The sequence below is a fragment of the Myroides sp. LJL119 genome (genome assembly GCF_054871605.1).
The window spans coordinates 1-57,671 of record NZ_JBTXLO010000007.1 but is presented as its reverse complement, the minus strand read 5'-3'; the positions used below and the strand labels follow the sequence as shown (position 1 = coordinate 57,671).

45 protein-coding genes and 3 tRNA genes are annotated in these 57,671 nt (G+C 33.3%); 18 read left to right on the top strand and 30 right to left on the bottom strand.

Annotated features, from left to right (window positions below):
- Positions 1–604 precede the first annotated feature (604 nt).
- Positions 605–2,122, top strand: a complete 1,518-nt coding sequence (locus ACYSNV_RS08705) for a catalase (RefSeq protein ID WP_461762181.1) — start codon at positions 605–607, stop codon at positions 2,120–2,122.
- Between the two features lie 97 nt (positions 2,123–2,219).
- The gene (locus ACYSNV_RS08700) at positions 2,220–2,732 is read left to right on the top strand and encodes an ankyrin repeat domain-containing protein (RefSeq protein ID WP_461762180.1); all 513 of its coding nucleotides are present in this window, start codon (positions 2,220–2,222) and stop codon (positions 2,730–2,732) included.
- Positions 2,733–2,765: 33 nt separating this feature from the next.
- On the opposite strand, the gene ACYSNV_RS08695 is transcribed toward ACYSNV_RS08700, so the two are convergent.
- The gene (locus ACYSNV_RS08695; protein WP_461762179.1) at positions 2,766–4,256 is read right to left on the bottom strand and encodes a hypothetical protein; all 1,491 of its coding nucleotides are present in this window, start codon (positions 4,254–4,256) and stop codon (positions 2,766–2,768) included.
- Between the two features lie 146 nt (positions 4,257–4,402).
- Here ACYSNV_RS08695 and ACYSNV_RS08690 point away from each other — a divergent pair, with 146 nt between their 5' ends.
- The 4 genes from ACYSNV_RS08690 to leuB are packed head-to-tail and all read left to right on the top strand — an operon-like array spanning position 4,403 to position 8,704.
- Positions 4,403–5,581: a 2-isopropylmalate synthase gene (locus ACYSNV_RS08690; protein ID WP_461762178.1), complete on the top strand. Its 1,179-nt coding sequence runs from the start codon at positions 4,403–4,405 to the stop codon at positions 5,579–5,581.
- Between the two features lie 4 nt (positions 5,582–5,585).
- Positions 5,586–6,971, top strand: a complete 1,386-nt coding sequence (leuC, locus tag ACYSNV_RS08685; RefSeq protein ID WP_461762177.1) for a 3-isopropylmalate dehydratase large subunit — start codon at positions 5,586–5,588, stop codon at positions 6,969–6,971.
- A gap of 10 nt (positions 6,972–6,981) precedes the next feature.
- Complete coding sequence (leuD, locus tag ACYSNV_RS08680; protein WP_461762176.1) at positions 6,982–7,560, top strand: 3-isopropylmalate dehydratase small subunit; 579 nt, start codon at positions 6,982–6,984, stop codon at positions 7,558–7,560.
- A 25-nt stretch (positions 7,561–7,585) separates the two neighbouring features.
- Positions 7,586–8,704, top strand: a complete 1,119-nt coding sequence (gene leuB / locus ACYSNV_RS08675) for a 3-isopropylmalate dehydrogenase (protein ID WP_461762175.1) — start codon at positions 7,586–7,588, stop codon at positions 8,702–8,704.
- 94 nt (positions 8,705–8,798) lie between these two features.
- On the opposite strand, the gene ACYSNV_RS08670 is transcribed toward leuB, so the two are convergent.
- The 8 genes from ACYSNV_RS08670 to ACYSNV_RS08635 all read right to left on the bottom strand — a co-directional run bounded on the left by ACYSNV_RS08670 (position 8,799) and on the right by ACYSNV_RS08635 (position 18,577).
- A complete protein-coding gene (locus ACYSNV_RS08670; RefSeq protein WP_461762174.1) occupies positions 8,799–9,275 on the bottom strand; it encodes an OsmC family protein in 477 nt (158 codons plus the stop codon).
- 49 nt (positions 9,276–9,324) lie between these two features.
- On the bottom strand, positions 9,325–10,452 hold the full coding sequence (gene bshA, locus ACYSNV_RS08665) for an N-acetyl-alpha-D-glucosaminyl L-malate synthase BshA (protein ID WP_461762173.1): 1,128 nt from the start codon (positions 10,450–10,452) through the stop codon (positions 9,325–9,327).
- Positions 10,453–10,682: 230 nt separating this feature from the next.
- On the bottom strand, positions 10,683–13,580 hold the full coding sequence (locus ACYSNV_RS08660) for a glycoside hydrolase family 3 N-terminal domain-containing protein (RefSeq protein WP_461762172.1): 2,898 nt from the start codon (positions 13,578–13,580) through the stop codon (positions 10,683–10,685).
- 80 nt (positions 13,581–13,660) lie between these two features.
- On the bottom strand, positions 13,661–14,146 hold the full coding sequence (locus ACYSNV_RS08655) for an ABC transporter ATPase (protein ID WP_461762171.1): 486 nt from the start codon (positions 14,144–14,146) through the stop codon (positions 13,661–13,663).
- Between the two features lie 4 nt (positions 14,147–14,150).
- A complete protein-coding gene (locus tag ACYSNV_RS08650; RefSeq protein ID WP_461762170.1) occupies positions 14,151–14,942 on the bottom strand; it encodes a (Fe-S)-binding protein in 792 nt (263 codons plus the stop codon).
- Positions 14,943–14,998: 56 nt separating this feature from the next.
- Positions 14,999–16,324, bottom strand: coding sequence for a 4Fe-4S dicluster domain-containing protein (locus ACYSNV_RS08645; protein WP_461762169.1), 1,326 nt, complete (start codon positions 16,322–16,324; stop codon positions 14,999–15,001).
- Between the two features lie 129 nt (positions 16,325–16,453).
- The gene (locus ACYSNV_RS08640; RefSeq protein ID WP_461762168.1) at positions 16,454–17,407 is read right to left on the bottom strand and encodes an MlaD family protein; all 954 of its coding nucleotides are present in this window, start codon (positions 17,405–17,407) and stop codon (positions 16,454–16,456) included.
- Positions 17,408–17,461: 54 nt separating this feature from the next.
- On the bottom strand, positions 17,462–18,577 hold the full coding sequence (locus tag ACYSNV_RS08635; RefSeq protein WP_461762167.1) for an N-acetylmuramoyl-L-alanine amidase family protein: 1,116 nt from the start codon (positions 18,575–18,577) through the stop codon (positions 17,462–17,464).
- A 123-nt stretch (positions 18,578–18,700) separates the two neighbouring features.
- Between ACYSNV_RS08635 and ACYSNV_RS08630 the strand changes: the two genes are divergently transcribed.
- On the top strand, positions 18,701–21,403 hold the full coding sequence (locus ACYSNV_RS08630) for a putative LPS assembly protein LptD (protein WP_461762166.1): 2,703 nt from the start codon (positions 18,701–18,703) through the stop codon (positions 21,401–21,403).
- A 29-nt stretch (positions 21,404–21,432) separates the two neighbouring features.
- Positions 21,433–21,813 (top strand): RidA family protein, encoded by a 381-nt coding sequence (locus ACYSNV_RS08625; protein WP_461762165.1) that lies wholly within the window; start codon positions 21,433–21,435, stop codon positions 21,811–21,813.
- Positions 21,814–21,881: 68 nt separating this feature from the next.
- Here the strand turns inward: ACYSNV_RS08625 and ACYSNV_RS08620 are convergent, their stop codons facing one another.
- The 5 genes from ACYSNV_RS08620 to ACYSNV_RS08600 all read right to left on the bottom strand — a co-directional run bounded on the left by ACYSNV_RS08620 (position 21,882) and on the right by ACYSNV_RS08600 (position 29,652).
- Entirely contained in the window at positions 21,882–22,247 is a 366-nt protein-coding gene (locus ACYSNV_RS08620) for a methylglyoxal synthase (protein ID WP_461762164.1), read from the bottom strand.
- Positions 22,248–22,253: 6 nt separating this feature from the next.
- On the bottom strand, positions 22,254–23,105 hold the full coding sequence (locus tag ACYSNV_RS08615) for an N-acetylglucosamine kinase (protein WP_461762163.1): 852 nt from the start codon (positions 23,103–23,105) through the stop codon (positions 22,254–22,256).
- 15 nt (positions 23,106–23,120) lie between these two features.
- Positions 23,121–24,122 carry a type I glyceraldehyde-3-phosphate dehydrogenase gene (gene gap, locus ACYSNV_RS08610; protein WP_461762162.1) on the bottom strand — a complete coding sequence of 334 codons (1,002 nt, stop codon included), beginning with the start codon at positions 24,120–24,122 and terminating at the stop codon, positions 23,121–23,123.
- Between the two features lie 23 nt (positions 24,123–24,145).
- Positions 24,146–25,132, bottom strand: a complete 987-nt coding sequence (gene pfkA, locus ACYSNV_RS08605) for a 6-phosphofructokinase (protein ID WP_461762161.1) — start codon at positions 25,130–25,132, stop codon at positions 24,146–24,148.
- A gap of 116 nt (positions 25,133–25,248) precedes the next feature.
- On the bottom strand, positions 25,249–29,652 hold the full coding sequence (locus ACYSNV_RS08600; protein WP_461762160.1) for a translocation/assembly module TamB domain-containing protein: 4,404 nt from the start codon (positions 29,650–29,652) through the stop codon (positions 25,249–25,251).
- 225 nt (positions 29,653–29,877) lie between these two features.
- On the opposite strand from ACYSNV_RS08600, the gene tsaD reads away from it, so the two are divergent.
- The 5 genes from tsaD to punC all read left to right on the top strand — a co-directional run bounded on the left by tsaD (position 29,878) and on the right by punC (position 35,155).
- Entirely contained in the window at positions 29,878–30,900 is a 1,023-nt protein-coding gene (gene tsaD / locus ACYSNV_RS08595; RefSeq protein WP_461762159.1) for a tRNA (adenosine(37)-N6)-threonylcarbamoyltransferase complex transferase subunit TsaD, read from the top strand.
- A gap of 10 nt (positions 30,901–30,910) precedes the next feature.
- Positions 30,911–31,618 carry a 16S rRNA (uracil(1498)-N(3))-methyltransferase gene (locus ACYSNV_RS08590; protein ID WP_461762158.1) on the top strand — a complete coding sequence of 236 codons (708 nt, stop codon included), beginning with the start codon at positions 30,911–30,913 and terminating at the stop codon, positions 31,616–31,618.
- Positions 31,619–31,630: 12 nt separating this feature from the next.
- Positions 31,631–32,722, top strand: coding sequence for an AI-2E family transporter (locus tag ACYSNV_RS08585; protein ID WP_461762157.1), 1,092 nt, complete (start codon positions 31,631–31,633; stop codon positions 32,720–32,722).
- On the top strand, positions 32,723–33,901 hold the full coding sequence (locus ACYSNV_RS08580) for a THUMP-like domain-containing protein (protein ID WP_461762156.1): 1,179 nt from the start codon (positions 32,723–32,725) through the stop codon (positions 33,899–33,901).
- A 93-nt stretch (positions 33,902–33,994) separates the two neighbouring features.
- Entirely contained in the window at positions 33,995–35,155 is a 1,161-nt protein-coding gene (punC, locus tag ACYSNV_RS08575) for a purine nucleoside transporter PunC (RefSeq protein ID WP_461762155.1), read from the top strand.
- Between the two features lie 443 nt (positions 35,156–35,598).
- Here punC and ACYSNV_RS08570 read toward each other — a convergent pair whose 3' ends face one another.
- The 4 genes from ACYSNV_RS08570 to ACYSNV_RS08555 form a co-directional block, all read right to left on the bottom strand.
- Entirely contained in the window at positions 35,599–36,864 is a 1,266-nt protein-coding gene (locus tag ACYSNV_RS08570; protein ID WP_461762154.1) for an aminotransferase class I/II-fold pyridoxal phosphate-dependent enzyme, read from the bottom strand.
- Between the two features lie 239 nt (positions 36,865–37,103).
- A complete protein-coding gene (locus ACYSNV_RS08565) occupies positions 37,104–39,512 on the bottom strand; it encodes an alpha-ketoacid dehydrogenase subunit alpha/beta (protein WP_461762153.1) in 2,409 nt (802 codons plus the stop codon).
- Between the two features lie 263 nt (positions 39,513–39,775).
- Positions 39,776–40,411 carry a nitroreductase family protein gene (locus tag ACYSNV_RS08560; RefSeq protein ID WP_461762152.1) on the bottom strand — a complete coding sequence of 212 codons (636 nt, stop codon included), beginning with the start codon at positions 40,409–40,411 and terminating at the stop codon, positions 39,776–39,778.
- A gap of 17 nt (positions 40,412–40,428) precedes the next feature.
- Complete coding sequence (locus ACYSNV_RS08555; protein ID WP_461762151.1) at positions 40,429–41,394, bottom strand: phosphoribosylaminoimidazolesuccinocarboxamide synthase; 966 nt, start codon at positions 41,392–41,394, stop codon at positions 40,429–40,431.
- 627 nt (positions 41,395–42,021) lie between these two features.
- Between ACYSNV_RS08555 and ACYSNV_RS08550 the strand changes: the two genes are divergently transcribed.
- Positions 42,022–42,444, top strand: a complete 423-nt coding sequence (locus tag ACYSNV_RS08550) for an acyl-CoA thioesterase (RefSeq protein WP_461762150.1) — start codon at positions 42,022–42,024, stop codon at positions 42,442–42,444.
- Between the two features lie 768 nt (positions 42,445–43,212).
- On the opposite strand, the gene ACYSNV_RS08545 is transcribed toward ACYSNV_RS08550, so the two are convergent.
- The 6 genes from ACYSNV_RS08545 to ACYSNV_RS08520 all read right to left on the bottom strand — a co-directional run bounded on the left by ACYSNV_RS08545 (position 43,213) and on the right by ACYSNV_RS08520 (position 51,097).
- Complete coding sequence (locus ACYSNV_RS08545; RefSeq protein WP_461762149.1) at positions 43,213–44,154, bottom strand: siderophore ABC transporter substrate-binding protein; 942 nt, start codon at positions 44,152–44,154, stop codon at positions 43,213–43,215.
- A 32-nt stretch (positions 44,155–44,186) separates the two neighbouring features.
- Complete coding sequence (locus tag ACYSNV_RS08540) at positions 44,187–44,945, bottom strand: iron ABC transporter ATP-binding protein (protein WP_461762148.1); 759 nt, start codon at positions 44,943–44,945, stop codon at positions 44,187–44,189.
- Positions 44,942–45,889 (bottom strand): iron chelate uptake ABC transporter family permease subunit, encoded by a 948-nt coding sequence (locus ACYSNV_RS08535; protein ID WP_461762147.1) that lies wholly within the window; start codon positions 45,887–45,889, stop codon positions 44,942–44,944. Before ACYSNV_RS08535 ends, ACYSNV_RS08540 begins: the two co-directional genes overlap by 4 nt.
- Positions 45,882–46,832: an ABC transporter permease gene (locus ACYSNV_RS08530; protein ID WP_461762146.1), complete on the bottom strand. Its 951-nt coding sequence runs from the start codon at positions 46,830–46,832 to the stop codon at positions 45,882–45,884. The genes ACYSNV_RS08535 and ACYSNV_RS08530 overlap by 8 nt, the downstream gene beginning before the upstream one ends.
- A 571-nt stretch (positions 46,833–47,403) precedes the next feature.
- Positions 47,404–47,841, bottom strand: a complete 438-nt coding sequence (locus ACYSNV_RS08525; RefSeq protein WP_461762145.1) for a hypothetical protein — start codon at positions 47,839–47,841, stop codon at positions 47,404–47,406.
- Positions 47,842–49,243: 1,402 nt separating this feature from the next.
- Positions 49,244–51,097 carry a M1 family metallopeptidase gene (locus ACYSNV_RS08520; RefSeq protein ID WP_461762144.1) on the bottom strand — a complete coding sequence of 618 codons (1,854 nt, stop codon included), beginning with the start codon at positions 51,095–51,097 and terminating at the stop codon, positions 49,244–49,246.
- Positions 51,098–51,586: 489 nt separating this feature from the next.
- Between ACYSNV_RS08520 and ACYSNV_RS08515 the strand changes: the two genes are divergently transcribed.
- Positions 51,587–52,156, top strand: coding sequence for a Crp/Fnr family transcriptional regulator (locus ACYSNV_RS08515; protein ID WP_461762143.1), 570 nt, complete (start codon positions 51,587–51,589; stop codon positions 52,154–52,156).
- Positions 52,157–52,295: 139 nt separating this feature from the next.
- Here ACYSNV_RS08515 and ACYSNV_RS08510 read toward each other — a convergent pair whose 3' ends face one another.
- From ACYSNV_RS08510 to ACYSNV_RS08490, 5 genes are all read right to left on the bottom strand, one after another.
- Positions 52,296–52,526 carry a hypothetical protein gene (locus tag ACYSNV_RS08510; RefSeq protein ID WP_461762142.1) on the bottom strand — a complete coding sequence of 77 codons (231 nt, stop codon included), beginning with the start codon at positions 52,524–52,526 and terminating at the stop codon, positions 52,296–52,298.
- Between the two features lie 610 nt (positions 52,527–53,136).
- The gene (locus ACYSNV_RS08505; RefSeq protein ID WP_461762141.1) at positions 53,137–53,682 is read right to left on the bottom strand and encodes a hypothetical protein; all 546 of its coding nucleotides are present in this window, start codon (positions 53,680–53,682) and stop codon (positions 53,137–53,139) included.
- A 360-nt stretch (positions 53,683–54,042) separates the two neighbouring features.
- Positions 54,043–55,167, bottom strand: a complete 1,125-nt coding sequence (locus ACYSNV_RS08500; protein WP_461762140.1) for a GNAT family N-acetyltransferase — start codon at positions 55,165–55,167, stop codon at positions 54,043–54,045.
- A 60-nt stretch (positions 55,168–55,227) separates the two neighbouring features.
- A complete protein-coding gene (locus ACYSNV_RS08495; protein WP_461762139.1) occupies positions 55,228–55,764 on the bottom strand; it encodes a GNAT family N-acetyltransferase in 537 nt (178 codons plus the stop codon).
- A 3-nt stretch (positions 55,765–55,767) separates the two neighbouring features.
- A complete protein-coding gene (locus tag ACYSNV_RS08490; RefSeq protein WP_461762138.1) occupies positions 55,768–56,388 on the bottom strand; it encodes a class I SAM-dependent methyltransferase in 621 nt (206 codons plus the stop codon).
- A gap of 346 nt (positions 56,389–56,734) precedes the next feature.
- Here ACYSNV_RS08490 and ACYSNV_RS08485 point away from each other — a divergent pair.
- The 3 genes from ACYSNV_RS08485 (at position 56,735) to ACYSNV_RS08475 (ending at position 57,008) form a co-directional block, all read left to right on the top strand.
- Positions 56,735–56,818: transfer RNA gene (locus ACYSNV_RS08485), tRNA-Ser, on the top strand.
- A 7-nt stretch (positions 56,819–56,825) separates the two neighbouring features.
- Positions 56,826–56,900: transfer RNA gene (locus ACYSNV_RS08480), tRNA-Pro, on the top strand.
- A gap of 33 nt (positions 56,901–56,933) precedes the next feature.
- Positions 56,934–57,008: transfer RNA gene (locus ACYSNV_RS08475), tRNA-Pro, on the top strand.
- A gap of 120 nt (positions 57,009–57,128) precedes the next feature.
- Here ACYSNV_RS08475 and ACYSNV_RS08470 read toward each other — a convergent pair.
- The gene (locus ACYSNV_RS08470; RefSeq protein WP_461762137.1) at positions 57,129–57,365 is read right to left on the bottom strand and encodes a transposase; all 237 of its coding nucleotides are present in this window, start codon (positions 57,363–57,365) and stop codon (positions 57,129–57,131) included.
- Positions 57,366–57,671: the final 306 nt, after the last annotated feature.

The window sequence follows — 57,671 nt, the reverse complement described above, 5'->3', positions numbered from 1 at the left end:
AAACATTAAGATTATAATGGCTGTTTTATAGCTAAAAATGCAAAAATCCGCATTTATTTTTTTTTGAAAATTATTCCATTCTCGCAAATCCACTCCAATTAAAAACGCTTTTTTTACTTTATTAGAAAGCTATTTTTATCAAAATCTACATCAGTCTATAGGTGATAATATTTTAATTTTCAAAAGATATTTATTTTAATATCTCAAAAGATACGCATTTTATCTAATAAAACAATACGTAATTAAATAAAATACAAAACAATTCTACAAAACAACATTGCATTACTTAACATATCACAAACAAAGCCGCTTTACTATTGCGTTTGTATTTGGAACAAAAAAAACACAACAAACTACTTTAAAACATTACAATATCTAAACTGATATACAAAGTACACCCTATTTAAAGGCTATAACATTTAATCTAATGTTAAAAATTCAGGAGCTTAACTCTTATAAAAATAAGCTATAGTTGTTTTTAAATCCTATCAATTTACCTTATAATACAATAAAATCAAGCTCTTGCTAATGGTTGTAATAAGAGGCTGACCCAAGTAGTTTTGCGGTAATAAAATTACTACTAACAAATAAATATTTAAACCAGATGCTTAAAAAAAGTATTACCTTAAGTTTAGTTCTTACCTGTAGTTTAGCTATAGGTCAAAGGCTAACCACAAACACTGGCTCTGCAGTTGGAGACAACCAGAACTCTAAAACAATTGGTAGAAACGGTCAAGTTTTATTAGAAGATGTTCACTTAATTGAAAAACTTGCCGCTTTTGATCGAGAAAGAATTCCCGAGCGAGTTGTACATGCTAGAGGAGCCGGAGCATTTGGAGAATTTGTAAGTGCAGCTGATTTCTCAGATGTTACCATGGCAGACTTTTTATCTCAAGCCGGAAAAAAAACACCTTTAATGGTTCGCTTCTCAACGGTTACACATCAACAAGGATCCCCAGAAACCTATAGAGACCCTAGGGGCTTTGCCGTGAAGTTTTACACCCAGCAAGGAAACTACGACCTTGTTGGTAATAACCTTCCGGTTTTCTTTATTCGAGACGCCATGAAATTTCCTGACATGGTGCATGCCTTTAAACCATCTCCTTTAACCAATGGCGCTTCAGATCCAAATCGCGTTTTTGATTTTTTTGCCAACCTACCTGAGGCTACTCATCAATTAACCTGGTTATTCTCCGATTATGGTATACCGGCGAACTATCGCCAAATGGAAGGCAACGGAGTTCATGCCTATAAATGGGTAAACCAACACGGGCAGGTTACCTATGTAAAATACAAATGGGTGCCTCACCAAAAAATAGCAAATCTAACCCAAGAGCAAGCAAACCAAATCCAGGGGACATCGATAGAACATGCTACCTTAGATCTATATAATGCCATTAAAGCTGAAGACTTTCCAAAGTGGGATCTATATGTGCAAATGCTAAAAAAAGAGGATTTTGAATCCTTAGACTTCAATCCCGTTGATCCTACAAAAATTTGGCCAGAGAAAATTGCTAAACTAATATATGTTGGAACAATGACTTTGAATCAAAACCCAAGTAATTACTTTCAGCAAGTTGAACAAGCAGCTTTCTCCCCCGCTACATTGGTTGCTGGTATTGAGCCCTCCGAGGACAAGTTACTACAAGGACGCTTGTTTTCCTATGGAGATACCCAACGTCACCGACTAACAGGAAACTTTCAACAAATTCCCGTTAATGCACCAAAGAACAATACCTATACCTACAATCAAGATGGTTTTATGAATATTGGTGGTCAAGTAGGTGAGATAAACTACCAACCATCGGTTAATAAACCTTTGGTTAAAGAAGACAGTAAATTTAAGTATTCCAAGAGCGTTTTTACACCTAATATATCTACCCAACAAATGGTTATTGATAAACAAAACAACTTTGCTCAAGCCGGAGAACTATACAGAAGTTTTTCAAAGCAGGATCAAGAAAATTTAATTAAAAATTTAAGCAATGCTTTAAATACAGTTACCAACAAAGAAATTGTAAAAACAATGATTTCCTATTTCTATAAGGCAGATAAACAATATGGCAATCAACTTTTAAAAGCAACTGACCTAACTCTAGAGGATATTCAAACATATTTGTAATCAGCTCTATAATAAAGCCAGTGAAATAGATTCTATTTAAAAACCATATCTAAAGGAGTTTTAAAAAACTCCTTTAGATACATAAAAAACAAAAATCATGAGAAAAATCTTACTACTAGTATTACTAAGCCTTAGTTTGGCAAAACTTCAAGCCCAAGATTTAATTAATTTTGCAAGAGATAATGACTTAGAGTCTATTGCCCAGGCCATTAAAAGTAATGCTGATTTAGAAATAACCGATCACCGTGGTAACACACCACTAATCATTGCAGCTTATAATAATAATCCTGAGGCTTTAAAGTTATTAATTCATGGAAAAGCAAATTTGCATGCTAGTGATTTTTCGGGAAACACAGCACTAATGGGAGCAGTTTTTAAGGGAAACCAACAAATAGTAGAAATTCTTTTAAGTCAAGATTTAGATGTTAATCAAACCAATGCAAGTGGAGCTACTGCCTTATTTTTTGCAGCTACCTTTGATCGATTGGAAATTGTCAAGTTATTATTAAACAAAAAAATAGATACCAAAATTAAAGACAACAGTGGTAAAACAGCATTATATTATGCTTGTATACAGGAGAATCAGCCTATCATAGATCTACTATATTAATCCGGTTTGATAAAAAAATGCATGTTTATTTTCTTAGAGTTTCTTTTGCGCCCAGTTTAAAACATCGATATATAAAATACTTCGACGGTAGTATCGATTTTGAAATAGCTTTTTAGCCTTATCTACATAAAGCTGTAAAACTTGTTTTTGTGCTGTTGGATATGTATTAATTAAGCCTTCAAACAAATCATTTAATGCATCGTGAATTGGCGTTTTGTTTTTCATTTTGGTTACCAATTGTCGATTTTCTTTTAAATACAATTCGTATTTTTCATCTAAACCAGATTCAAATTGTGCCATTAGAGATAAAATTCGGGTATGAAACAAGAGATCTTGCTGAACAGCATAAGTGGTGTTTTCTAATATTTTAGAAGAGTAAATTAATGATTGTTCATAATTCTTATAACCAAAGAAAACTGCAGCTACCTTAAAATAAATAACCAAAAAATGATGCTCATCAATCATATTTCGATATTCATTTATTCCCCGTTGTAGATGCTTGATAAAAAATAAATTACCATTATAGGTCCCTTTGATAATCTCGGCATTTAATTTATTATTAAACTGTATTAAAAATACCATGGAATCAATATTGCTACTAGTTGGAAAATCCCCACTATTTAATGCTTTTTCTAATTTACCATTCCAATGTATAAATCTAGATTCACTTTTAAATAATAGTAAAAGTTTAAATAAATAAGAATTCCCTTTTAAAAACCAAATAGGATTGCTTATTATCATTGTGGGATGCTCGTAGAATAACTCAACCCAAGCCTTTACAAACTTGTAGGCACTATAATAATCTTGAAGTAAAAAACACCTCCATACATGTGTTTTAAAATACCATAATTTCTCTCTAAAATTAAGTTGATCAGGATTTACTTGTAAAATTTTACTATTAAATAAATCTAATATTTTTTGCTTTTCCTTATCGTTTTTAGCATAACCAGAGGTAAGAATCTCACTATAGAGTTTTAGGGACAAATTAGATAATTGAATCGAATAAAAATTTTGCAAACTTATTTGTTCACTCTGCGCAATTAACTCATCTGCCCTACCTGAAATACTACGAGTAATATATTGAGATTCAATAACTTTCTCCAACTCAATAATTTCTAAAGCTAAAGCCTTTTCCTCTTTTTCTAATGCGGTAGATTTAGCTTTATCTAGAATTTTCAAACTTTGTTTGTGTAACCCCTTTTGATATAATATGGTGGCAAAATCTAATTGTTCGCGAATGATTATACGAATGTTTTTCTTACTGGGATTCATTCGAAGACTAACTAAAATATTTCGATACAAATTAGCCTTTAAGTTAGAGAGTTGTACCCTACTTGTTATATTTTGTTCAATAATAGCTTTCTCATCATAGCAATCCATTTTCTCTATTGCATTAAATAAAGATAAAAATTTCGCATCGCTATTGGTTTGAATACGATTCACATAAAGCTTAAATTGTCTTTTTTCAGAACGTGACAAAGACTTTATCAGAATAAATAATGGATCTTTACTATAATTTGACATTGTATATTTTTTAACTTCAATTAGTTGATTTATACTATATTAACTTAATTTTAACCAGATTTGGCATTGTAATATATAACAAAATCTTAATGTGAAGAATTCAAGGTTTAATCATTTTTGCTCAAAGTTATTTAAAAAACGAGATTATGGAAACCAAAAAGATTGAGATTTTTGACACCACATTACGAGATGGAGAACAAGTACCTGGGTGTAAGTTAGATAAACAACAAAAATTACAAATCGCACAAAAACTCGACGAACTCGGTGTGGATGTAATTGAGGCAGGATTTCCTATATCAAGTCCTGGAGATTTCGATGCCGTTGTAGGAATTTCAAAGGTAGTGAAAAATGCTAGCGTTTGTGCTTTAACAAGAGCAAATAAAAAAGATATCGAATCTGCGGCCCGTGCTTTAGAATTTGCAAAAAAGCCAAGAATTCATACTGGAATCGGTACCTCCGAGCTTCACATTAAATATAAATTCAACTCCACCGAGGATCAAATCATAGAAAGAGCGGTTCAAGCTGTGGCCTATGCCAAGAACTTTGCCGATGATGTAGAGTTTTACGCAGAAGATGCAGGAAGAACTGATAATGCTTTTTTAGCAAAAATATGCCAAGAGGTAATAAATGCAGGAGCTACTGTTTTAAACATACCCGATACAACGGGTTATTGTTTACCTGAGCAATATGGGGCTAAAATCAAATATCTAACGCAACATGTAGTAGGAATAGAGAATGTGATAATTTCTTGTCATTGTCACAATGATTTAGGCATGGCAACAGCCAACTCGATTGCCGGGGTGATCAATGGAGCACGTCAAATTGAATGTACCATTAATGGCATTGGTGAAAGAGCAGGTAATACTGCCTTGGAAGAAGTGGTAATGATTTTTAAACAACATAAGGATTTAGGTTTTGACACCAATATTAACCCTAAGATGCTTAATGAATTAAGTCGCCTTACCTCCAATACCATGGGGATGATGGTACAACCTAACAAGGCAATTGTGGGAAGTAATGCATTTGCTCATAGCTCAGGAATCCATCAAGATGGAGTCATTAAAAGACGAGATACCTACGAAATTATTGATCCCCGCGATGTGGGAGTAGACGAATCTTCTATTATTTTAACAGCTCGAAGCGGTAGAAGCGCTTTGGCTTATCGCTTCAAAAATATAGGTTATGATGTAACTAAAAATGAATTGGATGTTCTCTACCAGCACTTCTTACAAGTCGCAGACACCAAAAAAGAAGTCAATGAACATGATTTAAGATCTATTTTAAGTCTATATAATAACCAAACTATAATTAACCACCATCCATAATAACATGACACAAAATACACCTAAAACTTTATTTGATAAAGTATGGGATGCCCATGTGGTTGAGAAAATCGCCAATGGACCAGATATTTTATATATAGATAAGCATTTAATACACGAGGTAACAAGTCCGCAGGCATTTGCGGAACTAAAAAACAGAAACATTCCTGTTTACAGACCAAAGCAAATTCTAGCTACGGTGGATCACAATGTACCTACAATAAATCAGGATAAACCAATTCAGGACCCTTTATCGGCTTTACAAGTAGAACAATTGGCAGTAAATTGTAAAGAAAACGACATTACATTCTATGGACTTGGTCATCCTTATCAAGGAATTGTACATATTATAGCCCCGGAATTAGGTATAACACAACCGGGAATGAGTATGGTGTGTGGAGATAGTCACACCTCCACTCATGGAGCCTTTGGCGCCATTGCTTTTGGTATTGGAACAAGTCAAGTTGCTCAAGTATTTGCTAGTCAATGTGTTTTAATGAACAAACCTAAATCCATGCGAATTACCGTTAATGGAAAATTAAAACCTAACGTACAACCTAAAGATGTAATTTTATATATTATTGCTAAGCTAGGAACCGATGTTGGTACTGGTTATTTCTGTGAATATGCCGGAGATGTGTTCAAAGACATGTCTATGGAGGGGAGAATGACGGTTTGTAATATGAGTATTGAAATGGGAGCTCGTGGGGGAATGATTGCACCGGATAATACCACCTATGATTATATCAAATCAAAACCTTTTGCTCCTGAAAAAGAACAGTGGGATCAAAAAGTTGCTTATTGGAATACTCTAGCCTCTGATAAAGACGCAAAGTTTGATTGCCAATATCATTTTGACGCCCAGGATATAACCCCAATGATTACCTATGGTACTAATCCTAGTATGGGTATTGGTGTGCAGCAAAACATTCCTGCTCCAATAAATGAATCTGGAAGTAAAGCACTACAATATATGGGCTTACAAACAGGTCAAACCTTGGATTCAATACCTGTTAAACATGTTTTTATTGGTAGTTGTACCAATGCTAGAATAGAGGATTTTCGCACAGCTGCTTCTTATATCCAAGGCAAACAAATATCTCCGAATATTCAAGCTTTGATTGTTCCGGGATCCCAACAAGTGGTTAGTCAAATTAAAAGCGAAGGTTTGGATAAAATATTTGAAAATGCAGGTTTTCAAATACGTCAACCTGGCTGTTCAGCTTGCTTGGCCATGAACGAGGATAAGATTCCTGCCAATGAATATTGTGTTAGCACATCAAACCGAAACTTTGAAGGACGTCAAGGTCAAGGCTCCAGAACCTTATTGGCAAGTCCATTAACCGCTGCAATAGTTGCGGTAGAGGGCAAAATTACTTATCAAAACTTATAACAAGAACATCATGCAAGCATTAGTTAAATTAACATCAACAGCTATTCCATTAAATATAGAAAATATTGATACGGATCAAATAATCCCTGCTCGCTTTTTAAAAGCTATTAGTAAAGAAGGTTTTGGTGAAAACCTCTTTAGAGATTGGAGATTTGACCAAGATAACAAACCCAAAGAAGATTTTGTTTTAAATCAAAATGCTTACCAAGGATCTATTTTAGTGGCAGGAAACAACTTTGGTTGTGGAAGTAGTAGAGAACATGCAGCCTGGGCATTAACCGATTATGGTTTCAAAGTAGTTATTAGTAGTTACTTTGCGGATATTTTCAAAGGAAATGCCTTAAACAATGGTCTATTACCAATTACTGTATCTGCACAATTCTTGGCCTATATCATGCAAGAAGTATCGCAAAACCCAAGTATTGAGATTCAAATAGACGTTGAAAAACAAACCATCACCATGGATCAAAGGACAGAAACTTTTGAAATAGATCCCTATAAGAAAATATGTCTTTTAAATGGATATGATGATATTGATTATTTACTTAGTAAAAAAGATAAAATAACCGCCTTTGAGCAATCACGTTAACAACACCTTCCAAAATTCTAGAGAAATGAAAAAATATAATATTGCTGTGTTACCTGGAGATGGAATTGGACCCGAGGTAATAAAAGAAACAACTAAAGTGTTAGATATTGTAGCCACACATTACAATTTCGAATTACATTATCACTACGGAGCAATTGGTGCAATTGCCATAGATCAAACCGGTGAGGCTCTTCCCCAGAAAACCCTTAAGGCTTGCAAGGGTGCAGATGCAGTTCTGTTTGGGGCCATCGGAGATCCTAAATACGATAATAACCCCCAGGCAAAAATCCGTCCAGAACAAGGTCTTTTAGCCCTTAGAAAGGAGTTGGGGCTTTTTAGTAATATCAGACCCGTTAAAGCTTACGATGCCTTACTAGATAAAAGCCCTTTAAAACGTGATATTATAAAAGACACCAATATGGTTATTTATCGCGAATTAATTAGCGGTATATATTTTGGGGATAAATACACCTCACAAGATGGTCTATCGGCCACAGATGTTTGTAGTTATAATCATAGCGAAATTGAACCAATAACCCACCTAGCTTTTCAAGCCGCAATAAAGCGTAACAATAAAGTAACGGTAATTGATAAGGCAAATGTTTTAGAAACCTCTAGACTTTGGAGAAAAACAGTAAAACAAATTTCCCTACAATATCCACAGGTAGAGTTAGACTTTATGTTTGTAGACAATGCTGCTATGCAATTAATATTAAATCCAAAACATTTCGATGTAATTTTAACTGAAAATATGTTTGGTGATATTATATCGGATGAGGCCAGTGTAATTGGAGGTTCAATAGGGCTTCTACCCTCTGCTTCTATTGGACAAGACAGCGCTTTGTTTGAGCCTATTCATGGTTCATATCCCCAGGCGAAGGATAAAGGAATTGCCAATCCAATTGCCTCTATTTTATCCGGAGCAATGATGTTAGAACATCTAGGAGAGATAGCCGCAGCCAGTGAAATTCAAAAAGCGGTGGATAAGTGTATACAAGCAAAAATACTCACTCCTGATTTAATGCCAGAGCACAAATACACAACACAAGATGTGGGACATTTTATCACACATCACATTCAGTGTAAAAATAACAATGAAAAATACATGCAGAATATTACCCTAGGAGCATCAACGATTATTTAATCCGTAATCAGCCCCTTGTTTTTTTGATCCCCTCAAAATAAGCAGACTATTTCTTTTTAAAAAAGCCGATGTAATAAATTTACAAAGGCTTTTTTTACTTTTTACTAACAACTGTTGGATGGCAATAAATAGGAAAATTACAAGAATTGCCAATAAAGCATAGTTTACTAGCTGTTTTATGTAGTTCTTGAGCCAAATCTATCTCATTGGATCTTTGCACAACCACCCGGGGATAAAGATCAACTTGAATAATTTTACCACTTCCATCTAAATGTAGTTCTAAAGTTGCTTTGCCTGAGTCTTGATAAGAGTCAATAACTAAGTTATTTTGTTTACAAGCATATAAATAACTCATCATATGACAAGACATTAAACTACTAAGTAGTAAATCCTCTGGGTTATGTAAAAAAGGATCGCCTTTGAATTCTTTGGCAGCCGATATTTGTAAATCCGACTTTCCACTAATTTCAATAAGATGGTTTTTTATTTGTTTACCCTTCTCACTACCTGTATCATGGCTAATTGGCCAAGACAAGTTAGCATAAAATTCATATTTATTATTCTTTGTCATATTAAACTAAAAAAAGTCCTTTAGGTTAGTAAAGGACTTAGTTATATTATTATTTCATTGCTATCGCTTTTTGATAAAGATTCTCATATAAAGGTACTACACTCTCAATTTGAAATTTTAAAGCCACTTGTTTTGCTCCTTTTTTAAATTCTTGTAAAACACAAGGATCGGAAAGTATTTTTAACGAATTGGCAATCATATCTTGGGTATCACCAACTTTACTTAAGTATCCCGAAACCCCTGCAATGTTCACCTCTGGCAAACCTCCGGTGTCACTAGATATTACAGGTACCCCCATTGCCATTGCTTCTAATGCAGCCAAACCAAAACTCTCTGTTTCCGATGGCAATAAAAATAAATCAGAATGAGCTAAAATTCGATCAATTTCATTACTCTTTCCAAAAAATATTATTTTATCATAAATCCCAAGTTCTAAAGCTAATCGCTCGGCTCTTTCTTTATCCGGTCCATCGCCAACAAGCATTAATTTAGCTGGAAGTTGTTTTTGTATCCCATAAAAAACCTTTATAACATCTTCCACTCGTTTTACTTTTCTAAAGTTACTAATATGGGTTATAATTAATTCTTCGGGCAAAGCCATCGCGCTACGTTTACATTCATGGTTTACTATTGGATCTTGTTTAACTTCGATAAAGTTTGGTATAACGTGAATTTTTTTCTTTGTATCGAAAAGTTCATAAGTACTTTTCTTTAAGCTCTGTGAAACTGAAGTTACAAAATCAGAGTTATTGATACTAAAACTTACCGCTGTTTTGTAATTAGGATGATTTCCTACCAAGGTAATATCAGTCCCGTGTAAGGTTGTTATCATAGGAAGATTAATACCTTGTTCTAAAAGCATTTGCTTGGCCATATACCCCGCATAAGCATGAGGTATGGCGTAGTGAACATGCAAAACATCTATTTTAAATAACTTTACCATATCCACTAACTTACTAGACAAAGCAAGCTCATAGGGCTGGTAATGAAACAATGGATATTCAGGGACATTTACCTCGTGATAGTAAATATTTGGATTAAGTAAAGCCAAACGAACTGGTTGGCTGTATGTTATAAAGTGAACTTCATGATTTCTTTTAGCTAACTCTAAACCGAGTTCGGTGGCAACTACTCCACTTCCCCCAAATGTAGGATAGCATACTATGGCGATTTTCATATATAAAAACGGATTTTGCCTATAAATATAATTCTAATATCCCTATGTTTTCGCCCAAGAAGTGTTATAGAAGGATAGTATAACCTTTTTTTAACAAAATGTGCTATCATTAGGTTTGTTTAAATTAACTTTTTTTTATCAATAATACAAATCTTTATCTATCCTTATTTTATGTCTTTATACAGGAATTTCTCTTTTTACAAAAATGTAGTAATATTCAACATCTACTTTTAATCCAAGATGGCACTGTAGATGACTTGTTGAATATTTTCACGGATATTTTCTTTAGACAATAGGTTCACGTTGGCATTTGGATAGGTTCGATTGGATAAAAACACATAAATTAGGTTTTGATCGGGATCAGCCCAGGCCATTGTTCCGGTAAAACCAGTATGTCCAAAACTATTAATTGAGGCGCAATTACAAGTCGGTCCAGGAGTCCCAGGTAATTGAGGCTTGTCAAAACCTATTCCTCTGCGATTTCCTTTTTTACAATAAACACATTGATTAAATTGATCAAAAGTAGTAGTGGAAAAAAAGTTTTGCTGTCCGTAACTCCCTTTATTTAAGTACATCTGCATAACTTTAGCGACATCCAAAGCTGTTCCAAAAAGTCCTGCATGACCCGCTACCCCACCTTGCATTGCCGCAGCCATATCATGAACATAACCATGAATAGTTGTGTATCTAAAATAATCATCTAATTCCGTTGGAGGAATCTCACTTAAATCAAACTTTTGAAGTGGTAAATACGTTAATCTATTTGCCCCTAAACTTTTATAAATCTGATCCTCTACCACTAAATCCAAAGACTTGTTATAATCACGTTCGATAAACTCTTTTAATGCTATAAATCCTAAATCACTATATTTATAAGACTTATTTTTAGCTAAACTTGCATTTAAGATACGGTTTAGCATTTGGTTGGAATAATCTTTTTTTATAAACAGATTCTCACACACTTGAGTGGGATAATCATTAGTTAAATAATAACTATAAATACTTAAATCAGGCTTATTATCTTGATCTAAAGTAGCTTTATAAAACGGCATCCAAGCAGGCAATCCCGATTGGTGGGTTAACAAATCTTTAAAGGTAATATTACCCTTATCCGAATCGGCAAATTCTGGTAAAACCACGGAAAGTTTGGTATCCATACTAATTTTCCCCTGATCATACATTTTCATTAACACAGGCAAAGTGGCCAATATCTTGGTTAATGAGGCTAAATCATATAAATCGGTATTGGTAACTTGTTGACTTTGCGTGTAATCGTGATAACCAAAACTCTTATTATATATTATTTTTCCATTTCTAGCCACCAACACTTGTGCTCCAGGAGTAAACTGATTATCAATGGCATAATTCACTATACTATCAATTTTAGAGAGTTGAATAGGGTCCATGTTTTGACTAAGAGCACTTGCTTTACCCAAACGTCTTAAATTCTCTGTGCTGATTCCAGATCCCACTGGATAAAAAGAATTAATGGAGACAGGTAAACGTCCCAGTGAACCAATAGCTCCAAAGATTACCTCCGAGGCAGCTTGTCGAGCAAAACTATTGTTTTGATAGGCTACAATTACGGATTTTAAATCAGCCATTTCACCTAAAGATTCAAGTGAATAAGCCTTTGCAAAAGAAACTAAAATAGTATTGGTTTGTTTTGCTACCTTTTGAATAATGGCCTTATGTGCAGCCGAATAATTATGATTTCTCCAAGGATTATCTACCTTATGATAACCTATAATTACCGTGGTGAACTTAGACAAATTATCAAGTTCACTGTCTTTTATTTTGGTAATAGATCCAAACTCACTTAAATCATCAAAAAGTCCCTGCTCTTGTGGATCTCCAATTTGCAGATAACCTATATTTTGTTGTTCCAACCCTTTAAGAGGTAAAATATCACCTTGATTTTTTATAACAGTTATGGCCTGATTATATAAATCTTGATTTAATTGATCATATTTAGGATCATTTAAATCCTGGACCAAATTTTGAATTTCTATATTAGGAGTTGTTAAAAGACCAGTTTTGTATTTATAGGCCAATATCTTTTTTACCGAGTAAGCTAAGCGCTCTTGGGAAATTTCCCCTTTCTCATAGGCTTGTTTAATTTTGCTAATTCCCAATGGCACATTTTCAGAGAAAAGTAATAAATCGTTTCCAGCCTTAAATGCCAATAAATCAACCTCACCTGCTTTAAGATTACCTGTGGCGCCTTTCATATTTAAAGCATCGGTAAAAATTAAACCTTCAAACCCCATTTGCTCTCGTAAAAGTTTAGTTACAATTTCATAAGAAAGTGAACTTGGAATCTCTTTATTTGGCTCCAAAGCCGGAAAATTAAGATGAGCTACCATAACACTAGCTAAATCATTTTTAATTAACTCTTTGTAAGGATATAATTCCACTTGATTTAAACGCTGCATATCATGATCAATAACTGGCAATTTGTAATGCGAGTCACTAGAGGTATCTCCATGTCCAGGAAAGTGTTTAGCTGTAGCAAAAATATTTTCACTTTGGTATCCCTTTGTATAAGCAACAGCTCTTTGGGCTACAAGCTCGGGAGTTTCTCCAAAGGATCGCACCCCAATAATAGGATTATTTGGATTCATATTTACATCCACAACCGGTCCAAAATTAAACTGTAATCCTAAACGTTTAGCCTGCTGAGCGCTTGCTTTTCCCATCTCTTGGATAAGCTGCATATTTTGAACAGCTCCAAGGGTCATGTTATAAGGAAAACTATAGGTCGAATCCAAACGCATACTAAGCCCCCACTCCCCATCAATACCTACCAATAAAGGTATTTTACTTAACCCTTGAAGTTTATTGGTCATTCTAGCTTGTCTTTTGGGACCGCCTTGAAAAAAAATAACCCCACCAACGTGGTTTTTTTCCACCAAGTTCTCCAAAGATTTTAAATGATCATTACCTTTATTAGAATATGCTGCCACCATAAAAAGCTGTCCAATTTTTTGATCTAAAGACATGGTATTATACACACTATCTACCCAAGTTATACCCGTGGAATCTTTTTGTTGAACTTTATAGGTGTTATGTTGCTTAGCAAATCCAAGGGATCCGCATAATAATATAATTAAACTTATTTTTTTCATTGCTGGTATTTATTAGATAAAAAAAATCACCATCAAAAATTTGATGATGATTTTGATATGGTAAATTTAAAGAATCCTATCTATTTAAAAAAACGTCCATGCCAACTTTCTTGAGCTGGTACTTCCCAATATTCTCTATATTCTCCTAAATCGTTAACCAGATTATTAAATACAATGGTATTACCAGAGACAGCTTTACTCTTGGCTAATTGCTTAAATTCTAATAAGGTTTTAAAAGTGATGAATTCACCGGTTTTATAAGTAACATTCATCTTGTCTAGTAAATCCACATTAAATTTAGCTTCAATATCTTGAATAACACGCACCGAGGCATCCACCGAACAACCCGATGCAGGATGAATATCTTGATCTACAGCTAGGACAATAAATCGATTATATCTCACTTCAAAAGAGGCCTGTAAAGGCGTAGCATGTGCTACCCAATTCTCTACAAAATCTTTCATAATCTCTTGAATCTCTACCACTTCTTGATCCGAGAATTTGCGATTAGATTGATAAATCCAAACCTTTGAATGATCTGGCATTTCATTTAACGGTGTATACATATTTTTATAAATCTTCTGCATTTGCAATTAATTCTGCGACATCCAACACTTGTACATCGCCTTCTCTTTCTTCAAATTTGACACCATCGGTCAACATCGTATTACAAAACGGACATCCCGCAGCAATTATATCTGGCTTGGTTTGTAAAGCTTGTTGGGTTCTTACAATATTAACCTCTTGTTTTCCTGGCTCTGGCTCTTTAAACATTTGAGCTCCTCCGGCCCCACAACAAAAACCGTTGGCGCGAGAACGTTTCATTTCTACTAGTTCAGCGTCAAGTTTTTCAATTAACTCACGTGGAGCTTCATAAACTTGATTAGCTCGTCCTAAATAACACGGATCATGGAAAGTAATACGCTTACCTTTAAAATTCCCACCCTGAATGCTTAAACGTCCTTGATCCAATAAAGATTTTAAAAACTCGGTATGGTGAACAACCTCGTATTTACCACCTAAACCAGGGTATTCATTCTTTAGGGTATTAAAACAATGAGGACAAGCTGTTACTATTTTCTTAACTTCATATCCATCTAACACCTGTATATTCATCATTGCCTGCATTTGGAAGGCAAATTCATTACCCGCTCTTTTTGCCGGATCTCCAGTACAACTTTCCTCTGCCCCTAAAACAGCAAATGGAACATTTGCCTTATTTAAAATTTTTACAAATGCTTTTGTTATTTTTTTTGCTCGATCATCAAAACTACCCGAACAGCCCACCCAAAATAAAACCTCTGGTTGTTCTCCTTTAGCCATCATCTCGGCCATTGTAGGTACAATTAAATTCTGTGACATAATACTCGCTATATTTTTAAACAACTTTAATTAAAAAGTTATTCTCGATTCATAAATTAATTTTCGTCTCTCCAGTTTAAACGATCTTGTTGATTATACTGCCAAGGTGCACCATTGTTTTCAACATTTTGCATCATGTTGTTTAACTCAATCGGGGCAGCACTTTGCTCCATAACTAAAAAGCGTCTCATATCCATAATAATAGAAAGAGGAGAAATATCAATAGGACATTCTTGTACACAAGCATTACATGTATTACAAGCCCATAATTCTTCAGCGGTGATATAGTCATGTAACAAGGTTTTACCATCATCCACAAACACACCATTGTTTGCATCTAAAACCTTACTAACATCTTCTAAACGATCCCTTGTAGACATCATAATCTTACGAGGTGATAGTTTTTTACCTGTCATATTCTGTGGACAAACTGAAGTACATCTACCACACTCGGTACAAGAGTACGCATTTAATAACTGTGCCCAGTTTAAATCCATGACATCTTGGGCTCCAAATTTTTCTGGTTCTCCTTGACTTTGATCATTAACCGCGTAAGGATCTGCGTTTGGATCCATCATTAATTCCACTTCTTTTTTCACAGACTCCAAATTATCAAACTCTCCCAATGGATTCAAATCTGCATAATAGGTATTAGGAAAAGCTAAAATAATGTGTAAGTGTTTTGAATAATATAAATAATTCATAAACAACATTACTCCAATTATATGTCCCCACCAACATACTCGCTCTACAATAGCTACGCTAGAGAAACTCATGGATTCAAAAACAGGGGTTAAGAATTTGGACACTGGGAAACTTCCAGCTGCTTGATAATGTTGATAATTATTTGTTTGAAGATAATAATCCGCCGCATTCATAATTAAAAACAGGCACATTAGCAAACACTCAATATAGATAATATTATTAGCGTCTTTTTTACCCCAACCTTCTAGTTCAGATTGATTTAAACGCTTTAATTTTAAAACATTTCTTCTAATCCAAAATACTACAACTCCTACAATTACTAAAAGAGCTAATACCTCAAATACTCCAATTAATGCATCATATACCCCACCTAGGAAGCTTAAAATACGATGTGTTCCGAATAATCCATCGATTATAATTTCTAACATTTCAATGTTAATTATTATAAATCCTATGTAAACAAAAAGATGGAGAATCGCTGGAATTGGTCTATTAATCATTTTGGATTGCCCAAAAGCAACACGAATCATGTTCTTCCATCTTGCCTGAGGGTTATCGGATCGATTTATATCTCGACCTATTAAAATGTTGCGTCGTAATTTTTTTAGATTCTTTATAAAAAATCCAAAACCCGCAACCAATAATAATAAAAATAATATTTGGCCTAAGTAATGCATAATTGTATTAATTGTTTCTGATAATGGTTAGTTTTTTTGTTGGTTTTAATGGTTAGTTTGTTTTTATTTTACGTTGCATCTAAAAAATACTTTTACAGATAAATCAGCCTGCAACAAAATTTCAATAAATTAAGGAACTAATAATTCCTGTTGATCTACCTCTTGTAAATCTTCACTTTGATAAGGTATAGCTTTTTTCCCAAATACTGAAAAATGCATATATCTTTTTGGATTTTCTTTTAAGTCTCTTAATAACAATTCCAATTCTTTAGATGCATTTGCTAAGTTAGAATAGAGTTGTTGATCGTTTAACAACATCCCTATGGATCCCTGTCCACTTTGAATATTAGCCAGAAGCTTATCCATATTTCCAGTAGCACTATCTATATGATCAAAAGTACTTTGAATATCTAGCTTATTCATTTTTTCAGAAAAAGATGCAAATTCACCACTAATTACATTTAAATTATCCATTGCAGTGTCTAATTTAGGCTGGGTGGAACTCATTAGTTTTCGAGATGCTGCCAAAGTTCCATTTAGATTATTAACAGCTTGTTTTAAATCCGTTTGCATTTGTTCATCCAAAATACTATTAATAGAGCTTAACATTTTATTGGTGTTCTCTAACATAACTTCGACTTTTTGCTTTAATGGCTCAATTTGTCCAACTAATTGCTCGGTCATCTCTGGTTGCACATCTCCTTTTAAAAAGTCTCCATTATCGGCATAATCGGTAGTCCCAAATTTAGGATCAATAGAAATAGCTTTCCCTCCAATTAAACTTGGTGAATAAATAGTTGCTATACTTTGTTTTGAAATTTGAATTGGGTTATTCATAATAATCTCCACTACTAATTTCCCCGTGGTTTGATCAATATTAATTTTGGCAACTTTTCCCACCGTCAGTCCATTGATGGTTACCACCGATGCAGTAGTTAATCCTTCGACATTTTGGTATTCTACATAATACTTGTGGCTGTTGTCAAATAGATTTTTACCTTTTAAAAAAGAGTACCCCCAAATGAACAATGCGATTGCTCCTAGTACTAAAATAGCTGTTTTAATTTCTCTTGATATTTTCAAAATCACTTATTTTATAATACGCAAAAATAAACTTTTATTTTCAAAGCGCTTAGATTATTTTAATGCCTCTTCCATTGATATGATCGAACCGTTTTTAAAAGCTACAATAAAAGAGCTTTTATGTCCCTTATCTTTTGCTTGTTGCAAAAGCTTCTTGGCTTGCTCATAGCTTGTTGTACTAGAATAAAAATATTTATTTAATTTACCACTTTTAATCATAGTAACCTCAGAAAGACCCTTGAAATTTTGTGGTTTAAGAGCCAATACGCGATCACTGGCTGCAATTTGAACTTTAAATTCTACGCCACCTGCAACTTTTTGAGCTTGACTTGAGCTAGATCCAGAGCTAACCTGGGAATTTGAATTACTGGTTTTATTGGTAGATGAAACTATATTATTTTCCTTGTAATAGGCCTTTTTATAAGCGATAATTCCTTCAGCTATGGATTTAGCTAATTCATTTTGGCCTTTGGTAGAGTGTAAATATGCTCCCTCACTAGGGTTTGATACAAAACCTAATTCGATTAACACACTTGGCATAAATGCGCCGTGTAGAACCCAAAAGGGACCTTGTTTTACCCCTCTGTTTTTTCGTTTTAATCCATTGGTAAAGCCATCTTGTACACGTGAAGCCAAGTCGATACTCTGATGCATATAATCCTCTTGAATCAAAGTAAGACCAATAATTGATTCAGGAGAACTTGGATCAAAACCAGCATAAGTAGTTTGGTAATCATCCTCTAACATAATTACCGAGTTTTCCTTTTTGGCAACCTCTAAATTGGATTTGTTTTTACTTAAACCCATAACAAAGGTTTCTGTACCGAAAGCTGCTGTGGATTCCGCACCATTACAGTGGATCGACACAAAAACATTACCATTGGCTTTATTGGCTAACACCGAACGTTCCTTTACGGCAACAAAAACATCCTTATCGCGGGTGTAAAACACCTCTATATCTGGATTGTCCTTTAAAATTTTCCCCACTTGTAGGGCCACAGCTAAAACGATGTCTTTCTCAACAAATTTTCCGTGATTTGTACCAGTATCTTTACCACCGTGACCTGGGTCTAAAACCACTTTAAATTTTGGATTGCTTTGTGCTGATACACTAATTGTTAATAGAAAACTCATCAGTAAAGTGAACAGTTTTGCGCAACTACTATTCATATAAAAGATATTTATAATTATGGATAAATTGAATTAAATTACATTTTTAAGAAAAAATATATGTAAGTTTGACACGTTAAAAATAACAAGCTTAATTTTACAAAAATAGCATATATAATAGATTTGCGAACAAATATTTTTAATATCGTTTTAGTTTTATTTCTTTCTTGTCAATTACCCACGCATAATGTGGTAGCACAAGAGTTTGAAAAGAAATACACTACCTTAAATACCAATACATTAACAGACTCTATATCATCTAAAACAGATACTATAGTTAAGCCTTCTATTGCAGTAGCTCAAGATTCTATTGGTAAGAATCCAGATTCTTTAGCCAAACAAAGTAAAGGAATTTTGGAGACTATTGTTTATAGAAAAGCAAAGGATTATGAAAGATTAGATCAAACAAAAAAGGAGATTACCTTATATAATGAGGCTAAAGTAAAATATCAAGACTTTCAATTAGAAGCAGGTAAAATTGTTTTTAACTATGAAAAAAACGAAATCTATGCAGGGGGAATTCTTGATAGCCTTGGTAATATGAGTCAATATCCCGTATTTACCCAAGGAGGTCAAGTTGTGGAACCGGACTCAATTCGATATAACACAAAAACCCAAAAAGCACTAGTTTTTCAATCGCGAACCTCACAAGGAGAATTCAACATAAAGGCAGAGGTAACAAAAAAGGAAAATGACTCTGTTTACTTTATGAAAGATGTCATTTTTACCACAGCCGAGGATTTAGATGATCCTGAGTATTACTTTAAATCCACCAAGATTAAACTTGTTCCTGGAAAAAAAGTAGTAACCGGTCCTACCAATATGGTTATAGCCGATGTACCAACGCCTTTGGGCTTACCCTTTGCTTTTTTCCCCATGAGTGAATCGGCCGAAAGCGGATTTATAGTTCCCAGTGTAGGGGATACAAATCTTCAGGGGTACTACTTACAAAACGGAGGTTATTATTTTGCCATAAGCGAGCGAATGGACCTTACTTTAACGGGAGACTATTACACAAACGGTTCTTGGGCATTAAGAGGACAAAGTAATTACGCTAAACGTTATAAGTACTCTGGTAGTGTTAACATTCGCTATGAAAACAACCTTTTTAGCGAACGAGGACTACCCGATTATACAGCCTCAAAATTATATAATATTCAGTGGACTCATAGAAAAGATTCTAAGGCAAGTCCTACTTCTACTTTCTCAGCTTCGGTAAACATGGGAAGTAGTCAGTATTTTAGGCAATCTAACAATTCCTACAACGTGGGTGCTTCTTTGAACAACAATATGAGTTCATCGGTTTCCTACTCAAAAACTTTTGAAAGTGTGCCTCAGGTTAATATGTCTTTAACAGCTACCCACTCTCAAAACACCAACACAAGACAAATCAACATGACCCTACCAACCCTAGCAGTTAGTGTGGATCGTGTATTTCCATTTGCCCCTAAATACGGAGCCAAAAAAGGTATTATTAAAAACTTGAACTTCTCTTATAACCTTAGAGGAGAAAACAGAGTAAGAGTACATGAGGATAATTTCTTTAAAAAAGAAATGTTCGATAGTTTAAATACTGGATTTCAACACAGTATACCAGTGGCAACCAATTTTAAAATATTTAAATATTTTTCAGTAACAACTGGTGCTAACTTCAATGAAGTATGGTATTTCAATACAATCAAAAAACAATATAATCCAGAGACAAATAAAGTAGAAGATATACGTGTAAACGGCTTTGATAGCTTCACCACTTATAACTTCAACGCAAGTATAGGAACAACCATATACGGTACATTTAATTTTGGAGATAATAAAAAAATTCAGGCTATTCGCCATGTAATGCGTCCTAATGTGGGTTATTCCTACACGCCTAGTTTTGATCAATATTACGACACCTATGCCATTGACGCAAGTGGTCAAACCATACAGGATTATACGCGTTTTCAAAGTGGTATATTTGGAGCACCGAGTAGGTTTAATTCCAATATGCTTAATTTTAATTTAAGCAACACCTTTGAGGCTAAAGTAAGGGACAAAGACAGTGATAAAGATGAATATAGAAAGTTGATGCTATTAAATAGTTTAAACTTTTCTACTAGTTACAACATGAGCGCAGACTCTTTAAAATGGTCTCCGGTACGAGTTAGTACAGGAACAGCACTATTTAAAGATAAGATGCAAGTAAACCTTGGAGCGACATTAGATCCTTATGCTTTGGATAATAACAACCGACGTATAGACATGTTTAATATCAACAACGGAGGAAGTTTATTTCGTCTTACCAGTGCCAATTTAACGGTTAACTGGTCCATGGCAAGCACTGATCCTTGGTTTGGGGGTAGTGATGATAACAAGAACCAAAATTCAATTGACAATGGAGGTCGTGGAGATGATTTATTTGGTCGTGCTCTTGATTTGGGTAATACTCGAAAGAGTATGTTTGAAGAACAAGATCAAGAACAAAAACCTTTTTCTGGATTTTATAACGCAAAACTGCCCTGGGATTTGACCTTTGCTTATTCACTTACCTATAGTAACGCACAAAGGCAAAACGAGATTGTGAACAACTCACTTATGGTATCTGGAAATATTGATTTGACTCCAAATTGGAAAGTCGGATTCTCCACCGGATATGATTTTGTACAAGACGGAGTTACCTTTACCCAATTGCGATTTGAAAGAGATTTAAAAAGCTGGCGCATGGACTTCACCTGGGTTCCCATCGGGACATATACTAGTTGGGGCTTTTACATTGGGATTAAATCCTCTATGTTAAGTGATATTAAGTGGGAAAAAAGAAAGTCACCAGATAAGCGTTTCTGGTAAGAAAGCACAACCATTAAAATAATTATATTATGAAAAAGATTATCAACTCCGAAAAAGCACCAGCACCAATTGGCCCTTATAACCATTCGGTAATGGCATCTAATTTTTTATTCATCTCTGGTCAAATTCCCTTTAACCAAGAAACTGAAAGTTTAATTACAAGTGGAATAAAAGATGAAACACTTCAAGTAATGGCCAATCTAGAGGCTATTTTACAAGAGGCTGGAATGGATTTTGAAAACGTAGTTAAAGCAACTATATTTTTAACCAATATGGATGATTTTTCAACGGTTAACCAAATATATGGGAGTTACTTTAAAACCGAAACAGCACCAGCCAGAGAATGTGTACAAGTAGCCAAACTACCAAGAGGAGTAAACGTGGAGATTTCCATGATAGCAACTAAATAACATTTATCCAATACAGTATAACAAAAAAGAGTCCTAATTTCAAGGACTCTTTTTTGTATATTTAATTACTATTGTATTGCTTTTAATAACAACTGCGCGGTTGCTTTATTTGTGGCTAAGGCTACATTATGCACATCACAAACACGCAACAACATATTAATATCAGGTTCATGTGGATGCTTACCCAAGGGGTCTTTAAAAAACAGCACCATTTGTGTTAAACCTTGTGCCACACGTGCTGCAATTTGCGCATCCCCGCCCAAAGGACCAGAGAGCATACACTCTACTTTAAATCCTAGTTCTTGAACTAACTTTCCTGTAGTTCCTGTAGCTATTAAATCAATGCCGGCTTGGTCTAAGACCTGTTTATTGTCTTGCATAAACAATAACATTTCTTTTTTCTTGGCATCGTGTGCTATGATTGCTATTTCCATTTTGAGTTATTTTTTTTTATGATATTGTATTAATCCATCTAAAGGCTTTTGGATAAAAGTCCCAATTGGAATACCAGTCTGACTTAAAACATCGGTAAACTCTTCTTGTAAAAGATAAGCCACAGAGCCAACAAAATAAACAGATGTATTATAGATTTGAGGATAGTTTTTCAAATACGCATCGCGAAAATAACTAATTTCCTTTTTAATCATTTCTTGAAAAAAAGCATGATTTTTATATTTTATTAAAAAAGGTAGGAAACTAGCCATATAAGCATTTGGATTCTCTTTTTTATAAAAGTTGAATTTCACTTGATCGGCATCTAATTGATATTGTTGCTTAAAAGCAAAAGCCAAATCCTCTGGCATTAAATTTAAAAAGTAACTCTTTAAGATCATTCGCCCAAAGGAACTTCCACTACAATCATCCATTGCCATATATCCTAAAGATTCAATTAAAGGATGTAATTGCTTACCATCGAAATAACTTGCATTAGACCCCGTACCATTGATACAAACTATACCTGATTCTCCCTTTTGAACACTAGCAAATACTGCAGCATAAGTATCCTCATGAACCTCATTGTGTTTTGAATTGACAAAGTAACGGCACAAAATATCATTAACCATTGTTTTTGTTCGCAAAGATGCGCAACCAGCTCCATAAAAAAACACTTGAGAAACCTGTGGACTAATTTGTTTTAAAACTGCATTATTATCTATGCGCTCCAAAAATTCCGACGCATTAAGAACCTCGGGGTTTAACCCCAAGGTTGTTACACTTTCCATTACATTTTGATTTACATCAAGACATATCCAGTCTGCTTTAGTTGAACCACTATCTACAATTAATCTCATGTATTTTTTTTAAATTTATTTTGCGTGATGTAAAACAACAGCCATATCTAACATTTTTGCAGAATAACCGTACTCGTTGTCATACCAAGCTACAAATTTAAAAAAAGTACTATTTAATCCAATACCTGCCTTAGAATCAATAATACAAGTATGAGGATCGGAAACAAAATCTTGACTAACCACATCATCCTCAACAAAGGCCATAATTCCTTTCATTTGATTCTCACTTGCATTTTTCAAAACCTGCATGACTTGCTCGTAGGAAGTTTGCTTTTCTAGTTTAACCGTTAAATCCACCACCGATACATCAGCAGTTGGAACACGCATTGACATTCCCGTTAACTTACCGGCAATCTCTGGAATAACCTTACCTACAGCCTTGGCTGCCCCTGTAGAGGCTGGTATGATATTTAATAAAGCTGAGCGACCTCCTCGAAAATCTTTTTTCGAAGGTCCATCTACGGTATACTGAGTTGCTGTTACAGCATGTATAGTAGTCATTAGTCCCTCCACAATTCCGAAATTATCTTGTAATACTTTTGCAAGGGGTGCAAGCGCATTGGTAGTACAAGAAGCATTTGAAATAATAAGATCGCTAGATTTTATTTGCTCTTGGTTGACTCCCATTACAAACATTGGCGCATCAGCAGATGGTGATGAGATCAATACCTTTTTAGCCCCTGCATCAATATGCTTTTGACAACTTTGTAAGTCTTTGAAAATACCCGTACAATCTGCCACAACATCTACCTTTAGTTCATCCCACTTTAAATGAGCTGGATCACTAATTGCAGTTACGCGAATTTGCTTTCCATCAACTAGTAAATCGCCATCTTTTACCGCTACAGTCTTATCAAACCTACCGTGAACAGAATCGTATTTTAATAAATAGGCTAATTGTTCCACAGACATTAAATCATTTACCGCAACAATCTCTAAATCATTTCTTTTTACTGCCTCACGTAACATTAAACGTCCGATACGACCAAAGCCGTTAATTGCTATTCTTGTTTTCATAATTTTCTTTTTTCAATTAGTTTTTATATGGTAATTATATCTGATACCCTTAAAAGTTCAGGATCTATCGGAGAGTGGCCTTTTACGGCTTTTTTCAAAGGAGTTAAAGCTACCGCATCGTTGATTAAACCCACCATCATATTTGACTGTCCCTCTAAAAGAGTCTCTACTGCTTTTACACTTAGACGAGATGCTAAAACTCGGTCAAAACACGAGGGTGCTCCACCTCTTTGCATATGTCCTAAAACCGAAACTCTTACCTCGTATTCTGGTAAGTTTTGCTCAACATATTCTCCTAATTCAAAAACATTTTTGCCTAGTTTTTCTCCTTCTGCAACAATAACGATACTAGAGGATTTACCACTTTTTTTACTTCTAGCCAAAGACTCAAGTAAACGCTCCATACCTAGATTTTCCTCTGGAACAATAATTTCTTCTGCCCCAGCTCCTATTCCGGCATTCAGGGCAATATGTCCAGCGTCACGCCCCATTACTTCCACAAAAAACAAGCGCTTATGGGAACTTGCCGTATCTCGTATCTTATCCACTACATCCACCACAGTGTTACATGCAGTATCAAATCCAATGGTGTGACTTGTTCCAAAAATATCATTATCTATAGTACCGGGAATCCCCATAATAGGCAAGTCGAACTCCTCACTTAAAACCATTCCTCCGGTAAAGCTACCGTCCCCCCCAATGATTATCAAAGCGTCTATTTGGGCATTTTTAAGATTGTCGTATGCTTTTTGACGGCCCTCTTTGGTTTTAAAATCATCACAACGGGCCGTTTTTAAAATAGTACCTCCTTTATTTAAAATATAATGAACATCTCGCGGGCCTAATGTTTCAAAATCGGCATCTATCAAACCTTGAAAACCGCGAAAAATCCCCACACATTCCACTCCATGAAAAGAACATGTGCGAACTATTGCTCGAATCGATGCGTTCATCCCCGGAGCATCACCTCCACTGGTTAACACACCAATTCTTCGAATTTGTCTACTCATAACTAATGCTTTTACGTAAATTTAGTAAAAATTACTTATTTTAACAATTATTACAAGGCTTTATAAAGCCAAAAAGCAAGTATTTTCGACGTATTTTGAAGTAATTGAAGTTTTTATTATTTTGAGCTTGACCTAGTTTTATTACGGTCCTCATAAAACTTAATAAAATCACGACTAAAATCAGAATCTGGTAATTCTTCACTACGATCTAAATCGGATTTATCTTGTTCTTTTTGTTTTTTCTTAGCTCTTTGATCGGCTTGTTTTAAAATTTTTGCAAGCAATTCTTTGAAAGTATCAAAATCCACCTCATAGGTTAACCCTACTCCTTGGGTATATCCAATACCCTCACCTATATAGTTAATATCATTTTCTCTATTAAAAAAACGCGCATTTAAATTTCCCTCTTGGGTTAAACGCAATAGAACCTCTACATCTCCAACAATCACAGATTGCTCTTCTCCTCCCACGGGAACCCCAAGCTTTCCGTTTACTGTAATTCGATCATTTACCTTTGTGGAGAATGTAACCCCTAAACGCCCCTCTGTTTGGGTATATGGATTTCTTTCCCCTTGGGCATAATTTAAACCTACTTTAAACTTATCGTCTTCATCGGAAAACAAATCATCAAATATACTTGAGGCTCTTTCAAATAAACTTCCTGCTAAGGCAGTTGAAGAGTTATCGGAAGAGAAAAATGAACCTGTGGCAAGTAAAGCCATTGCTTGGCGCTCTCGCATATCACGATCACTTAAACGATAATCTAACTCGGATTTAACAACCGAGCTAACCGTAGGGAAGTTAATCTCAAAATCAACCTCGGGATTACTTAAACTACCGTTTAAAACAATTGCAACATCGGTTGGTACTTTACGATTGATAATGGAGTTATCTACTATAACACTAGGGTTTGCTTCGGTATGGTAAATAGCTTGAAGATCTAAAATAGCATTCATCGGATCACCATCCCAGCGAATCGTTCCGTATTTCTTTACCACAAATTTCTTATCAATTAAACCACCGTATTTAAAATTATACTCTCCTTCATAGGCTTGGAAATCTCCCCACATGTTAAACTTACCTAATGTATTAATTTCCATGGTTATAAATCCAGCTCCTCTGCCCTTCATTGCATGACCAGACTCTCGATCTAGAATTATTTCGATTTCAGCATCCGGGGTTATTACAAACTCAAAATCTAATTCTATTCCACTGTTTTGATAACGATAAATATCGGTATTTTCTCCCTTTAATCTTCGTTGTTTTTCTGCCGGGGACAAAAAGTGTATGTAATTATTCTCGCCATTGTTTTGGGCTTCTTTTAAAGGAATCTTAATATAGGTATCTTTATTGGAGGTAGCATTAATATTAATAGCCAACATATTAACCGGCCCCCTTAAACTTGCCATTCCATTAATAAAGGCCGTACCATAATACAGGCTACCTTCCTCAAACTGCGTATCTAAGGCTAGAAGATTAGCTGAGGACAAACTCAAATTCAACTCCCAATCTTTAAACATTCTATGACTAACATCCCCCTCGACAATACCTTGGGTTTTATATTTGGTATCGGATATTCGAGCTTTGCGAAAAATAAACTGCTTTTCGGTAATATCCAAAGGAGTATTTGGTTCGAAAACGTAATCAACTCCAGTAAATTTGGAGGTCATCCCTGCTTGATTCAAATACAATCTTCCATTTACCTCGGGCTTTAAAGGAGTACCTAAAATACTAATCTTACCCGATGCCTGACCACGCATATTACTTAGTACGGTAGATAATAACGGCCCAATAGGCTTAAGGGTAAAGTCATTAAAACCAGATTCTAAATTAAAATATGTTTTCTTATTCACCAGATTTATATCTCCATTTAAATAAAATCGTTGGGTATCTTGATCGGTTATATTTGCATCTACTTTAAAGTTTTCTAAACTCTGATTTCCATCTACATGAAAAATCATATTTCCTAAATGCACTTTGTTGATTGATAAAGAATCTATTTTAAGATTTACACTAGGATGATATAACTCCTTGGCTTGGGAAAAGTGAAATTCACCATCAATTTGCCCTCCAAAAGCAATATTTTCAATATCGGGTGTAATCTTCTCTAAATCCACATTATTAAAGGCTAAATCCAAATGCTTATAGGTAGAATCTCGCATTACTCCCGAGAAATCAACCATTTGATCTAAATGAGAAAAAACTACTTTTTCGATTGAAAAATCAGTCAAACTTTTATTAAATACTACTTTATTTAAAGTGTCCTGGGTGGCGTTAATAGTCCAGAGATAATCCTTAAAAATCACTTCTGATTTTTTAAATCCTACAACCGATAAATTTTGATCGTTAATAGTGTGGTATAAGTTTAAAGAATAATCATCCTTGTTGTGCTTCCCACCTTTAAACTCCGAACGAACAAAAAGAGTATCATTATGCGTTAAATTCAAGAGGTTAAAATCACTTATCTTATAAGAGTTATTTTTAACACTATCTATACTTATAAATGTATTATATAACGGATTGTTGTTGTTTACGTTTAAATTTGCATTAAAAAAACTTATACCGTGTAATGCAAAATTAGGAGAGTTAAATTTTAATTTAAATTGTTTTAAATCATTATTTATAACACCCTCAAAGTGACTTTTCTGTTCTACGGTTAATTGGGGTAGAAATACCTCTATCAAACTATTGTGAACGGAAATATCAAAATCTATATATTGCCCTTTTTCAATTGGGTAAGGACTATAATTGGTGTATAAACTCCCCAATGCATTAGTAAAAAGAGCTTTTAAATCTTTAAAATTATAACGTCCGATAATATATCCTTGAATTGCCTGGGATGATTCAATGGAAATGCTACGCTCATGGGTATCATTAAAGTGCGATTTTACGCTAAAATCCTCAAAAACATAATTATCCTTGCTATTGTTATAAAGTGCAGAGTTAACACGAAACTCTCCTTGTAAATCATCTATTGTATTTCCCGAGGCCTTTAAAGAAAAATCCCCCTTAAATTTAGAAATACTATCATTAACTAATCCTAAAGCATAAAGATTCGCATAGTCCACATCGGCTACAAAATCATAATTTTTAACCGTTGAACTAAGGTCTACTGTACCGTTAAAATCCATCATTAAATTAGGATCTGATATATGAACTAGCCCTAAATAATTAGGCATTTTCATAGTTCCATCTACTGCTATTTGCGTATAGCGATAAGCTCCAAAATCTAAACTAAAAATATCTCCTTTTATATTTGTATTTAAAGATTCCTGGTTAAAGCCCATGCCATCTACATATAAGTCCAAAGAGGTTAATCCCAACTGGCTTTGTTGTAAAAACTCACCTAAATCAAAACTATTTAAAATTATATCCCCATTGTATTGCGCATTATAAGGATCATTCAAATTCACAATATCCAACTTAGCGTTTGCCTTACCAATACTAGTTAGAATTTGAACATCTGACTCCAAGGTTCGTTTTGTTAAAATGATATCCCCACGCAGATCAACATGGCCTAAATAATTTAATTGTTCAGGTAATAAAGCCAGCATGGTCTTAGGCATAAGACTTATTAAATGTCCTCTGGTGGTTTGCAACCTATCTAATTTAGCTTGCATCCAAAAAGGCGCCGCTGGATCAAAAACATTTTTAAAGGCAAAGTGCCCTTGTATTTGAGAATTATTTTGATCAATAGCCCTGGCGTTTTCAAGAATAAAGTTATTCATAGGACCTTGAATAAGTCCAGAAACATAAAGCATTTTATTTTCTGCAAACTCATTGGCAAATACATTAATATCGGAGGTATTAATATTTGCTTTTTCAATGTCAAAATGCCAGTTAACTTTATCCACAAAGTATTTCATATCCCCGGGCTCAAAACTAAATAACAAATCTCCTTTTATATAAGACTTATCGGTACGCAAAACCATCTGACCCACAGAAATAGAAGTCTTTGTTAATCCAAAATCACCTTGCATTTCCACCACATTCATCCCCCAGTTATCAGCAAATCGTCCCTGTTCAATAAAACCATAAATATTTGGGCCTTCAATTCGAAAGTCGGTTACTTTTCCATTTAACTCTCTAAAATCAACGGCAACATTTTGTAAAGAATTATCATCCGATACAATAAAATGACCATCTTCAATGGCTATACTCTTTGCTTTTAATCGAAAGCTTCCATCCCCGGGTTGGCCATTATCAAAAGCACTAATTAAAGCATCTATATTAGAAATTGTATCATTTTCGTATTTATGGATGTTCAAAAATAATTTCTGCACTTTAGAATTACCCAAGAAAATTTTCCCTTGTTTTAAGGCTTGAAAATCGGCAACACTAGTTGAGAGTCTTTCAATACTTATAAAGTCTAATCCGTGATTATCCGTTGCTGTTAATCCCTTTAAGGTTATGTTTCCTAATATATCGATTGCAATTCCTTGTATATGTATATCGGTCTTAAACTTACTGTTTAACTTCTCAACAGCCACTCTTGCCAAGAAACTTTGCACAACTGGCATAGTTAAGCCTAAAGAAATACAAATAGCAATACAAAGTGTAGCTAGAATACTGCGAAAAACTATTTTTTTAAATTTTTTGATAACTTATAATGTTTTAAATTTGCCAAGAAGTACTCTCTTTTGTTTAAAGAGCAGCGATTAGCAAATTTAGTTATTTTTCCATACACCTAAGAAAGATTTACTAGATATAATTTTTGTTTTACATTCATTTCAATTACAAGATAAATGTCATTAAAACCCACCTATATTTTAGCCATAGAAAGTTCATGTGATGATACCTCGGCAGCTGTTATGCAGGATAATAAAGTGCTGTCAAATGTGGTAGCGCAACAACAAATTCACCAGCAATACGGAGGAGTTGTTCCTGAGTTAGCTTCAAGGGCTCATCAACAAAACATTGTACCGGTAGTAGATGTTGCCTTGCAAAAAGCAGGTATTACAAAAGACCAGTTAAGCGCAATAGCATTTACCCAAGGTCCTGGATTAATGGGTTCTTTACTAGTTGGTGGTTCCTTTGCTAAATCCATGTCTTTGGCATTAGGGATACCTTTAATTGCAGTGAATCACATGCATGGACATATCCTATGTCATTTTATCCAAGAGCAAGATCAAAAAATACCTGGTTTTCCATTTTTAGCATTAACAATCTCAGGAGGTCATACTCAAATTGTACAAGTCAACAGTTTCTTTGATTTAAAAATCCTTGGAGAGACAACCGATGATGCGGTAGGCGAAGCCTTTGATAAATCAGCTAAGATTTTAGGTTTTCCTTATCCTGGTGGTCCATTGATAGATAAATTGGCAAAACAAGGCAATCCAAAAGCATTTAGTTTTACTAAACCAAAAGTAGAAGGCCTAAATTTTAGTTTTAGCGGATTAAAAACGCAAATACTTTACTTCATTCAGAAAAACACCCAGTTAAATCCTAACTTTATACAAGACAATAAAGCTGATATCTGTGCAAGTATACAGCACACAATCATTGAGATTTTAATGGACAAATTAAAGTTAGCTGTTAAACAAACAGGAATAAAACAAATAGCTGTAGGCGGTGGTGTTTCGGCTAATTCTGGAATAAGACAAGCCCTTTTAGATGCACAAGATAAGTATAAATGGACTACTTTTATTCCTAAATTTGAATATACCACAGATAACGCAGCTATGATTGGCATTGTGGGCTATTACCGTTTTAAAGAATCTAAATTTGCAGATTCTTCAACTGTATCAAAAGCTCGTATTGAATTTTAAACTATAGATCATGCAATTATTCTATTCTCCACATATCGAAAAACAACAAGATACTTTTACTTTTGATAAAGAAGAAAGTAAACATATTGTACGTGTTTTAAGAAAAGACCAAGGTGATACTCTTTTTGTGACCAATGGCAAAGGTACCTTGTTTACCACTAAAATAACCTTAGCCTCAGATAAGAAATGTGTAACGCAAATCACAGGGTTTAAAGATCAGCCCAACAAGGAGTTTTCTATACACATCGCGGTAGCACCAACAAAGATGAATGAAAGATATGAGTGGTTTTTAGAAAAAGCCACCGAGATTGGCGTGGATCAAATAACACCAATTATATGTGATCATTCGGAGAGAAAAGTTATAAAAGAAGAACGTTTTGAAAAGATTATTCAATCTGCTATGAAACAATCCTTGCAGTATAATCTACCAAAATTAAACCCAAGTATTTCACTTAAAGATTTTTTAAATCAAAACCATCAAGGCGAATTATTTATCGCACATTGTGCCAATGACAAGGATAAAGTTTTATTAAAAAACACTATTAACACTAAGAAAAATTACTTACTTTTAATAGGTCCTGAAGGCGATTTTTCAACCAAAGAAATAGAGCTTGCTCTAGATAAAGGTTACCAACCAGTTTCACTGGGAAATACTAGACTTAGGACCGAGACCGCAGCGATTGTTGGGGTTCACAGTTTGGTGTTTTCCAATGAATAATAGCAATCAATTATGATTAACTCAAAAACAATATCTAAAGGGATTGTCCGTGCAACACTAACACTTTTTGGCTTAGCTGTACTGGGATTTTTACTCTATAGTATTAAACCTTTATTTATCTACACAGGATTTGCCTTTGTACTTGCACTTATAGGTAATCCAATTGTGGAATTATTACGAAAACGATTGAAAATTCAAAAAGTAATAGCCGTTAGTATTACTATGGTAATATTTTTGGCCTTCTTTATTGGCTTTATTTTCATGTTTATTCCTTTGTTTACCACCCAGGCTCATAACTTGTCGGTACTAAACAATTCGCATTTACAAGAGGATTTCAATGGACTTATTTCCAAAATTGACTTTTACTTTGCAACAAAAGGAATAAGTTTAAACTCCATGATTGAGAGCTCTAATTTACGATCTCAATTAAAATTAGATTTTGTACCAAATCTTTTCAATACCATCTTAGGGGCTATTAGTCAATTTGGAATGGGAGTTTTCGCAATTTTATTTATTACTTTTTTCTTTTTAAAAGACAAAGTCTTGTTGGAATATCAATTCAAAAAGGTTTTCCCTTTACAACATGAAAACAAAATTATCACCTCTATAGATAAGATCAACAATTTGCTCTCAAGATACTTTATTGGTTTGTTAGCTCAAACCTGTATTATTTTTATACTTAGCTTTATTTTGCTTGCGAGCCTAGGTGTAAATGGCTCATTGATGATAGCCTTTTTATGTGCTATATTAAACATTATCCCTTATCTAGGCCCTTTAATAGGTAATGCACTAGCTGTTATCTTTACCATGCTGAGCTTTTTAGGGGACAATTTCACAGAGGTTACCCTTCCTAAGGCCTTATCGGTTTTAATTGGCTTTTTAATTATCCAATTAATAGACAATGTTATAAACCAGCCTTTGATATTCTCCAATAGTGTAAAGTCACATCCTTTAGAGATTTTCATTGTGATTCTTGCCTGTGGCATGTTAGGTGGTATATTTAGCATGATTGCTGCTATACCAATTTATACGTGTTTAAAAGTAATCGGAAAAGAGTTTTTTCCTAACATACGTTTTATTCAAATTCTTACAAAAAAATTATAATTGAAACAGAATCTATTATCTGCCGAGGTTCAAAAGTTTATTCAAGACCATTTAGGTCAAAAAGTGGAATCGCTTGCTTTAAAAAAAAGTCCGTTTCCAGGTATTGCAATGAGTGAATTGGTAGTGCAAATTGAATCTAAGCAAAAAACCAAGGATAAACTACCTAAATGGTTTGCAACTGAAAACATTCTATTCCCTAGCAAATTGTCCATCGAACAAACCTCCTCTGAACCTTGCGCCATTTATAAGGCAAACTTGGTTAACGGGCAAAGTTTAATTGACCTAACAGGCGGTTTTGGAGTGGATAGCTATTACTTTTGTAAAAACATAAAACAAGTTACACATTGTGAAATGCAAAGTGACTTAAGTCAAATTGCTGCTCATAATTTTCAGGCCATGCAAATAAGCAACATCACGTGCTTAAATGTAGATAGCATTGCGTTTTTAACCGAGAATTCGCAAAAATGGGATTACATTTATTTGGATCCCGCAAGACGAAGCGCCTCTCAAAAAAAAGTTTTCTTTTTAAGTGATTGCACTCCCAATGTAATAGAACATTTAGACCTGTTATTACAAAGAAGCAACAATATAATTATTAAAACCGCTCCTTTATTAGATATTTCAAAAGGGTTAAAAGAATTAAAATTTGTCAAACAAATTCACATCGTTGCCTTAAACAATGAGGTAAAGGAACTTTTATGGGTTATTGAAAAAGATTATAATTACTCCCCGGAGCTTATAGCGGTGAATTTAACAGCGCAAAAACAAGATGTATTTCAAGTATCTTTAAATCAATTATGTACCAGTAGATATGCTTTGCCTAAAAAATACCTTTATGAGCCTAATGCAGCTATATTAAAAACTGGTAAGTTTGATTGCATTTCTAGTTTCTATGATGTATTTAAACTACACGAGCATTCGCAATTATTTACCAGTGATCAACTAGTGGAATTTGCAGGTAGACGTTTTGAAATATGCAATACCATGGTATATAATAAAATAAATGCTAAAGCCCAATTAAGCAATATAAAAGCTAATATAACCACTAGAAATTTCCCCTTAAAAGTAGAGGAGATACGTAAAAAATGGAAAATAAAAGATGGAGGTGATACCTATATCTTCTTTACAACCAATCTAGAGCAGGAAAAAATATTTATAATCTGCAAAAAGATATTGTAGTTCATGGTTCTTCTACTAGTTATTTTAGCAAAAAAAGACCAATAAATAATTTATTGCTAAAAATAGAAATACGCTTTATTTGATTAATTCACAATGATTTCAAAAAATAAAAACAACCTCCCTTTCTTAATTTATCTAACTGGTTTAAGCATACTTGGTTTTTTAGCCACGGATATGTACCTACCTGCATTTGATACGATAAGACAAGATTTGCACACCAGCAAAACCTACATAAGCGCGAGTTTAACGCTTTTTTTAGCGGGTTATGCTATAGCCCAACTCCTATGGGGGCCATTGTCTGATAAATATGGTAAACCCATAATTATTCAAATCGGTCTTGGCTTGTTTTGTTTAAGTAGTATAGGGATTTTTTTCACTACTTATATCCAAGTGCTTCTTGCCTTACGTCTTATTCAAGCCATTGGAGTGTGTGCTGCAGCGGTAAGCTGGCAAGCTTTAGTAATTGAAAGATACCCCAAAGAGCAAACCAATAGTATTTTTGCTACAATTATGCCTTTAGTGGCACTTTCACCTGCTTTAGCTCCATTAATGGGAGTTTATATCCTACATGGTTTAGGCTGGCGTTATATTTTTTTATTTTTAAGTCTACTTGCCATTGCGTTAATGCTTTATACCACAAGGTTAAAAACACCTAAATCAACACAGCAAAGCACCGATAAAACTCATTCTTATAAACAGATATTATCTACACCTGTTTTCTTGGGAAATGTACTTATTTACGCCCTTTGCTCGGCAACATTTTTTGCATGGCTTACCGGTTCACCATTCTTTTTAAAAGAACTTGGTTACAACGAAAGTCAAATAGGACTAAGTTTTGTACCTCAAACAATTGCTTTTTTATTGGGTGGTTATGGTTATCGTGGAATTAGTGAAAAAGTTTCTGGAAAAAAATTAATGCCCTACTTACTTATTATCTATAGCCTGTGTGTGATATCTTTGTTAATATTAGCTATTTTTACCACACCTACCCTACTTACTCTTATGATTCCTTTTTGCTTAATGGCCTTTGCAAACGGAGCCTGTTATCCTATTGCCGTAGCAACAGCTCTAAAACCCTTTACACATAGCTCAGGAACAGCTGCCGCACTACAAAACACAATCCAGCTAGGATGTTGTTTTATAGCCAGTGCTATAGTATCGATTTTCTCACAAACACCATTATTAACAACCTGTGTGGTAATGGCCAGTACCACCATAATAGTTTATATAGGTTATAAAATATCCATTAAGTAAATTACATTAAAAAGTGAAAATAACTCTTACTTAGAAATATTTTTTAACTATTCCCATTTTTTTTAAGTAGCCTTTTTCTGCAAAGAAAAATTTTAAAACACCAATGCATTTGTAAACTCCCCAATGACTTAATCTTACCTTAATCACTACAGGGTTTAAAATCCAAAAGACCACTTAAAAACGGAATATAGATACCCCTTCTTGCTTAAAAACCACCTGTATTATTAATTACAATCTTTCGCCTTTATATCTAATTAGCTTTTTTTATAAAGATTTTTTCAAACTCTGTTGCTATAGAATCACAAGAGTTAAAAAAAGCAGCATAAAAAAAGGTAAACTATAAAAGTTAGTCACTTTTATAATTTACCTTCTGGTAAAAAAACCATTTATTTTAAAAAGTTTTTAATAAAACTCTCTTAAAATAGCTTTTTTTATTTTAATTCTTATGCATTAGAAACATCAACTGTTGTAGCCTCTGCAATCTTTTTATATTCTCCACTTACAAGTTTCTCACGAATAGCCTCGTAAGCTTTTAAAGTCTCTTCGATATCCTCTTGTGTATGAGTAGCCGTTGGAATCATACGTAAAAGAATTATTCCCTTTGGAATTACAGGATAAACTACAATAGATAAGAAAATATTATAATTCTCTCTTAAGTCATTTACCATTACCATAGCCTCAGGAATACTTCCCTCTAAATAAACAGGAGTCACACAAGTATTTGTATCACCAATATCAAAACCTCTTTCTTTTAAACCGTTTTGAAGTCTATTTACATTCTCCCATAACTTTGCTTTAATAGAAGGATTTTCTCTTAAAAGTTCTAATCTTTTTAATGCTCCTTTTGTAAAGATCATTGGTAATGATTTTGCAAACATTTGAGAGCGTAAATTATACTTTAAGTAGTCAATGATATCTTTATCTGCAGCAACAAAAGCTCCAATGGAAGCCATTGACTTAGCGAAAGTAGAGAAATATACATCAATACCATCTTGACATCCTTGCTCTTCTCCGGCTCCAGCACCAGTAGCACCCAAAGTTCCAAATCCATGTGCATCATCCACTAAAAGACGGAAGTTATACTTTTGTTTCAAAGCAACTATTTCTTTTAATTTCCCTTGCTGTCCACGCATTCCGAATACTCCTTCGGTAATAACTAAAATACCTCCACCTGTTGTTTCAGCCATTTTAGTTGCACGCTGTAAGTTTTTCTCAAAACTCTCTATGTCATTGTGCTTATATGTAAAGCGTTTACCCATATGTAAACGTACTCCGTCTATAATACAAGCATGAGAATCCACATCATAAACAATAACATCATTCTTTGTTACCAATGCATCAATAATAGACACCATTCCCTGGTAACCAAAGTTTAATAAGTAAGCTGCCTCTTTGTTTACAAACGCTGCCAACTCATCTTGTAATTGTTCGTGCATCGTTGTATGTCCTGACATCATTCGCGCTCCCATAGGGTAAGCTGCTCCATATTCTTGAGCTGCTTCAGCATCTACTTTTCTAACCTCAGGATGATTAGCTAAACCTAAATAGTCATTGATACTCCAGTTAATAACTTCTTTTCCATGAAACATCATACGATTTGACAAAGGCCCTTCTAATTTAGGAAACACATAATATCCCTCTGCTTGTGAAGCCCATTTTCCTAATGGTCCTTTATTTTTCTGTATTCTGTCAAATAAATCGTTTACCATAATATAACTATGTTTAAAAAACAAATGCAAAATTAATCATATTTTGTATGCTTTCATAATAAAACACCTATAAATATTTGCATATGCTTACCTAAAATTAATAAGTTTAATTGCTCCGGGCAAATATTTTTTTTACCCTTGTTGTATTAAAAACGTTAGATACAAAACTGTATCTAACTCATATACATTTAATTATCTAGCAAAAAAACCCCCTAAATAGGAGGTTTTTTATATTATTTTTAATATAAACTCGGGTATTTTTCTGGATTTGCTTCATGCATAATCTCATATGCCTTCTCAAAAATATCCTCTACAGATGGTTTAGAAAAATAATCTCCATCTGTTCCATACGCAGGCCTATGAGCCTTTGCTGTTAAAGTTTCAGGTTGACTATCTAAGAATCTATACCCAGCTTGCTTTTCTACAATGTTTTGCATCAAATAAGCCGAAGCACCACCAGGAAGATCTTCATCTACAACCAATAGTCGATTTGTCTTTTGTAAACTCTTAACACAATCCGCGTTAATATCAAATGGAAGTAAACTCTGAGCGTCAATAATCTCAACACTAATACCATGTAAATCAAGTTCCTGTGCAGCCTGCTCGACCAAACGAAGTGTAGATCCGTAAGAAACAATGGTTAAGTCAGTACCCTGTTTAATTGTTTCCACCACACCAATTGGTGTTTTAATCTCACCTAGGTTAAGTGGCATATTTTCTTTTAAGCGATACCCATTTAAACATTCAATAACCAAAGCAGGTTCATCTGATTGCAATAAAGTATTATAAAACCCTGCCGCTTTGGTCATATTACGCGGAACTAAAACATGCATACCGCGAATAGCATTAATAATCATACCCATTGGAGATCCCGAATGCCATATACCCTCAAGACGGTGACCACGAGTTCGCACAATTAAAGGAGCTTTTTGGCGCCCTACAGTTCTATATTGCAGAGTTGCTAAATCATCACTCATAATTTGAATAGCGTATAATAGATAATCCAAATACTGAATCTCAGCTATTGGTCTTAATCCACGCATGGCCATTCCAATACCCTGTCCTAAAATAGTAGCTTCTCGAATCCCGGTATCACTTACACGATTTAAACCATGTTTGTCCTGAAGTCCTTCTAATCCTTGATTAACGTCTCCAATATTACCACTATCCTCTCCGAAGATCATCACATTTTTATTATTAGTGAAAATATGATCAAAATTATCACGCAAGATAATTCTTGCATCTACCTCTTGAACATCTTGTTGTGGGTAAACTGGATCTACCTTTTCAATAAGTGTAGCTTGTTTGTTGGAGTCCGACATTAAATGCGAACTATATTTAGGCTGGATTTTTTTAAAATAATTTTCAATAAAATCCACTAAAGCTTCTTTACACGACTCTTTCAACACAATTCGTATAGCTTTACGAGCAGTGGAAATTACATCTTTGCGAATCGGCTCTTTTATTTGCTCTAATTCGTTTGTAAGCTTTTCAAGCTCTAGTTTATTTACACTTTCTTGCTGAATTTTTCGTAAAACTGCAACAAGTTGATTTCTCTCTGAAATTATCGGATCTAAATAATTTCTCCAAGCAGTCTTTTTCGCCTCTAAAACTTGCTTTTTAAGATCTTTATCTAATTCATCTAATTCTGATTCACTTGCAAATCCCTGAGAAACAATCCACTTTCTCATCTGTACCAAACAGTCCATTTCTCGCTCCCATTCTAAACGCTCTTTACTTTTATATCTCTCATGAGAACCGGAAGTCGAGTGTCCTTGTGGTTGGGTTAGCTCCTCTACATGTATCAAAACAGGTACGTGCTCATCTCTTGCAATCTGTGAAGCTTTTTGATATGTTTTTAAAAGCTCTGGATAATCCCAGCCTTTCACATTTAAAATCTCATATCCTTTATTTTTTTTATCTCTTTGAAATCCTTTTAAAATCTCAGATATATTCTCTTTTGTAGTTTGATACCTAGCATGAACCGATATACCATACTGGTCATCCCACACACTCATAACCATAGGTACTTGTAAAACACCCGCTGCATTAATGGTTTCAAAGAATAACCCCTCTGAAGTAGAAGCATTTCCAATGGTACCCCAGGCTACCTCATTACCATTTATGGAGAAGTTTTGCGCTTTATCAGCCTCTGGAAACTCTCTATAGTATTTTGAAGCCTGAGCCAAGCCTAATAATCGTGGCATTTGCCCTGCTGTTGGTGAAATATCGGCACTTGAATTTTTCTGTTTAGTTAAATTCTTCCAATTCCCTTGTTGATCCAAACTATGGGTAGCGAAATGTCCTCCCATTTGACGACCACCGCTCATAGGGTCGTTCTCAATGTTTGCATCGCCAAAAAGACCTGCAAAAAACTCTTCTATACTTAAGGCTCCAATGGCCATCATAAATGTTTGGTCACGGTAATAACCAGATCTAAAATCTCCGTTTTGAAATGCCTTGGCTAAAGCCAATTGTGGCACTTCTTTTCCATCTCCAAAAATTCCAAATTTAGCCTTTCCGGTTAACACCTCACGTCTACCCAATAAGCTACATTCTCTACTTATTCGGGCTATTTTATAATCTTCTAACACCTCTTTCTTAAAATCATCTAAGGCAAGAGATTTCTTATTTTGCTTTTGACTCATCGTAAAATTAACTTATTTACCGGTTACGAATATAAAATATTAATGCTAAAAAAGCTAACTTTTCAGACCTCATTATATCAAATAAATATCCTATACTATTGATTTTTTTTTAAAAAACATCTAATTTATTTAAATAATGTATAATTTCATCTTAAATATAAACTTCAGACTAAGAATTATACAATAACCTTTTTATGTAAAGACATTAATTGACAAGAAAAATCAACCAAAAAAAATACCCCTTTTTATCAAGGGGTATCTTCTTATTCTATTACAGTTAAAAACGTATCTAAATCAAAACGCACTTTTTTCAAAGGTAATAACCAATCTTCTTGCGAATCTCTATGCCCAAGGGCTAAAAGACAAACACTTTTTAATCCCTTTTGATCTAAAGATAACTCTTTATCTAACTCCTGATTGTAAAAACCTTCCATAGGAGATGCATCGATGCGCAATTCAGCTGCTGCGGCAATTGCCATACCAAAACCAATATAGGCTTGTTTAGCGGCGTGATTGGCTTGTTGTTCTACCGATAAAGCTGCAAAATTAGCCTTCAATGAATTTTTATAATCTAACATGGAATCTTTGGCTAAATCTCTTTTTTTCTCCATATTATCAAACACTTTATCGATACGCTGATCTGTGTAAGAATCCCAACTAGCAAAGACCAACAAATCGGAACACTCCTTAACCTGGGGCTGGTTCATTGCAATGGGAACTAGCTTTTGTTTTAGTTGTTGATTTTTAATTAAAATCACCTCAAAAGGCTGTAAACCTGATGAAGTTGGAGCTAGTCTAGCCGCTTCAATAATTTCCATCACTTTTTGGTGATCTAATTTCACATGGCTATCATATCTTTTGGTTGCATATCTCCACTGTAAAGCTTTTAATAATTCCATTGTTTATATATTCTAAATTAGTTTTCTTCTAATTGGTCATTTAAAAAAGTAGTAACATTCTTGTATATACGCTCTTGTATATTATCCAAGGGTTCCTTTACAAACTCTTGTCCCATTATAATTTGGTAAAGTTCAATGTATCGATTCGATACAGACTCTAGATAATTGGCATCCATAAATGGAACAGTTTGACCTTTTTCACCGCTGAATCCTTGTTCTAACAACCATTTTCTAACAAATTCTTTAGACAATTGCCTTTGATCTTGGCCTAAACGCTGCCTTTGATCATATCCATCAGCATAAAAATACCTAGAGGAATCCGGAGTATGAATCTCATCTATTAACATAATCTCACCCTGTTTGTTTTTTCCAAATTCATATTTAGTATCCACCAATAACAACCCATGTTTTTTGGCAATCTCACATCCTCTCAAATATAATGCTTTTGTATAAGATTCCAATACTTGGTAATCCCCTGGCGTGACAATGTTGTTTTTAATTATTTCTTGTTTGGAAATATCTTGATCATGAAACCCAAATTCCTCTTTAGTTGAAGGTGTAATTATAGGTTCTGGTAATTTGTCATTTTCTTTTAATCCCTTTGGTAATTCCACACCACAAATCACTCTATTTCCAGTTTTATATTGTCTTGCGGCATGACCTGCTAAATATCCTCTTATTACCATCTCTACTTTAAAAGGTTCGCAAACCTGACCAATCATAACATTTGGATCAGGTGAGGCTATTAACCAATTAGGCACTATATCTTTGGTTAATTCCATAAAGCGAGTAGCTATTTGATTAAGCACCTGGCCTTTATAAGGAATTCCCTTTGGTAAAACCACATCAAAGGCAGATAAGCGGTCTGTGGCAACCATAACTAAGTATTTATCGGCAATGTTGTATACATCGCGGACCTTACCTCTGTAAAAAGATTTTTGATTTTCAAACAAGAAATTTGTTTGCGTGATAGTTTTTGTCATATTTATCAATTGTGTAGTTCTTTTTAATAGCCAATATATATTAGCCCCTAACATTTAGGTATTTTAAAGCTTTCACAAACACCCCATGGTATAAAAAGTGTTTTTTTATCGTGCAGCCTTGGGTGCTTCTAAACAAAGAAACCCACTTAACAAGCACATAGGGAATCAGCAATACAAAACTACAAAAATGATTGATTAGGATACTTAAATATACCATTTTTTTTTTAACCTATTAGGCTATAAAACAACCATTTTAACTATATAAGTAAACTTTTTTATTTAAATTAGATAATTAAAGAAATTTATTAAAAATAAAACCCTTTTAAAAATACACAAATAAATACTTTTTAATACAACAACTAATAAGAACAACAAAAAACAACTCAAAAACATCTAACAATCTATATTTAGCCTTATTATTATTATAATTTATACTTAATACCCCCCTATTTTAATACATTGTACTTATATTTGCAAGGAACTATTTAATAATTTGGATAGATATTTAGCTCGATAAAAGCAATAAAATTGGATTTTAGCTTCCACCTTATTAATACAACATTTAGATAATTAGCTAATAAAAAATGCTTTACAGCAATAAAAATATATAAAAACACAAACAACAATATGGAAGGTCAATTAACAGCGAGAGAGCAACGTATTCAAAAAAAAATAAAAGACTCCGAGACACATGTTTTTCGCGCAGTTTTCCCTGGACAAACAAACCACCACAACACCATGTTTGGTGGGGCTGTACTTTACATCATGGATGAAATTGCATTTATGACAGCAACACGATTTTGTCGTAAACCAATAGTTACAGTCTCAAGCGATAAAGTAGATTTTAATCAACCAATTCCAGCAGGTACTTTAGTGGAGTTAATTGGAACTGTAACAAGAGTTGGAAGAACCAGTTTAGATGTACGTGTGGATGTATTTGTAGAGAGCATGTACCGAGAAGGAAGAGAAAAAGCAATTACAGGGAATTTCACCCTTGTTGCTATTAATGAGAGTAAGCGACCAGTTCCTGTTTTAGATGAATTAGAATAATATTTGTTCTTCATATAAATATAAAAAAGCTAAAAATAAACCCTTTAGCCTTTTAAAAGATTAAGATTTTATAGGTGCCCCAAAAGTTTTAAACATTCTTTTGGGGCATATTTTATAAATAAAGTACACAAACATGATAAGTTACTATAATTCTAACAAACACATGTTTTGAAAATATTTTACAAAATGCGCCTAAGGAGTTAGAAACCTTCTTTTTAAACTAGCTTTGATAAACTCTTTTAAAGCTTGGTAGTGCTAAGCTTTTTTTTTTCGAACTCTCATAGCTACAATGTAAAAAGTAACCGAGTTTACTTGACCTTGTTATATAATCTTTTCAGTATACCAGTATTGACTCTCCTACTACTTTGAGCATTAACTTAAAAAGTAATTAAATTGAAATACACTTATAGTTTTACAACTACCCTAGCTCCATCCACCTGAGATTATAGCTTGAATAAATATCGATTATTTTACCAAAACAAGAAAAAAAACAGTTAGAAGATAATCAGGGTGTACTATTTTCATCAAAGCTTTTATACCATTTTTTTAAATGCAGCTACAAAGTATTCCCTTTTGTTTTTTTTGCTTTTAAGCCCCCTGTCTTACTAAGGCAAAACAATACATTAATAAAAACAGCTCTAACAAAGTATATATAATGCAATGAGCCCGGAATTCAACCGGGCTCAATACATTAAAAGGATTCTATAAATTAGCCAAATTCTCTTGGCATAAACCTACAAACTCACTTATATTTCTTTAGATATATTGTTATTGTTTATCTTGAATTGCATTTTCAATTTCGTCAATCATCATTTTAATTGATTTAAGTCCTCCACCTGATAAATACCAAACCTCGGAGTCTAAAAATACAATATTATCGTTTTTATAGGCGTTTGTTTGTTTGATTAAATCATTAGCAAATTCTTCTTTGTCTAATGATTGTCTTTTAATGGCCGCCCCTCTATCAATTACAAATAAGTAATCTGGATTAACTTCTTTGATAAATTCATTAGACACAGCCTGACCATGACTAGCGGCTTGAATTTTATCATCCGCAGGCTTAATACCAAAAACATCATGGATAATTCCAAAACGAGATCCTTTACCATAAACACTATATCTTCCTTCGTTTACAAGTACAATAAGACCTGTTTTATCTGAATTTTGAGTAAGAGCATTTATATTGGCAATTCGCTGGTCGATCTGATTTAATTCTTGCTCTACCTCTTGTTCTTTACCATAAAGTTTAGCAATAATTCTTTGGTTTTCTTTAAATGAATTTATGTAATTATTCTCATCCAACTCCAAGTTGATAGTCGGAGCTATTTTACTTAATTCATCATATAAAGGAGCTTGACGACCAGATATAATTATTAATTCCGGATCTAACTCATTAATTTTCTCAAAATTAGGATCTTTTAAGGTCCCCACATCCACAATGGATTTATCTTGTTGGTAGTCTTGTAAATAACTAGGTAAGTTACCCTTTGGTAAACCTTTCACAGGAATATCTAACTCCTCAAAACTATCAAGTGAACCGTAATTTAAAACAACTGCATTTTTAGGGTTTTGATTTACAGAAGATTCTCCCGAAAGATGCTTAACTACGATTTGATTAACCGAATCGTCTTGGTTAGTTGTCTTGGTATCTTTGCAAGAAGCAAACACAGCTAAACATGCAGCGGTGCAAGTAATTAAAAACTTATTCATATTATTTAATTTTTTATTGATTAATATTAATGTTATTTAAAATAAATACAAACCTTACAATCACTATTATCCACAATTGTCATATCAATATCAAAGACCTCTTTCATGATATCCTCGCGAATAATATCTTGGGTTGGTCCAAAGTGAATAATTTTATGATCTTTAACAGCCGCTATATAATCTGCATAAGAAGAGGCGTAATTAATATCGTGTACCACAATTATAATCGTTTTTCCATACTGGTCGGCCAACACTCTTAAAATCTTCATAATCTCAACCGAGTGTTTCATATCCAGGTTATTTAAAGGCTCATCAAGTAAAATATATTCTGTATCCTGAGCAAGAACCATAGCCAGAAAGGTGCGTTGTCTTTGCCCCCCGCTTAACTCATCTATAAACTGATCCTCTATTTCACTTAATCCCATAAAGCTCAAACTCTCTTGGATTTTCTCCTGATCAAAGGTAGTTAATCTACCTTGAGAATGCGGAAATCGTCCAAAAGCAACAAGCTCCTTAACAGTTAAACGAACATTGGGATGATTAGACTGCTTTAAAATAGATAGACGTTTAGCAAAATCTCTATTTGTAAAACTAGTTACATCTTTATCTAAAAGATTTATTTCTCCCGAATCCCTAGCAACTAATCTACTAATGATTGAAAGCAAAGTGCTCTTCCCAGTACCATTTCCACCAACTAGACAAGTAATTTTACCTTTTGGAAAGCTAACTGTTACATCATCTAATATCATTTTATCTCCGTATGCTTTTCGGATATTTTTTACCTCTATCATGATCTATTACTCTTTAATAATAAATAAATAAAATATATTCCACCTACAAAGTTGATTATTATACTAATTGTAGTGGACATATTAAATAAATGCTCCACAAGATATTGCCCTCCAATGACAGTTACAGCTGTTAAAAGACAACAGGCACTAACCATGTAAATATGCTTACTTGATTTTACTAATTCATAAGTTAAATTTGCCACTAATACTCCTAGAAATGTAATAGGTCCAACCAAAGCCGTGGACACCGCTACCATAACCGAGATAAGCATTAAGTTATTTCGAATTACCTTGTGATAATCCACACCAAGACTTATAGCATTTTCACGTCCCAAAGTCATTACATCTAACGAATTAAAATAGCGTGCTCCCCAAAACATCGAGCCAATCAACAAAATGGCTGAAACCCCCAATAAATTTAAATTAATCTTATCAAAGGAAGCAAACATCGCAGATTGAATTATGAAAAACTCATTTGGATCTATTAACATTATAATAAAAGAAGAGAAGCTCCTAAATAAGGTCCCCATAAGTAACCCTACTAAAAGCAATACATACATACTTTTACTTTCCCTTCGAAATATCGCATAATACATGACAAGTGAAAATATTAACATAAGGCCAACGGAAACAAAGAAGTTTGTTTGCGTACTTAATACTTGAAAAGTTTTATCGCCATAAGCAAAAACTAATAGACTTTGTAAAAGCAAGTAAAATGAATCAAATCCCATTATCGAAGGTGTAAGAATTCGATTAGCAGCTATTGTTTGAAAAACAATACTTGAATAACCAATAGCAAAGGAGATTAATACCATTGCGATTACTTTAAATCCTCGACGAGGTAATACGTAATCTAATTTAGATCCCGTGAAAGTAAACATATATATAGCAATGCAAAAAAGTAATGCTACAAATAAAACTGATATAATTCTATTTTTATGCATTGCGTGTTTTTTTAAGGATTAAGAATAAAAATATAATACCACCTATAATACTCACTGTTAGTCCAATTGGAATCTCATATGGAGCAATAAGCACTCGACTTATTATATCACAAATCATTAGGAAGATAGCTCCTATTAAAGCCGTATAACTAATGGTTTTCTTTAAATTATCTCCAAACAACAAACTAACAATATTTGGAATTATCAAACCTAAAAATGGAATAACTCCAGCTGTTAGAACAACTACTGTGGAGGTTATCGAGACAAATATTAATCCTAAGTAAGTAATTTTCTTATGATCTAGCCCCAAAGAAGTTGCCGTTTCCTCACCCAGACCAATAATGGTAAATTTATTGGCATATAAATAGCTTAATAAAACAATGGGAACTCCTAAATACAATATCTCGTAATTTCCTTTGATAATAGATGAAAAATCTCCTATTAACCAACCTTCCATATTTTGAACCAAATTATTCTTATAGGCAAAAAAAGTAGAAATAGCATTTAAAATATTACCAAAGACAATTCCAACTAAAGGAACGAAAATAATATTTCTCATTTTTATCTTAGAGGATATTTTTAAAAATACCACACTTGCCACTAAAGCAATAACAAACGATAAAGACATTTTATAGAATACTCCCCCACTTGGAAAAAGTATCAAGCTAAATAAAATCCCCATTTTACAGGCATCTAAAGTACCCATAGTTGTAGGAGATACAAATTTATTTAGAGATATTTGCTGAACAATTAATCCAGCGATACTCATACCCACCCCAGCAATTAGAACCGAAATCATTCGCGGTAGCCTACTGACCAATATTACTAACAACTCATCTTGAGTAAGGTTACTAATATTGTAAATAGATATATCCTTTACACCAACAAAAATGGAAAAGAACGATACTATAAGGAGTATAAGAACTAATAAAATTCTTATCATTTCAAGCTTGTTTTTATTTAGAATAAAATTAAATAATGGCAAATATATAAAAGTCTAACAAGTGTAGGAAACAAAATTCAAACTAATTATAAACAATAACAATAACCAAGCTAACAATAAATCAAAGAAATTAATATAAATAAGTGATTTTCAAATAATTAATAAGCTAATAAATCAAAACTGATAGTATAAAAAACATAAAAATAAATATTCCGTAAAACGGTGTTTTTCTTAAGCCTTGAGCTATACTACCTGTCTAAAACTAAAAGGCTCCATGAAACTCTAAATAGAGCTTATCAAAGACAGCCTTAACTTGTAATTTCGCAGGCATAATAGTTGTTTTTGATTTCTATTTTTCTGTATTTTTTTTAAAAAAAATATAACTAACAATGCCTATAGTTTATTTTAATCTATCGTCCAGTTTTTCTAAAATTTACTTCTCACATACAAACACTCTTTAAAGGTGTATGAATTGGGGGAACTATTTGTAACAAAAAAACCACCAACTAACTTAAAAAAGTTAAGGGTGGTTTTTGCGACTCTCTACCTGAATACAACATCAGATTCCTTTTTAATTCACAACCATTTCTATTGATGTAACTATTCCCTTGGTAACAGGAACTAAGGTCATAGTGCGTTTACGAAGCTCTACAATGTGAAATTGCTGGGGTTGATCACCAGATAAAAAAACAGTAATAATACCTTTTTCAAAATCATAAGTCCCCACGAAAGATTTTTGATCGTATTTATTAATAACTTTTAATTTACCTTGTTGTAAAAAGTCAACTACGTAGAAAGATTTTTGTAACTCAAGTTTTATTTGCTTTTGCTGATCGGCCAAGTCATTAAAATTAAAGTGTGCAGCTATCCAAGTCTTTTGAATATTTTCAACTACTAAATCTAAAGGAGAGTTGGGATCTCTGTGATTATTACTATCATCATTTGAACACCCAATTAGCAACAGTACAAGGATACTGAAACTAACAAAAATTAATACATTCTTTCTCATATGGCTTGACTTTATATTTAATTACTTAAAAAACATTAATTTAACTTAAAATCTTAAATTAACTATAACTAAATATACAAAATAAATACATTACTTTTACAAAGAAGATGAAAAATTACATATTTATCATATAAAACACCCATAAGAGTAAATATCACCACTTTAACTTAAAAAACTCCCTTTTTCAAAGTAGTTTAATACAAATAACACGAGCTTAGAGAATCAAATTAAGGCCAAATCGCTATCTTTTCTCTATTAATCAGAACTTTAATGACTATTTGATTCTCTTAAAACCAAATTTAACAAGTCAAATAATTTTTCTTTAAGTGTAAATCTATATACACTACAAACCAATTAAGGAGCATAAAACAACACTTAATCTATATAAAATACTTGACTAAAGTCTCTAGTGCATTAATTCAATAAAGGCTAAAGGTTATTGACAATAACTTTTATTTACAAAAGAGTTGTTGATTTACCCTCTAATTTATACAATATTTATTGCATAATCTATCTTGATATAAAAAATTAGCCTTACTCTTTTTAAAATACGCCATTTTATGTCCTACAGAATTTTATTTTTTTGATTTTCTACCTACCCCAATAAAAGATCAAAATAAGGATATAACTCCCCATGAGGTAAATTCAACAAAAACTCGGTAGAGGACTTTTTTTAAACACACTTTAAATCTTATTAAACTAGTTAAGATTTATTTTTTTAACAAACAATTTAATAAAGTAAGGAAATTACTATTGTACTTAAATATCGCGATTTTCTGCTAGTAACTTTTTTATAAAACCATACAAGTTTTCCATTATTAATTCTTTCCTAAAGCAACAGTGAAATTAGCAGTTAAGAGTCTATCTAAAGCGCATACCAAAATGAAAAAACAATCCGAAACAGTATGTTTTTTGACAGATCAAACCTACTTTATTGTTATTTATGTGTTTGTTAATCTCTAAGTAATAAATTTTAATGTCGAAAGATTTCCAATTTTTGTTAACAGACCTATATCCTTAATAAATCCAGTAATACAAATAAAAATCCTACCTAGACAACTTAATTATTGCAACTAATCTAGATAATAAATAATTTAAAGACAGGGGATAAATTAAAGTCATCACTTATAGCTCAAGGATACCATACCAAGTAACTGACTGTTTTGGTGGGATATTAAAATTTATTTTAAAAAAAGTGCCTACGAAGGAATTTATTTTAAAATAAAAAATCCTACTAGGTACTGAGGGTTTGATAAAAAGAGAAAAGCTTTGAAATTAAAAATATCCCCTGAGTTATGGATTAATTTAAACACAATGAGCTCGGTATTTCACCGAGCTCATTGTGTTTAAATTAGCCTGTAAACAGGTCTATATTTCTCTTACTTGACTTTTGTTTTACTAATTAGTTAGCTTTATAAGCTAGATAACTATCTATTGTTTGCCTAGCGACAAAATGATAATTTCCTCGAGCCTTTTGATAAATTTGATTAGCTAATTCTTCTTGCCCCGAGTTTATCAAAGCTAAATATAAAGGCTCTAAAAACTTCCTTCTACCCACATGTGTCATAAATTCCTGTGCATTATCATTAACCTTATCATAGCCTATAAGAAAAGCTTTCTCATACCAAGCACACTGTATTTCTGCATTGTTTGAATTGGTAAAGTCATACATCTGATCCATCTTTTGTAAATCTTGTGGAGTCAATTTTTCCGGGTCAATTAAACGGATGTAATGTACATATTCATTGGTGGACCAAATTCCAGGCTTTGCTGGGAAGTTCTCTGCTAGTTTAAATTCAGCTAAATCTTGGTTATAAACCTTTTCTACTTGATCCATCAACTGGGAATTTGGTGCAGTAAAAGCAGTAGGCCATCCTGTATCATAAATCCAATTTTGAACAAAATCATCTTCACCATTGGTTAAATTCTGCTTTAAATAAACAACAAAGTCCTTTGTTGTCATGGTTTTAAAAGCATTATCACTGAAATATTTCTTTAAAAAAGCATCAAATTTTTCTCTTGAATATCTATCTTCTAACATTTTCAAAAATAAATATCCCTTGTCATATGGTACATCGGAGAAAGCATCATCTGGATTACGGTTACTTAAATCAATATACAATGAGGTATAATGGTTATCTATCAAATCCATAGATGTTTTTAAATCTTGATAGCCAATTACACTTAACATATCTGCGTAATCTTTACCAGCTATTTTCTCCATGATGCGGCGTTCAAAGTAAACAGTAAATCCTTCGTTTAACCAAAAGTCATCCCAAGTTGCATTTGTAACAAGATTACCGCTCCACGAATGAGCTAACTCATGGGCAATTAAATTAGTCAAGGACCTATCTCCAACTAAAATTGTTGGGGTTGCAAAGGTCAGCCTAGGGTTTTCCATTCCACCAAAAGGAAAACTAGGAGGTAGAATTAAAACATCATATTGTTCCCAAGGATAAGGTCCGTATAGACTTTCTGCTGCCTGAACCATCTGCCCTACTTGAGCTAGCTCATATGCTGCTTTTTCTAGCAGCCCTGGTTCTGCGTACACACCAGTACGGTGATCAATACCCTGATAGGCTATATCCCCAACTGCTATGGCAATTAAATAAGCTGGTATGGGCTGATTCATTTGAAAGTGATATAAACCATCTGCGGTTTTTTCCTTAGGGTTAGTTGCACTCATTACCGCCATTAATTCCTTTGGCACCTGCACATCGGCCGAATAAGTTATTCGAACACTTGGACTATCTTGAATAGGAATATAAGTACGGGTTAAAATTGCTTGACCTTGAGTTAATAAAAAAGGATACTTTTTATCATAGGTTTGCTCTGGCTCCAACCACTGTAAAGCACCTGCGTGGGGACTAGTTTTATAGTAAATACTAACAATAGAATCCACAGGTGAAATATCCACCTTCAAGGCCGATCCTTTTATGGAATCTCGAGCAAACAAAGTGTAATTAGCTTTTCTTTGATCACTTAACAAAACAGAATCGATTTGAATATTATCCGTGTCGAAAAATATTTCACTTGCATTGTTGTTTAAAAAATCATAAGTAGCACTTGCTTGAAGTATTTTGTTTTCAAAATCTACATTAACATCCCAATGTAAATTTGTAATACGCGCCTTATCCAAATCTGCGTAGGTTTGATTATCCACTGACAAAGCTACATTCTGGTTGGAGGAAGATTTTTCTTGACACGAAGTTAAAAATGCCAAGAGACCAAAAAAAACAAATAGGTTTTTTTTCATTTTAAAAAAATTAGGGTAAATTACTTTATTAAAAGTCATCGTTTTATAACACTTAACTAAGACCTTTAACTTGGGACAAAGATAAAATTTCATTCTGAAACTTAATACTATAAAAAAACAATACAATAGGTATTGCAGTTAATAGAGATTTAAAGACCAAAATATACGTTGCATTTCAAGAAATTAAACTTTTTATTAACTACTTACAATGGTAATTACAACTACCTTTGGCCTTAAATGAAAAATGGGAAAACTCCACTTACTGAGCTCTCCCATCTTTTTTGAAAATACACACTATCACTTATATATTGTATAATTGTTCTACAATTATATAAAAACAACACTAAATTAATATCTAACCTACTAAATTAATTTAAAACACAGACACAACATTGTATTTTAATTAGATATTTCTTTAATTTTGATACTGCAAATTTCGAACTTATTGTATAACCACCATAGGACATTTGTCCTTAAGCAGCTAAAAAAATGTTAAGAATAAATATTGGATTTTTATCCTACGTAGAGTCTTTGGCGCAAACTGAGTTATTTTCAGACAAAATAATACTAACTAGTTATAAACCAAAAGAAATTCTTTTAAACCAAGGTGATGCAATCAGTAAAATTATTGTCATAAAAGAAGGCATTACAAAATGTTTTATTACCGAGGAAAATGGAAAAGAATACATTCCCGAATTTTTAAGTAGTGGAGAAATAATGGGAGAAATTGAAATGATTTCTAAGCGTAATTGCCTTTGTTCTGTAGAGGCCATTACCCCTGTACTTGCTTATATTATTCCCGCATCGGTGTTTGATCATTTACTGCAAACAGACCTTACCTTTAATCATACGCTTTTGAAAATTGAATCCCTACGATTATATGATACAAGCGAAAAGGCATCTTTTCAACAACTCTATACCGTAGAACATGCGTTAGAGAAATTAATGGAGCTTCAAGACAAACAAAAAGTAAATCTTACAAAAGAGGATATTGCCTCTTATTTGGGTATTACCACTCGCACCCTTAATCGAGCTTTGAAAAAGCTGGAAGAAAATTAAAACCTATAAAAATATTACCCTTATAATTTATTAATTAAAAAAGGAACTAAATCTCTTTAGTTCCTTTTCTTGTTTTTACATAGTTATAACTGGTCTTTGATAAACCAAAAGACTCTAGTTCTTTTTTTGTGTTTGATTTTTAATTATAACAAAAATCAACAGAAGCTAAGTTCATTTCACGAAGAAATTCCTTAGGCATACTCTCTAGTTTAATGGTTTGCTCACTACTTAAAATAAAGTTGTTCTCAACCCAATCTCTAGTATTGTTAACCATTTGAAATAACTCAAACTTAAACTCCTGCACACTTAACTTACTCAGTTCAGATTTTTTGGCTTGAAAACCTGCCTGATTAAATGCTACTTTTTTCATGATTTTATTGTTTTGTTGCATTATTCCTCTAGGGAAAAATATACCACCGGATTTATCTCCAAAAGCGAATCCTAGTGGGTATTCTTAATATTTCAATAATCATGCCATTTAACATTTCCTACACACTGGCTAGGTGTTTAACGTTAGATTTGGTTAATAAAAAACGTTATTGAAATATTTTGGCAATTTATTACATAAATAAAACAAAACCAATACGGTATAAGTGAAATTCTTATAATTTAAAAAACTTAGCTAAATGTGAAAAAAATATTAATTATTAAAAGAAATCATTATAAATAAAAGACTAATATTAGTCAATAATCAACATTTAAACATAAACTAAAAATCAGATTATGCTTAAAAAACAAGAAATAAAATTTAAAACCGTCCCACTTTAGAAGTTGAAGGTATAAAATAAACACATTCTAACACTAGTTTATATAAATATACAAATAAAATACATTAAAATAACTAATATTATAAAAAAACAACATCTTAATTAACACAAAGTTAGAAATACAAAGAAAAACACACCTTATCTCATTTTTACTTACAATTTTATTAATAATTGCAGAATACTGAAATATTTATGGTAATCTACTATCCCCCCCTACCCATTCACTTTTTTATAGGCAAACATAACCAGTGACTCTACATAATCGGTATCGAACTCAATTGCGTTAACTTTGTTAATATCAAATTCATCAATTTCCTCAATCCAATCCCCATTTGGAGCTAACTCTTCAAATCCAAAAAAGTTTTGGTCATCATGTCCAATATATCGACCTACATAACAGCAGGAATCATTTTTAAATTCGATACTAAAAGCACCATATTTATTGGTAATGTACTTTAAGGTTTCAAAAATATCTTCTTGTAGTCTTATAGGAGAATCCTTAAAATTTACTGCCTTTGCTTTTAATACCTGTTCAGTGAAACGAATATGAGCGTCCTTTGATATAGATTTTATTACCTGTCGATTTATTAATCGATATCCATCCATCAAATAGTCAACGGAATTGGTTTTTATTAATATCCAGCTTTCATTAAATGCGAGTAATATCCCGATGATAGGTCTGTTTGGACTATCGATTAATTCTAATTGTAATAATTTAAACAAACTATCATTCATCATAATAACAATCTTAAGGTTCATACCACTCAAGCACATACTGGAAGAAAATTCATCTCTAATGGCTTTATGTTAAATTTAATAAAAAATCAACTAATTTTCATCCTTTTGAGTCACTTTTTAACAGTGCAAATAATTTACTGTAAACCAGCTAGATACATGTTTTTTGATAAAAAAAAAAGAAAGTTTCATTTTTAATAAGTCTCCAATACTTATTAAATTGCTTTTAGTATGCAAAAAAAGAGCCTCTTTACACGCCATTTTTTTTGGGTTTTTCTGCTTATTAACAAGCCTACTCTCAGAAAAAGTATTGGTTAAATTACCAAATGATACTTTACAAACAAGGCTTTGATTTTTAATAAACCAAAGCCTTGTTTTTTTGAATTACAATTCTAGCCAAAAATAAGTCATATGTCGCATTTTATTTTTTAACACGTTGGGTTCAATTACAAAATCATACTTTTTAATAAAACCAAATTTTTCACATAGTCTAATACTTGCGATATTTTTCTGTTCTGCATTATATATAATATACTTTGTTTTAATATTGTTTTTAATTAGCTGGATTAAAGTTTTTAAAATCTCAGAACCATAACCTTTATCTTGTGCAGACTCTTTTAACCACAAACCAATTTCTACATTTAACTGGTTAATATCATGTATTCCACAAGAACCTAAAAACTCTTTGGTATTCTTATTCAAAACAACAAACACCATACAAGCACCTCGGTTATACTCAATTTGAGAACGTCTGATGTATTCCTTTAAAATAGCTTGGTTATCAATAGGATCAAAACTTAAAAATTCGGCAACATTACTAGTTAATCCTTGTTGGTAACTTAATAAATAGTCTAAACAAATTGGAACCAGCTCTAGATTTTCACTCTCCCATGTTTTCTTAACAGGAAATACGACTCTTTGCTGATCTTTAATCATATTTAAGATTGTTGAAATTTCATATAAAATTCCTCTACTTATCAAATCCATGGTTGAGTGGTTTTCCAGTAAGTCTTGATAACTTAGAAGTACTTGCCTTGTAAAATACCATGGGTGATCAAACAACAAGCTATCACTTGTTGTGGCCCATAACATTTGGTCGATAGTGGAGCTTTCAAACTCAGGCCATCTATAAGCAGAATCCTCCTGCCATACCCAGGTTCCAAAAGGCCTATCAATTTGATTCCTACCATCTAAAAACGTCTCCCATTGAAAACCAATAGCCTTGCATATCTTTAAAAAAACTCTCAAATATAAACTTTGTAAATCCTCTTGTTTTTGGAAAAACTTAAATAAATAAATTAACACCATAGGAGTGATTATAAGCACACGATTTTTTTGCTCTATGGTATTGGCTAAGGTAATTAAAGCCATCTTTTTTTGCTGCTCGTCTCCAAATTCAAGTATTTCAAGTAGACCAGGTATGTCGTTTGCCCTTTGATTAAAGTCTACAAAGTACTCCCAAGGCAAGCTAGAATAAGGAATCTGATTTAACTTTATAATATTTTGCATTATCTGATTTTTAAAAGATTAAAAAAGGGTCTAAATAATTATTAAGACCCTGTTTTTAAACTAACTATTTTTTTTATTTTCTTTTCTATAAGAAAGCATATTTAATATTTTTTGCTCACTGATGTTTCGAACAAAGCTATGGTGATAAACATAGCCTAGTTTTTCGGCTATTCGAATACTACCCGTATTATCTTTTTCTACATTATAAATTAAGTAATCCACATCCAAATTTAAAAACACAAACTTCTCTAGAGCTTCAATAAGTTCTTTTCCATAACCTTTACCAAAGGCGCTTTCTTTTAACCATATACCCAAAGAAATACTTTCATTACAGATATCATGAATTCCACAGCATCCAATAAACTCTCCACTACGTTTATCGCTTGCCACAAGAGTTATGTCTTGTTTTTTCTCTAATTGGTTTAGACTATAATCAATAAACCCCTGGGTATCTTCTAATTTACCTGTGGGAATAAAAGGCAAGAATTTTGCCACCGTTGGGGTTAAAGCGTTAAAAATATCTTGCTTGAATTTTTCATGTACAATTTGAAAATGTAATCTTTCTGAATCGAAAGCGATGTCTTTATTAAACTCCATTATTTATTTATTAAATTCTTTGGAGTCAAAAACTCCATATATAAAATTTTGCACTGTATTAAAAGGGGTGATATGTTGGTGATCTATCGTTTTTCTCAAAACAAACGAGTCTTTAAAGGTATCGGCCAGAGATTGCTTATCATATTGTGTAATATTTAAACCACTACATTTTAATGGCCCCGAGACACTAAAAGTACTAATTATCATTTTGCCTTTTACCCACTTATTTGTTATTTCAACATATTTAGATACACCTTGGCTATCACATTGAAAGTGAAATGCAGCTCTATCATGCCATAGGTCAAAACTTTGTGTAGGAACATAGTCTAAAACATCACTTACCACCCAGTTAACTTTATGTCCCTTGGCTCCTAATCTATTCTTAGCTCGTTGTATAGCTTCTAAGGAGATATCCAAAACCGTGATATTAGTAAAGCCACTTTGTAAAAGATAATCTACCAAATTACTATCTCCAGCCCCAACATCAATTATAGCGGCGTCCTTATTCAATTTAAAACTCTCAATAAGCTCTAGCGATAAAGTAGGTTTTTCTTGAGTCCAACTTACTTGATCTGGTGTTTTATTCAGATATATATCTTGCCAATGTTTTTTATTTTGGTCCATAAACTTATTTCTACTCTTTACTTGACAAAGGTACATAAAAGAAAAAAGCTTTACTTACTATTTAAATATCTACGAAATTATTTTTTTTCTTTTGTTTTGCAAATACATTTCAGCTTTGCAACGCCTTGTAAATACTAGAAAACTTGAAGAAACAGCTTCCTTATACAAAATATATTTTTACTAAGTGATTACCCTAAAAAAATATTTTACCCATATCCATTTGTAACTGAACAGATTAAATTTTACTGCAAGAAAAAGTGAAAAAAAAACAATAAATGCATTTGCACAAATCAAAAACTCGTAGTATGTTTGCCATGCAATTAAGGAAATAATCTTAATAAGTCAAGGAGAGGTGCCGGAGTGGTAACGGAGCAGATTGCTAATCTGTCATCGGGTAACCGATGCCAGGGTTCGAGTCCCTGTCTCTCCGCAACTTTCGGGGTGTAGCGTAGCCCGGTCATCGCGCCTGGTTTGGGACCAGGAGGTCGCAGGTTCGAATCCTGCCACCCCGACGAAAGTTTAAGATTAAATCCGACATTGCATTTCGGGGTGTAGCGTAGCCCGGTCATCGCGCCTGGTTTGGGACCAGGAGGTCGCAGGTTCGAATCCTGCCACCCCGACTTGACGGAACAAAACAGAAATTTCTGTTTTTGTTCCGTTTTTTTTACACTTAACTTTCTGTTAATCAGATTAAGGATGGATCAAAAAAGTTGTGGGGTATCAAGTGCAAAAGTTGGGGACTAAGCAAAGAGTTTGCTTAATCTAAATAGAAAAAACTCTCGTTCTCTTACTCCTCTATACATCATACGAAAGTACTTAATTTTAGAGTTGAAGGATTCTGCAGAAGCATTTGTACTTCGGTAATTAAAGTAGTTTAAGATATCTGGGTAATGCTGGGTAAGGGTTTTCACGACAACCTGGAATTGCTTCAGTCCCGTTTTCTCAACCAAGTTAAACCAATGTACTAATTTACTCATAGCTACTTCTTTGGGTGCTTTTTAATTATAAATAACTCGAAGGGAGTTAGTTAAGTTATACGCCTGTTTTATTTCCAGGTATAGCTCAAAGAGAATTTCTGCTCTTTTCTTGCTGATATTAAGTTACTAAATCAGATAATTAGATTTTTTATATTAAAAAACATTGGGATAAGGGGATTCTTTACTTTAATAATTATAAATGAAACGCATACCTTAACTTAATTCCAATATGATAATCTTTTAATTTTTGGTTGCTATAACTCATATCTGTCCAAATACTATTTAATTCAATAGGATTATCATAAT

Coding starts and splice junctions, on each gene's coding strand:
- ACYSNV_RS08705 (WP_461762181.1), top strand. CDS start 605: ATGCTTAAAAAAAGTATTACCTTAAGTTTAGTTCTTACCTGTAGTTTA.
- ACYSNV_RS08700 (WP_461762180.1), top strand. CDS start 2,220: ATGAGAAAAATCTTACTACTAGTATTACTAAGCCTTAGTTTGGCAAAA.
- ACYSNV_RS08695 (WP_461762179.1), bottom strand. CDS start 4,256: ATGTCAAATTATAGTAAAGATCCATTATTTATTCTGATAAAGTCTTTG.
- ACYSNV_RS08690 (WP_461762178.1), top strand. CDS start 4,403: ATGGAAACCAAAAAGATTGAGATTTTTGACACCACATTACGAGATGGA.
- leuC (WP_461762177.1), top strand. CDS start 5,586: ATGACACAAAATACACCTAAAACTTTATTTGATAAAGTATGGGATGCC.
- leuD (WP_461762176.1), top strand. CDS start 6,982: ATGCAAGCATTAGTTAAATTAACATCAACAGCTATTCCATTAAATATA.
- leuB (WP_461762175.1), top strand. CDS start 7,586: ATGAAAAAATATAATATTGCTGTGTTACCTGGAGATGGAATTGGACCC.
- ACYSNV_RS08670 (WP_461762174.1), bottom strand. CDS start 9,275: ATGACAAAGAATAATAAATATGAATTTTATGCTAACTTGTCTTGGCCA.
- bshA (WP_461762173.1), bottom strand. CDS start 10,452: ATGAAAATCGCCATAGTATGCTATCCTACATTTGGGGGAAGTGGAGTA.
- ACYSNV_RS08660 (WP_461762172.1), bottom strand. CDS start 13,580: ATGAAAAAAATAAGTTTAATTATATTATTATGCGGATCCCTTGGATTT.
- ACYSNV_RS08655 (WP_461762171.1), bottom strand. CDS start 14,146: ATGTATACACCGTTAAATGAAATGCCAGATCATTCAAAGGTTTGGATT.
- ACYSNV_RS08650 (WP_461762170.1), bottom strand. CDS start 14,942: ATGTCACAGAATTTAATTGTACCTACAATGGCCGAGATGATGGCTAAA.
- ACYSNV_RS08645 (WP_461762169.1), bottom strand. CDS start 16,324: ATGCATTACTTAGGCCAAATATTATTTTTATTATTATTGGTTGCGGGT.
- ACYSNV_RS08635 (WP_461762167.1), bottom strand. CDS start 18,577: ATGAATAGTAGTTGCGCAAAACTGTTCACTTTACTGATGAGTTTTCTA.
- ACYSNV_RS08625 (WP_461762165.1), top strand. CDS start 21,433: ATGAAAAAGATTATCAACTCCGAAAAAGCACCAGCACCAATTGGCCCT.
- ACYSNV_RS08620 (WP_461762164.1), bottom strand. CDS start 22,247: ATGGAAATAGCAATCATAGCACACGATGCCAAGAAAAAAGAAATGTTA.
- ACYSNV_RS08615 (WP_461762163.1), bottom strand. CDS start 23,105: ATGAGATTAATTGTAGATAGTGGTTCAACTAAAGCAGACTGGATATGT.
- gap (WP_461762162.1), bottom strand. CDS start 24,122: ATGAAAACAAGAATAGCAATTAACGGCTTTGGTCGTATCGGACGTTTA.
- pfkA (WP_461762161.1), bottom strand. CDS start 25,132: ATGAGTAGACAAATTCGAAGAATTGGTGTGTTAACCAGTGGAGGTGAT.
- ACYSNV_RS08600 (WP_461762160.1), bottom strand. CDS start 29,652: ATGCCAGTTGTGCAAAGTTTCTTGGCAAGAGTGGCTGTTGAGAAGTTA.
- tsaD (WP_461762159.1), top strand. CDS start 29,878: ATGTCATTAAAACCCACCTATATTTTAGCCATAGAAAGTTCATGTGAT.
- ACYSNV_RS08590 (WP_461762158.1), top strand. CDS start 30,911: ATGCAATTATTCTATTCTCCACATATCGAAAAACAACAAGATACTTTT.
- ACYSNV_RS08585 (WP_461762157.1), top strand. CDS start 31,631: ATGATTAACTCAAAAACAATATCTAAAGGGATTGTCCGTGCAACACTA.
- punC (WP_461762155.1), top strand. CDS start 33,995: ATGATTTCAAAAAATAAAAACAACCTCCCTTTCTTAATTTATCTAACT.
- ACYSNV_RS08570 (WP_461762154.1), bottom strand. CDS start 36,864: ATGGTAAACGATTTATTTGACAGAATACAGAAAAATAAAGGACCATTA.
- ACYSNV_RS08565 (WP_461762153.1), bottom strand. CDS start 39,512: ATGAGTCAAAAGCAAAATAAGAAATCTCTTGCCTTAGATGATTTTAAG.
- ACYSNV_RS08560 (WP_461762152.1), bottom strand. CDS start 40,411: ATGGAATTATTAAAAGCTTTACAGTGGAGATATGCAACCAAAAGATAT.
- ACYSNV_RS08555 (WP_461762151.1), bottom strand. CDS start 41,394: ATGACAAAAACTATCACGCAAACAAATTTCTTGTTTGAAAATCAAAAA.
- ACYSNV_RS08550 (WP_461762150.1), top strand. CDS start 42,022: ATGGAAGGTCAATTAACAGCGAGAGAGCAACGTATTCAAAAAAAAATA.
- ACYSNV_RS08545 (WP_461762149.1), bottom strand. CDS start 44,154: ATGAATAAGTTTTTAATTACTTGCACCGCTGCATGTTTAGCTGTGTTT.
- ACYSNV_RS08540 (WP_461762148.1), bottom strand. CDS start 44,945: ATGATAGAGGTAAAAAATATCCGAAAAGCATACGGAGATAAAATGATA.
- ACYSNV_RS08535 (WP_461762147.1), bottom strand. CDS start 45,889: ATGCATAAAAATAGAATTATATCAGTTTTATTTGTAGCATTACTTTTT.
- ACYSNV_RS08530 (WP_461762146.1), bottom strand. CDS start 46,832: ATGATAAGAATTTTATTAGTTCTTATACTCCTTATAGTATCGTTCTTT.
- ACYSNV_RS08525 (WP_461762145.1), bottom strand. CDS start 47,841: ATGAGAAAGAATGTATTAATTTTTGTTAGTTTCAGTATCCTTGTACTG.
- ACYSNV_RS08520 (WP_461762144.1), bottom strand. CDS start 51,097: ATGAAAAAAAACCTATTTGTTTTTTTTGGTCTCTTGGCATTTTTAACT.
- ACYSNV_RS08515 (WP_461762143.1), top strand. CDS start 51,587: ATGTTAAGAATAAATATTGGATTTTTATCCTACGTAGAGTCTTTGGCG.
- ACYSNV_RS08510 (WP_461762142.1), bottom strand. CDS start 52,526: ATGAAAAAAGTAGCATTTAATCAGGCAGGTTTTCAAGCCAAAAAATCT.
- ACYSNV_RS08505 (WP_461762141.1), bottom strand. CDS start 53,682: ATGAACCTTAAGATTGTTATTATGATGAATGATAGTTTGTTTAAATTA.
- ACYSNV_RS08500 (WP_461762140.1), bottom strand. CDS start 55,167: ATGCAAAATATTATAAAGTTAAATCAGATTCCTTATTCTAGCTTGCCT.
- ACYSNV_RS08495 (WP_461762139.1), bottom strand. CDS start 55,764: ATGGAGTTTAATAAAGACATCGCTTTCGATTCAGAAAGATTACATTTT.
- ACYSNV_RS08490 (WP_461762138.1), bottom strand. CDS start 56,388: ATGGACCAAAATAAAAAACATTGGCAAGATATATATCTGAATAAAACA.
- ACYSNV_RS08470 (WP_461762137.1), bottom strand. CDS start 57,365: ATGAGTAAATTAGTACATTGGTTTAACTTGGTTGAGAAAACGGGACTG.